This window comes from Pseudomonas sp. HP_08 (genome assembly GCF_055284095.1).
On sequence record NZ_JBTOQC010000022.1, the window covers coordinates 1 to 47,618 of the forward strand.

The window sequence follows — 47,618 nt, forward strand, 5'->3', positions numbered from 1 at the left end:
CCTCGTCCCCCGCCCGTGTGTTCCCCCTTCCGTGGTTCGGCGCGCCCCCCCCCGCGACCGAGTGCGTAGCGCTCGCAAAATCTCGGAAACGCTGAAAATTTACGGCTGTAAATTCTGCGAAACGCTGAAAATTTGCGACTGCTAACGCACTCGGTCGCGGGCAAGCGCGCTCCTACAGGGGGGCCAGTTTCACTGGTGGGCCCGGCAAATGTTACAGAATTATTTCAATGCCTTGCCGCCTGTGCGATGCTGGCGGCACGGCTCAAAGCCGACTAAAGCTTTAGTTGAGCGTCTGTCATTCCCTTCGCTTCGCTCGCTATACCCATCACCTACCACCACAGGGGGCCGTGCCTATGCTGACCCTGCTCGATCTATTGTCTGCCGTCGCCTTGTTGATCTGGGGCACGCACATCGTGCGCACCGGCATCCTGCGTGTTTATGGCACGCCCTTGCGCCGTGTGCTCGGCCAGAACATGTCGCGCCGGCCGCTGGCCTTTGTCGCCGGCATCCTGGTCACCGCCGTGGTGCAGAGCAGCAACGCCACGGCCATGCTGGTCACCTCGTTTGTCGGCCAGGGCCTGATGAGCCTGGCGCCGGCGCTGGCGATCATGCTCGGCGCCGATGTCGGTACCGCCTTGATGTCGCGCGTGCTGACCCTGGACCTGTCCTGGCTGTCGCCGCTGCTGATCTTTCTCGGCGTGGTGTTCTTCCTGTCGCGCAAGCAGACCCGCGCCGGGCAAATGGGCCGGGTCGCCATTGGTCTCGGGCTGATCATTCTGGCGCTGCAACTGATCGTCGCCGCTGCCGCACCGATTACCCAGGCCAGCGGGGTCAAGGTGTTGTTCGCCTCGCTGACCGGCGACTTTTTGCTCGATGCGCTGGTCGGCGCGCTGTTTGCGCTGATTTCCTATTCCAGCCTGGCGGCGGTGCTGTTGACCGCGACCCTGGCAGGCTCCGACATCATCAGCCTGCACGTGGCTATCGGTCTGGTGGTGGGCGCCAATATCGGCAGCGGCCTGCTGGCCTTTCTCAGCACCAGCATGCAGAACGTGCCGGGCCGGCAGGTGGCGCTCGGCAGCCTGCTGTTCAAGCTGGTGGGCCTGGTGTTGATCATCCCGGTGCTCGACCCGCTGGTGAACTGGCTCGACAGCCTGGGCTTCAAATCGCAGGAGCTGGTGATCGGCTTTCACGTGATCTACAACACCGCCCGTTGCCTGCTGATGCTGCCCTTTGTCACGCCGATGGCCAAGCTGTGCGCCAGCCTGCTGCAACAGCCGGCCGAAACCAGCGGCCCCGCACGCGCCCGGCATCTGGACCTGACGGCGCTCGAAACACCGAGCCTGGCGCTGGCCAATGCGGTGCGCGAAACCCTGCGCATGGGCGATTTGCTGGAAAACATGCTGGCCTCGATGCAAGGCGTGCTGCGTGGCACGCAAACCACCGTGAGCCTGGAAATGCGCCGCCTCAACGAGGATGTCGAAGCGCTTTATAGCGCCATCAAGCTGTACCTGGCGCAGATGCCGCGCGAAGAACTCGGCGAGCAGGACAACCGCCGCTGGGCCGAGATCATCGAACTGACCATCAATCTGGAAATGGCCAGCGGCCTGATCGAGCGCATGTTGCGCAAGATCCAGCAGCAGAAGACCGCCCAGCGCCGTTCGTTCTCCGAAGTCGGCCTTGAGGAGTTGTCTGACCTGCACGCCCAGTTGCAGTCCAACCTGCGTCTGGGCCTGTCGGTGTTTCTCAGTGGCGACCCGGAAAGTGCTCGCCAGCTGCTGCGTGAAAAGCGCCGTTTTCGCGCACTGGAACGGCGTCTGGCGCATGCCCATGTCAACCGTTTGCAACGTAAAGTGGTGCAGAGTCTGGAAACCAGTTCGCTGCACCTGGAAATCATGGCCGACATGAAACGCCTCAACTCGTTGTTCTGCAGCAGCGCCTATGCGGTGCTCGAAACGGTCGATACCGGAGCGCTCTCAAGTGAGGCGGCAGGTGACGCGGCGCAACAATCGATCTGAACCGACCGGCGGCAGCGAAGTCTGTTGAATTCAACCGGCCCGCAAGGAAAAGCTGCTTTATGCGTTGCCTGCTGTTCATCTGTCTGCTTCTCGGCGCGCTGCCCGCCCATGCTCTGGACCGCCTTCAAGCCCAGGGCTATCTGTTGCCCAATGGCCTGCAAGTGCTGCTCAAGCCCGGCTACGACAAGGGCCATGTGTCGATTCGGCTGGTGATCGGCGTCGGTTTCGATGATTTTCCGTGCGCGTCCAAAGAGCTGCCGCACCTGCTTGAACACTTGATGTTCAGCGGCATCGACGACAGCGGCGAAGGCGGGCTTGAAGAACGCATGCAAGCGCTGGGCGGCGACTGGAACGCCTTCACCAGCAATACCGACACCACCTTCGTGATCGAAGCCCCGGCGCGCAATCAGCGCAAGGTGCTCGACCTGCTCATGGACGTATTGGTCCGTACCGAGCTGACCCAGCAACGACTCGACACCGTCAGGCGCATCGTAGCCCGCGAGGACGGTGGGCACACCTCGCCCTTGCAACGGCTGCTGGACAAGCCCGATGACAGCCACAGCGCCAGCAATCAGCTGGCCGCCGAGCTGGGCCTGAAATGCGCCGCGCGCTCCGAGGTCGACGACATTCCCCTGGACGCACTGCAAGAGGCGCTGGCGACCTTTTACGCCGCCAACAACATGACCCTGATCGTGGTCGGCGACCTCGACAAACTGCTGCCCGGCTACGTGCAACGGGTCTATGGCCGGCTGGCAGCCACCGAGCCGGTTGAACGCCAAGCGCTGGCCAGTGCCGGGCACAAGGCCGAGCAGCGCCGCACCCTGGCGCGCGGCATGCTGGGCGAGAACGCACGCCTGCACCTGATCTTTCGTGAGCCGGCGCTGGACGATCAGCACGACGAAACCTGGGAGCTGGTCAAAGCCAACCTCGAATGGGCGCTGTACAGCGAACTACGCCTGAAGCTGGGGCTGTCTTACGGGCCGTCGGTGGACCGCGAGGTGTTCGGCGACAGCGGCCTGATGAGCCTGGTCGCCGATGTCGACCGCAAGGACTTGCCGCAAGCCGAGCAGGCGATGCAGGCGCTGCTTGAGCGCCTGAAGCGTGACGGTTTTCAGGCCGAGAGCTTTACCCGCCTGAAACAGGTGGCCATCGACCGCCAGGCCTGGGCGGTGCAGGGCAACAGCGCGCTGGCCGACTATTACTGGGGCGCGCTCAACGACTATGAAGACGGCCGCTTCAGCGACCCGGCCAAACGCATCCGGGCGGTCAGCCTGGAGAGCACCAACCAGGCGCTGCGCCAGTTGCTGGAGCAGCCGGGGTACGTGCGCATTCAGCAGGCACGCTTCAGCTACGACGGCTTGTACTGGCTGGCGGTGGCCGCGCTGTGGGTGGTGGTGCTGCTGATGGCCGGATGGTGGTGGTATCAGCGCCGCAAGCACACGCATGAGGTTCAACCGCCGCGGCGCCGGAATTGATTTATCCTTGCGCGTTTTTCCGCCCCTTGTGAAGTGAAGCCAAATGCCCAACTGGAATGTCCCCATCACCCGCGTACTCGACCTGATGCGCCGTTATCCGGGGATCATCGCGCTGGGCGGTTTCATCTCCGGGATCGCCAGCTTCATTCTGGTCGATCGCCAGGCGGGGCTGGCCAACTGGATCGCGGTGGTCATGCTGCTCAGCTGGCTGTGGCTGATGATCGAAAACAGCGTGGTCGGCCTGTTTCGCACGAAGTTCGGCAAGGAAATTCCCAAAGGGGTGCTGCGCTACGGCACGCAGATGATCCATCAGGAAAGTCTGTTTTTCGTGCTGCCGTTCTTCTTCGTGACCACCACCTGGAACAGTGGCCAGGCCGTGTTCACCGCGCTGCTGGGCGCGGCCGGGCTGATTTCGATCATCGACCCGCTGTACTACCGCTGGCTGGCACCACGGCGCTGGCTGTTCATGGCCCTGCACACCCTGACCCTGTTTGCCGCGTTGCTGACCGCGCTGCCGATCATCCTGCACCTGACCACCACCGAGAGCTACAAACTGGCGCTGGGCATCGCCATGCTGCTGTCGCTGCCCAGCCTGGCTTCCAGCTTTCCGATGCAGACCTGGCGACACGGGCTGGGGCTGGTGGTGTTGACCCTGGCGGTGGGCAGTGCCGGCTGGATGCTGCGCTCGTGGGTGCCGCCGGCCACCTTGTGGCTGACCGAAGTGGCGGTGAGCACCACCTTCGACAACAAGACCCGCACGCCCGGCGACAGCATCCGCCAGATCAGCGCCAGCCAGTTGCGCCGCGAAGGCTTGTACGCCTACACCTCGATCAACGCCCCGCGCGGGCTTGAAGAGCGCATCTACCATGTGTGGCGGCGTGACGGCGAAGAAGTGGACCGCATCGCCCTGGACATTCATGGCGGGCGCAAAGAGGGTTATCGCGCCTGGACCCACAAGCGCAACTTCCCGCCCAAGGTGGCCGGCCGCTGGCAGGTCAGGGTGCTGACCGAAGACGGGCAGATGATCGGCGTGCTTCGCTTTGAGGTCACCGACAGCGACCAGCCGACGGTGACCCAGCCAGACGGGCGCATTCTGGGGCTCAAGCCGGGTGGCGATGCGTCAGGAGGCGATGAGCCGGAACCTGAAGCAGAGCAAGAACCAGAGCCAGAACCAGAACCAGAAGCGGCGTCTGAGCCTGCAACACCGGCGCCGGCAGAACCGGCAGCGCCCGCTCAAACGCCCTGAGGCTTAAGTGGCGGTGGCGCCGAAGAACCAGTAGCAGACGAAGATCGCCGCCACCACACCCGAGAACTCGGCCAGCAGCGCACAACCCACTGCATGCCGGGCGCGCTGGATGCCCACGGCGCCGAAGTACACCGCCAGCACATAGAAGGTGGTTTCGGTACTGCCCTGAATGGTCGCCGCCGCCAAAGCGGCAAAGCTGTCGACGCCCTGGGTCTGCATGGTCTCGATCAACAGCGCCCGTGCAGCGCTGCCGGAAAATGGCTTGACCATTGCGGTGGGCAGCGCATCGACGAAACGGGTGTCCCAGCCCAGCCACTCGACCACATGACGAATGCCTTCCAGGCCAAAATCCAGCGCCCCCGAGGCGCGCAGTACACCGACTGCGCACAGCATCGCCACCAGATACGGCAGCAGGTTCTTGGCGACATCGAAGCCTTCTTTGGCGCCTTCGACAAACGACTCGTAGACTTTTACCTTGCGCAGCGCGCCGACCAGCAGAAACAGCATGATCAGGCCAAACAGCGTGAGATTGCCCAGAATCGACGACAGCCCCGCCAGCGCCGCCGCCGACAAGGTGCCGAGAAATGCCATGAAGGCACCCAGCAGCAGCGCGCCGGGAATCAGATAGGCCAGCACCACCGGGTCCCATAGCCGCAGGCGCTGCATGACCGCCACCGACAGCAGGCCCACCAGCGTCGACACGCTGGTGGCCAGCAGGATGGGCAGGAACACCAGGGTCGGGTCGGCCGCGCCTTGCTGGGCGCGGTACATGAAGATGGTGACGGGCAACAGGGTCAGCGAAGAGGCGTTGAGCACCAGAAACAGGATCTGCGCGTTGCTGGCGATGGTCTTGCTCGGGTTGAGCTCTTGCAGGGCCTTCATGGCCTTGAGGCCTATGGGCGTGGCGGCGTTGTCCAGGCCCAGGCCGTTGGCGGCGAAGTTGAGGGTGATCAACCCCAGCGCCGGATGCCCCGGCGGGACTTCCGGCATCAGGCGCTTGAACAGCGGGCCCAGCACCTTGCCCATCCAGTCGACAATGCCGGCCTGCTCGGCAATGCGCAGAAAGCCCAACCACAGCGTCAGGGTGCCGAACAGCAGCACCATGACCTCGACCGACAGCTTGGCCATGGCAAAGATGCTCTCGACCATCGCGGCAAAAATGCCCGCATTACCGCCGACCAGCCACTGCGCCATTGCAGCGATCATCGCTACAACGAAAAAACCAAGCCACAGGCCATTGAGCATCACACACCCCCGCAAAGTAGGCGGGGATGATAACGGTCAGCGGTTGCAGAAGGAAATTACGCGACCGTCATTAGTCGACCGGGTTGATCTCCAGATGTTTGAGGCCGATTCCCAGCAGACGGCTGTCATCGCCAATGCCCAGCGATTGAGGCGAGGTCGGCGCTGAAATCAGCAATGACAGACTCCGGGCGTTGCCCGAGGTGCTGATGCGCAGGGTCTGCACGGTGCCGTCAGCGATCAATGGGTAGCGTTTGCCTTCCATTTCGATATTGAAGGGCTGATTGTGGGTGGGGCCAAAACCGGTGGCCGACAGGCTTAACTGGAAAACGGCCGGCAACGGCCTGGAAAACCTGATTTCCACGCGATCGCCCACCGACCATGTGCCCCAGGCCTCGGTATGCGAAAGACCGTTGATCTGTGTTATCGGATCGGGCCGCAGGTCTTTGCTGAAATCCACTCGCAGCGGATAGAGGCTGGAGATTTTGCGGGCCAGCGAATAGCCCCTGAAACGCATCACATCAAATTCATCTTCGGCGAAATCGATAGTGCCGATGCCCAGAATCCAGGTGATGTTTTCAGGCGTCTGTGAAGCCAGGTAACGCTGGCCTGGCACATAGGACCGATCGGAGATCGCTTGCAGGTTATCCAGCTGCATCAATGAACGCCAGGTCGCAGGCTCGCTGTCGCCAATCACCGCAAGTTTCGACCGCTCGGCGTCGGACAAGTAACTTCTGGCGAACAGACCGGCGTTGTCGTACGCATCGGCGACGATACGCTCGCGCACGGCGGCATTGTTGTAGATCGTGCTGATGCCCACGGACAACGGCAGGTACAAGAAAATAAAGAACAGGCCGCCCATGCGCGCCGACCTGCACCAGAACACGATTGCCAATGCCGACAGGCCGGCCAGTACCTTGCACCAGGTACTGTTCAACATGTAGCCACGCAGTTCCGGGTTGTCGATATAGCTGGTGGTAAAGGGCTGCATCCGGGTTATCACGGCATAACCCAGAATACCCAGCAACACAGCGGCCACTGCCACACGCCAGTATTTGAGTTGAGCCACATGCTCGCGATTGAGTTGCGCAGCAACTGCGATGAATAACAGCGGCAGCATGAAATCGTAATAGCGCATGTGCAACCGCGAAGCGGTTTCGACCGCACTGGTACCACTGATCGAAGCGGTAAATACACCGACGACTGCAATCAGATTCAACAGCAATGCCAGGGCGCAGACGGCGATACGCTCATCGTCTTGCGGGTGCTTGCCGGTGATAGCCTTGAGCGAGCCGAACACGATAACGGCCAGCGCCGCGCCAAACATCAGCGTATTGGCCAGAACATGGCCTTCGATAATGCTCGGCAAGATCTTGAACATTTCAAGCACGCGTTGCGGTGTACTGCTGCTGGTAGAACTGGTTTGCAGGCTCGAATAGTAGAAATTACCGAAGAATGTTAGACCGGCCTTGCCCGCCAGCAGGAAGCCGACAATAAACTTGGTTGCCAGCATCGCAAAGACGAACAAGGCGGCGTTTTTCAGCCCGTTGGCCAGCCAACGCTGAGTGTCTTTGTACGAGAAGAACAGAATGCACAGGCAGAATCCCGGAATGACCAGCAGCGCATGCGGTTTGACCAGCGCCGAGCCCCCCATCAACACACCGAACAGCAGCCACTGGCTGGCCGGTGCGTTGGCTTTCAAGCGCAGGAAGTACCACACGCAGACCCAGAACGTCAGAAAGAACAACGGTTCGGGCATGTAGAACGCCGTGTAGCTATTGACCGGCCCCAACAGGCTGATAGCCACAATCAGCAATGATACGGCAGGGCCACAGAATCGCCGCGCCACACGATGAATGAACGGCGCCGCCGCAACAAAAAACAGCACATTGAAGAACTTCGAGCACAACAGGCTGGCACTGCCGCACAAGCTGGTTGCCTGATAAATGGCGATGTACAGGTAGCCCGGAATGGAGGCGTCCTGAAATGTCATCAGCCTGGTCATCATGCTATGGGTGTATTCATCGCGCATGACCAAGGGGTACAAGCCCGCAGCGCGTAGCATCAGCAAAATCAGGGCGAGCAACATGATGCCCATGAGCACGATCGGCGCACTGAGGTGGAGTCTGTCAGGGAGGGGTGTATCTGTGCAGGTGGAACCTGGGGGGTTGGACGACATGCTGGTGTTTCCCATGAAGCCTGGGTTTCAGGCTATGAATGGGCGTTTCAACAACACTAGAGATACCCCTTGGCAAGGGGTAAAAAATCGACCACCTGATAACTTCAGTCATTCGACCAGTTCATGCACATCCATACTGTTGCGTCTGCGCGTTTGATGACAACGGGCCTTTCGGCCCGCCGTGCAGGATAGATCATATTAAAGAGACTGCACTCAATCGGACGTTGGCACTGTTGCTGCCGCCGGCTCTTTGCTGCGCCAGTGCGGCAGGGAGTTCCAGTAGCGCTGGCCCTTGGCATCTTCGTACATGCCTTCCCAGCGGGCGATGACCAGCACAGCCAGGGCGTTGCCGATCACGTTCAGTGCGGTACGGGCCATGTCCATGATGCGGTCGACACCGGCGATGAACGCCAGGCCTTCCAGCGGAATACCGACGCTGCCCAGGGTCGCCAGCAGCACCACGAACGACACACCCGGCACGCCGGCGATGCCCTTTGAGGTGACCATCAGGGTCAGGACCAGCATCAGTTGCTGACCGACCGACAGGTCGATGCCGTACAACTGGGCAATGAAGATCGCCGCGATGCTCTGGTACAGGGTCGAGCCGTCGAGGTTGAACGAATAACCGGTCGGCACCACGAAGCTGCAGATGGCCTTGGGCGCGCCGTAGGCTTCCATCTTGCTGATGATGCGTGGCAGTGCGGTTTCGGAGCTGGCGGTGGAGTAGGCCAGGATCAGCTCGTCCTTGAAGATGCGCATGATCTTCAGGATCGAGAAGCCGAACAGGCGGGCGATCAGGCCCAGCACCGCGAAGGCGAAGAAGGCGATGGCGACGTAAACCAGGATCACCAGCTTGGCCAGCGGCAGCAACGAGGCGAAGCCGAAGTTGGCAACGGTCACGGCGATCAGGGCAAACACGCCGATCGGCGCGTAGGCCATGATCATGTGTGTGACCTTGAACATGGTTTCCGAGACGCCCTGGAACATCTTCACCAGCGGGTCGCGGACTTCAGCCTGCAAGCTGGCCAGGCCCATGCCGAACATCACCGAGAAGAAGATGATCGGCAGCATGTCGCCACGCGCGATCGAGGCGAAGATGTTGGACGGGATCAGGTTCAGCAGCGTGGCAATAAACGCATGGTCATGCTGTACCTCGGCGGCAGTCGCCTTGTACTTGGAGATGTCCACGGTGCCCAGCGTGCTCATGTCGATGCCGGCGCCAGGCTGGAAGAAATTGGCCAGCAACAGGCCGACGACAATCGCGACGGTGGTAACGATCTCGAAGTAAAGGATGGTCTTGAGGCCGATGCTGCCCAGCTTCTTCGCATCGCCCACCCCGGCAATACCGACGATCAGCGAGGCAACCACGATAGGCACCACGATCATCTTGATCAGGCGAATGAAAATGTCGCCAGCCGGTTGCAGGACGTTACCGATCCACCAGGCCTTCTCGGCACTGAAGTGGTTAAGCAGGGCCCCCAAAGCGATACCCAGGACCAGACCGATCAGAATCTGCCAGGCCAGACTCAGTTTTGCCTTCTTCATATCGTTACCTTAATGCGAAGTGCCTGAGCAGCCTGGGAACCATGACCTCGCCCTGCCTTGTTCCGCAGCAGGTTCGAGTCGTGGAAATAAAGCCCCGGACAGCCCACAGGAAGTCACCGCAAACGAGCATCCGAGCTCAATGGCAGGCGAAAAAAGGCGCAACTATTCCGCTGGCAGAAAGACACGTCTAATGCCATATCGGCCTAAGCCATGCCGAATCGGCATACAAAAACCGACCAACAGTGCTGCTCAGGGGAGGGGAATGATGCCGTGATATGTCGCAAACGTGGCTAAAACGTCGCTTTTGGGCTGGCAAGGGGTGGCGTGGCGCCACGACACAATTTGAGAGGGTTTAACGCGGGGGACTGTGCGATTTACTGGATGTACGGTCGCCGCTGATGGGCTTTTTGCTGCAGAAAAATAAAAAGCGCCACTCAAGTCGCGGATTTCAAAGAATCTTCGTCGACTGGAATGGCGCTTCACCTGACCCGGCCCTCATCGGAGGTACTCCCTGTACCCCTAGGTCACACCGATCATGCTGCAATCAGTGCATCCCGGCCCCCTGGTCATGCGCGTACCCTCCTCGGGCCGCGCAGCGTTGATAAAGAAACGATTCAACAGGTACCGTTCTTTACCTGTGCGTATCAGTACCAGTTCGGATCCTTGCGCAGCTGCTCCTTGAGCAGTGCCTGCATGCCTTCATCGGGCTTGCCCAGGAAACGATACGTGGCGTGCGCAGTGGGCGACTTGTCGGCCGGCAGACCGGCAGGCACCTCGACCAGCATGGCGTAAACGTCGTCCTTGTCCTGCAGTCCCGCTGCCACGATCAATCGTTTGCTGCGGCACGTGTCGGCTGTTTCGCATAACGGCCCGACCAGATAGTTGTCGCCATCTTCGACGACCGCTGTCATCTGCTCGGACGTACCCGAGAGGTTCATCACCCACTCCGGCAAGCGCTCCTCCTTTTTCACCACCTGAGTCCAGGCCTGGCGATATTCGGGGGAGCTGTTCAGCAATTCATTGACCCGTGTCTGTCCATCATTGGCGGCCAGGGCCGCGGCACTGCCGCCCAGTAGCAGGGCGGCTGCCAATGTGTGGAGGGTGGTGCGCACCTTAGCCTCGCCCACGACGACCGAAGAAGAACGACACAACGAACATCACCAGGAATACAACGAACAGGATCTTCGCAATACCGGTAGCTGTGCCTGCGATACCACCGAAGCCCAGTACAGCCGCAACGATGGCGATGATCAGAAACGTGATAGCCCAACTCAACATGGTGATACTCCTTATTGCTGCGTTAATTCGATCAGGTCAAAACACCCAGCGCTGCTGTAAGGGCTGTGCTGGAACGTCCTGCGATACAAGTCTGTCGACCGGCATCCGTTTGTTTGCGGTGTCGGGTACGGAGACTGGCTGGCGGATCTGACTGGAAGGCATGGAAGAATGGGAAATGAACGACTGACGAATCGCCGCCGCTTCTTGTGCCTGATTCCAGTGTTGCAACTGTTGAGTCGCAAGCAAGGTAACCAGCACGATCAGGCTAACAAGGAGACCTTGTTGAACCCGCAGAGGCGAGAGGTGCAATTGGGCAATACGCAGACTGTTCATTGACACATTCCCTCCAACATTCTTGTCGACCGGAGCCTTCCGACCTTTGTCGATAGAGATATTGCAGACTGCATGCCAGTTTTTTATCGAAAATAAATTCAATAAAATCAAAGACTTATAAATATATTTGGAAAGGCGCTACAAGCAAGCTGCACGATCAGGCGTGTTGCATCGTGCGTTCTGCACGAACTGCGGGAACGCGCTCTGCCCTGAGCCGCGCTCCTGCAGGGACAATTCTGCAAATCAGGTCGTACGTGCCGTCACTTTCAGCGCATCGGCGTTCACACCTTTGACGCCGCGGATATTGCGGGCGATTTCCACGGCCAGTTCCTTCTCGGCGAAGCTGGCGACCATGCCATTGAGGGTCACCACGCCTTCGCGGGTGTCGACCTTGATGTTCAGCCCATCGAGGTTACGGCTATAGATAAGGCTGGACTTGACCTTGCTGGTCACCCAGGCATCGCTCATCTGCTCGGTCGTGCTGAGCGCCTGCGGCTGGGTCTTGGCGGCGATCGAGTCGGCGGCGCTGAGGCTGAGCAGGTTGTTGACGCTGGCCACCCCGTCAGTGTTGCTGGCCAGGTTACCCGCCAGTTCCTTGGCTTCCGGACTCTGGGCGCGGCCTTTAAGAGTGACGACGCCGTCGGCACTGGCGACATCGACTTCCAGCGCCTGAGAGGCGTTACTCCACAGCAGCTTGGACTTGATCGTCGCCACCAGAGTGGCGTCTTCGAAGCGTTGGGCAATGCCTGAACGGCTGCCGGGCTCGTTGCTCATGTCAGGGTCGATCTGCAACTGGTTGTCGACCTTGTCGATGCCCTGCACATCCAGGGCAATGCGTTCGGCCAGGTCACGCTCTACCTCGTTCTCGACCTTACCGCTCAGCCGCGCGGTGCCTTGCTCGACCTTTACCTCTATATCGAAGGGGCTCAGGTGCTTGTTGAGCGCCATGGCGGTCCAGATCGAACCTTCCTGGCGCGCTTCGAGCAATGGACCGGACGCTGTGGCCGCCGCTTGAGCCATCAGGGAATGCGATCCCAGCAGCACAGTAGTGGCGGTGGCCAGAGCGATATTCTTGAGCAAATGCATTGACGTTCTCCTTGGCAGGTCTGCCAGAGCGGGTTTTGCGACAAACGGAGGTGCAAATCCGCCGGTTAGCCATTGCCTGAGCAGATAGCTACCATGCTTGCCGCAGAATCAATCAGAATTGACCATGCAACTTGCCCGATGTTTCCGAGACTAACCTCAGACTATTCACTTAGGAGCGTAGGAAAAATGGAAGCAGCCACTGAGAATCAGGGCCGTATTCTGCTTGTGGATGATGAGTCCGCGATCCTTCGCACCTTCCGGTATTGCCTGGAAGACGAAGGCTACAGTGTGGCCACGGCCAATAGCGCAGCCCAGGCTGACACGCTGATGCAGCGCCAGGTGTTCGACCTGTGTTTTCTGGATTTGCGCCTGGGCGAGGACAACGGGCTCGATGTGCTCGCGCAGATGCGCGTGCAGGCGCCCTGGATGCGCGTGGTGATTGTCACCGCGCACTCGGCCATCGACACCGCCGTCGATGCCATTCAGGCCGGCGCCGCCGACTACCTGGTCAAACCGTGCAGCCCCGATCAGTTGCGCCTGGCCACCGCCAAGCAACTGGAAGTGCGGCATTTGTCGGCGCGTCTCGAAGCGCTGGAAGGTGAGATTCGCAAACCCAAGGACGGCCTGGACTCCCACAGCCCGATGATGATGTCGATTCTGGAAACCGCGCGGCAAGTGGCGGTGACCGATGCCAACATCCTGATTCTGGGCGAATCGGGTACCGGCAAGGGCGAACTGGCCCGGGCGATTCATGGCTGGAGCAAACGCGCCAAGAAGTCCTGCGTGACCATCAACTGCCCGTCACTGACCGCCGAATTGATGGAAAGCGAACTGTTCGGCCACAGCCGCGGAGCGTTTACCGGGGCCAGCGAAAGCACCCTCGGGCGGGTCAACCAGGCCGATGGCGGCACGCTGTTTCTCGACGAGATCGGCGACTTTCCATTGACCTTGCAGCCCAAACTGCTGCGTTTCATTCAGGACAAGGAATACGAGCGGGTCGGTGACCCGGTCACCCGCCGTGCCGATGTGCGGATTCTGGCGGCCACCAACCTCAACCTGGAAGACATGGTGCGCAGCGGCAAATTTCGCGAAGACCTGCTGTACCGTCTGAACGTCATCACCCTGCACCTGCCAGCACTGCGTGAACGCAGCGAAGACATCCTGACCCTGGCCGACCGCTTTCTGGCGCGCTTCGTCAAAGACTATTCGCGCCCCGCACGCGGTTTCAGCGAAGAGGCGCGGTCAGCGCTGCTCAACTATCGTTGGCCGGGCAACATCCGTGAACTGCGCAACGTGATCGAGCGCGCGAGCATCATTTGCCCGCAGGACAGGGTCGAGGTCGCCCACCTGGGCATGGCCGAACAGCCGGTCAGCAATGCCCCGCGCGTCGGTGCTTCGATGAGCCTGGACGAGCTGGAAAAAGCCCACATCGGCGCAGTCCTGGCCACCAGCGACACGCTGGATCAGGCGGCCAAAACGCTGGGTATCGACGCATCGACCCTGTATCGCAAACGCAAGCAGTACAACCTGTAAGCCTGATATCGGTGTTGCATGAAATTGGCAATCAAGCTGCGTACACGTCTGTTCCTGAGCATTTCAGCGCTGATCACAGTGGCGCTGTTGGGACTGCTATTGGGCCTGGTCAGCGTGGTGCAAATGGCCCGCACCCAGGAATCGATGATCCAGAGCAACTTCGTGACTCTGGACCTGGGCCTCAAGCTGCGGCAGAACCTGGGCGACCAACTGGTGCTGATGCTCGAATCCGAGCCCCGGCAGGATGTCCTGGAAAAGGCCCAGAACCAGTTCGAGGCCTTGCTGATTCAGGGTGTGGAACACGACCGGTTCAACCAGACCAACAGCGGCTTTGAAGAAGCACTGGGCAATTACCGCCAGTTCTTGCAGGCCTATCGGGTCAATACCCCCGGTGAGCTGGGCATTCGCACGAACTCTGAACTGAGCAGCTCGTTCAATAACCTGCGCAATGACCTGCTCGAGGCTTACCGCACGGCGCTGAACAACATCAACATTGCCGAAAGCAATGCACGCGAGCGCGCTTACTGGATAGCGGGCCTGCTGGGGCTGGTAGGTCTTGCGGTGCTGTGCATCGGTTTTGTCACCGCCAACGGCATCGCCCGACGTTTTGGCACGCCCATCGAGGCGCTGGCAAAGGCGGCGGACAAGATCGGCCAGGGCGATTTCGAGGTCACGCTGCCGATTTCTGCGGCAGCCGAAATGAACCAGCTGACCCGACGCTTCGGGCTTATGGCCGAAGCCCTGCGCAAGCATCAGGCGACCAATATCGACGAACTGGTCGCCGGCCAGCAGCGCCTGCAAGCGGTACTCGACAGCATCGACGATGGTTTGCTGATGATCGACCGCCAGGGACAACTGGAGCACCTCAACCCGGTTGCCCAGCGTCAGCTCGGCTGGACTGAAAGCCGCCTGGGCCAGCGCCCTGGCGAAGCGCTGGCGCGGCCGGAACTGGACGAAGAAATTCTTCTGAACCTGCGCGGCGGCACGCTGGAGCGTGCCCCGGACGATCTGGCCATCGAGATCGAAGGCGAATCGCGCCTGTTGACCTACAGCCTGACCCCGGTAAGCCATGCCAACGGCGATATTCTCGGCGCAGTGATGATCCTGCACGATGTGACCGAGCAGCGCGCGTTCGAGCGCGTGCGCAGCGAGTTCGTGCTGCGCGCATCGCATGAACTGCGCACACCGGTCACCGGCATGCACATGGCGTTCGGCCTGTTGCAGGAGCGCGTGCATTTTGCCGAAGAGAGCCGCGAGGCCGATCTGTTCAATACCGTCAAAGAAGAAATGCAGCGCTTGATGCAACTGATCAACGACCTGCTGAATTTCTCGCGCTACCAGAGCGGCCTGCAGAAACTCAAGCTGGCACCGTGCTCGATCGAACAGATGATGGAAGAGGTGCGCCAACGCTTTGCCGAACGCGCCGAAGATCAGAACATCATGCTGCAGCTCGATATTCAGGAAAATATGCCGCGCCTGCATGCCGACCAGTCACAACTGGAGCGCGTGCTCGACAACCTGCTGGACAACGCCCTGCGTCATACCCCGGAAAACGGCCTGATCCGTTTGCAGGCCAGGCGTCACGGCGAGCGGGCAATTCTGAGCATCGAGGACAACGGCGAAGGCATTGCCTATGGCAATCAGGCGCGGATCTTCGAGCCATTCGTACAGGTCGGTCGCAAAAAAGGCGGCGCGGGCCTGGGGCTGGCGCTGTGCAAGGAAATCGTCCAGTTGCACGGTGGACGCATGGGCGTTTATTCACGGCCGGGGCAGGGCACCCAGTTTTATATGGCCTTGCCGTTCTGACTGATCACCCGGCGCCCAGGCGCCGGATGGCTCTTACCTGAAAAAAGCCCGGATGTGTTGGTCCAAGGCTTCAAGACCACAATAGGGGTGGTATTAACAAGGTTCAGGCGGCGCCTTTTTCAGGACGTTGCAGGTAGCGTCCGCCGGTGACCATTTCCGCCAGCGCGGCAGCACTCAAAGGCCGGGAGAACAACCAGCCTTGGCCATGAATCACTCCTTCGCCGCTGAGCAACAGCGCCTGCGATTCGAACTCGACCCCTTCGGCGATAACGCGCAACTGCAGGGCATGGGCCATGCGGATGATGTGCGGCGCCACGCCACTGCTGGCCGCGTCATGACCCAAGGCGTCGATAAAGGCCTTGTCGATCTTCAGGCAGTCGACCGGCAAGGTTTGCAGGTACGCCAGGCTGCAGTAGCCGGTGCCAAAATCGTCGATCAGCACCTTGTGTCCCCGATCACGCAGGTTTTGCAGGTGATTGCAGGCTTTCATTGCGTCGACCAGGCTGCGCTCGGTGACCTCGAACGCGATTTGCCGCGCTGGCACTTGATGCTGCGCCAGCAAGCGTGCGGCTACCCGGCCGATACGCGATGTCATGACATCGCAGGCCGCCAGGTTCACCGAGACATACAAATGCGGATGACTGCGCAGCAATGAGCCCAATTGTTCGAGCAGGCGCTGCAGGACGAAATCGGTAATCTGGCGGATCTGCCCGGTGTTCTCGGCCAGCGGAATAAACAGGTCGGGACTGGTCAAGGTGCCGTCGGCCCGGTGCCAGCGCACCAGCGCCTCGGCACCGACACACTGGCGCGTCTCGATATTGAAAATCGGCTGGTATAGCACCCGTAGTTCGCCACGGCGCAGGGCCGCGGCCAGCTCGCTGCGCAACGAGGTACGCTGGCGGGCCCACAACCAGGCCAGTGCCGCGTTGCACAGGGCAATCAGCAGGCTGACCGGCAGCATCAGCCACCAGGCGCTGCCGATGCGTGCCAGCAGGCCGATACGCGGCGTGCTCAGCAACAATTCCCAGCCCCGGTCGCCGATGGCCAGGCGATAGAGCAAATACGTTGCGTCCGAGAGCAGGGCGTCCTCACCGACCAACACCGTGTCCGCGGATAGCACGCCGGTGGCGGCACCCAGCACCGGAATCATCCGGCGACCGTCGCCAGGCAACAGCATCAGGCTGCCACCGGCAGGCAGATTGACGACATCGGTCAGGTGCCCGCGGGAGGTTGCCACCCGAAAACGCTCACGCCCCACGACCAGCACCGCCAGGTCGTCGTCCGGCTGGGCCTGGGTATTGAGCCAGTAATCGTAAGTGGCGCCATGAATGTCGGGAGTTCCGGTAGCGCCGAAGGTCTGCTTGAGCGAAGCACTGGCGCAACTCTGGCGCTCGCCGACATAGGCCGCCTGATGAATGAAGCGATGGCGCAGCGCCAACTCACGCAGGCGGGCGACCATTTGTACGCTGCACTCGCGTAACGGCTGACGTTGCAGCTCATCGAGGCCGCTGCGCATCTGGCTGAACAACTGCTCAATGCGCAGCCGGTAGCGTTCGCCACGGGTCTCGATCTGCTGGCGTTCGTGGTCGCGGGCCTGGTGCAGAACCAGCAACAGGCCGGCACCGCCGGCCAGCAGCGCGCTGAAGACAGCGACCAGCAAAGCCAGTCGCCAAGGGGGATGAATCAGGGAGGCAAGACGCATGGTGGTGATGCGCATGAGGGGGTCACCCTCAGGTATAGCAACGCACTGGCAAATAGCTTGCCCTTACGTGCGCGATCAATACGCCTTGTTGAGCACCTGCAGAATCGCTGCGCTTTGCGCATCTGGCTCACCGTCGTAACGCGCAGGCCGGAAGCGCATCTGGAATGCCGCCAGAACATTGCGGGTTTCGACGTCCAGCACACCGGTTTGCGGCGTGGTGTAGCCCAGGCGTGTCAGTTGCTGCTGAAACCAGAGGATGTCGGGCAGGCCATTGAGCAGCAATGCCTGGTGTTGCGCCACTTGCCGCTCGTCGGGCCAGATGCCCAGGCCGGCATCGGCCAGGCGTTTCCAGGGAAACAACGGGCCCGGATCAAGCTTGCGCATCGGCGCGATGTCGCTGTGGCCGATGATGTTTTTGACCGGCATGCCGTTGCGCTTGACGATGTCCTTGAGCAGCACGATCAGCGACTGTACCTGTGCCTCGCTGTAGGGATACCAGCGCCGGCCGGCCGGGGTGTCGGTGAAGCCGGGGTTAACGATTTCGATGCCGATCGAGCTGGAGTTGAGCCAGGTCCGGCCCTCCCATGCACTGTCACCGGCGTGCCAGGCGCGGGCGCTTTCATCGACCAGCTTGAAGATGGTCGCCGACTTGTCGTCGCCGATCAGGTAATGGCTGCTGACCTGGCCATGGGTGAGCAACTTCAGGGATTGCTCCTGGGAGGCCGAGGTGTAATGCAGGATCACGTACTGGATACGGTTGTCGTGGTTGACCGAAGGATGGCTGGTATCCAGCTTCGGGCCACTGGAACAGGCCGACAGGACGAGCAGTGACAGGGCAGCGAAAAACAGTTTCATGAAAGGCTACTACTGGAAGGTGGCAGAAAGCGCTGGATGATAGCGGAACGTGCGCCAATCACCTCGGACTGAAGGCTGTGACAATGTTTCCGTCAGCCCTGTTCCACCCGATTACGGCCACTTTCCTTGGCCAGGTACAAGGCCTGGTCGGCGCGTTTGAGCGCCACGTCACTGCGTTCACCGCTGCGCAACACGGTCATGCCGACCGACACGGTGATGGTCACCGGCTCGCCTTTGAAGTGGAAAGGGCAGCGTTCTACGGTTGCGCGCAGCTCTTCGAGCAATTGCAGACCGGTTTCGACCGGTGTAGCCGGCATCAGCAAGACAAACTCTTCGCCGCCGAAACGGGCCAGAAAGCCTCGGCCGTGCAGGTGCTTGTGCAGTTCTTTGGCGACGATCTTCAGCACTTTGTCACCGGCCAGATGCCCGTAGCCGTCGTTGATTCGCTTGAAGTGGTCCAGGTCCATGATGCACAGCAGCAGGCTGTTTCTGTTCTGCTGCCAGAGCACGACTTCGCGCTCCAGGCGCTCGCCCCAGGCGGCGCGGTTGGGCAGGCCGGTCAGCGGGTCGATCAAGGCCTTGCGTCGCTGCTCTTCAAGATTGGCACGAAAGCCCAGTGCTTCCTGTTCCATGCTCGCCACGCGGCTGGCCAGACTTTGCAGGCGTTCGCCGACTTCATGCTCGCGCTCGTCGCGCTGACGCTGATGCGCGTCCATCGCGCCGATCAGGCCTTCAAGGCGGTTTTCCAGCACGCGCTTGAGGCTGTTGAGGTCGGAGGCGTCCTGCACATGGCTTTGCAAATCGTCGACGTGCTCGCGCAACTGACTGTCGAAGTCGCGTGCCGAGGAGTGGCTGGCGGCATGGCCGTCGCTGACCACCCGCAGGCTGCTCTGGAAGTAATCCAGCCGCTCATTGAGCTGCTTGAGATAGGCCTCGAACTCGTGCTGGCCGCTGTCGGTGATCGCCAGCATGAAGACGGCAAGATCATCGAGAATCGGCAGCAGTTCGTACCAGTTGAGCCCGTGTTCAAGACGCTGGCGCAGCGCTTCGGCTTGCGGGCGGTGATGTTCGGGCAGGTTCAGGTCACCCAGCAGGCCGAGCAGGGTCTGTTCGATATGGGCCGCCACCGAGCTGTAGCTGGGCTCGGGCGAGGTCGGCAGGTCGTACTCGGCACTGGCCTCGGCTTCGGCTTCGGCTTCGGCTTCGGCTTCGGCTTCGGTACTGTCGGCAGCTTGCGGGGCTTCGGGTTCTGCCTGGCTTTCAATCTCGGCTTCGATCTCGGCTTCGATTTCGGGCTCAGCTTCGGCTTGCGCTTCCACCGGGCCTTCAACTGCAGCTTCAACTGCAGCTTCAACTTCGGCCTCGACGGCCTCGACAGGTGCGGATGCCTGGGTAGCGCCGGGCTCAACCGCTGCGGGCTCCGTGGCCGGAGTTTCGACAGGCTCGGCAGAGGGCTCTTCGCTCAACGCTTCAGGCTGCAACGGTGCAGGATCTGCAACCACCTGCGGCTCGCTGGCGACAACCGCGGGTGCCGCCTGCGGTTCGAGCGGCGCGGGCTCAGCGTCGGCGGCCGGTTCTGCGTTGGCTCGCACCGGCGCCGGTGCTTCTGTCTGGGCTGCCGCCAGAGCACTGGCAAACGCAGGCGGTGCCTGCCCAGGCTGTTCGGCAGGTTCTTCACGGCCGCCGAACAAACGCTGCAACAAGCCCGGGCGATGCGGTTCGTCATGATGCTCCAGCGCGCCAAGGGCCTTGCTTTGCAGCTCTTTGAGTTCGCTGAGCAATAACGGCAACTCACGGGCCTGTGCAGCGCGCTCCTCAAGCCCTTTGGCGAAGCGCTTGAGCGGCTTGCGCACCTCGCGCGGCAGCGGCAGCGCCTGAAGCTGGGCAACCAGCTCGGTCAACGCGCTGCTGATCTGCGCGATCCGCACCTCGCGGCGCTGCTCGGAGTCGAGTACGGCTTTTTCCAGGCGCGGGATCAGGCCGGCCAGCGCGACGTCCATGTCGTCCTTGCGGACGATTTCGCGCATTTCCTTCATGCAGGCGTCTACCGAGCGGTCCGTGCCCTCAGCCGCCAGGCTGCTGCGCACCAGGCCGCGGCGCAGCAGGTCAAGCCGTTCCTGCCAGCGCTTTTCGAGGCGGTCCTGTTGTTCGATGCCTTTGAGGTATTTCTCTTTCCAGCGCTCGGCATCGTCGCTCATGCAAGAGATCCACTGTCAGGCCCGCTGGGAACGGGCAAATTGTCCCCGCGCAGCGACGCTGGCAGACGGATCTCTACTGCCACGGGCAGGTGATCGGAAATGGGCTGGGCCAGCACCTGGACCCGTTCCAGGGTCAACGTCGGGCTGAGCAGAATGTGATCGAGGCAGCGTTGCGGTCGCCAGCTCGGAAAGGTCGCCTCGATCTGCGGGGCCAGCAGGCCCAGGTCGCGCAAGGGCGAATGCTCCAGCAGATCGATGGCGTGGGTGTTCATGTCGCCCATCAGCACCTGGTGGCGATAACCGCCGATCAGCTCACGGATATAGGCCAGTTGCAGGGTGCGCGTTCGCGCGCCCAGCGCCAGGTGCATCATCACCACGACCAGCGCATCCTCACCCTCGCCGAAGCGCATGAGAATCGCACCGCGCCCGGCCGGGCCCGGCAACGGATGGTCTTCGATCGCCCAGGGCTTCAGGCGGCTGAGCACACCATTGCTGTGCTGAGCCAGGCGCCCGAGGTTGCGGTTGAGCTGCTGGTACCAATAGGGAAAACCGCCCAGCTGCGCCAGGTGTTCGACCTGATTGATATAGCCCGAGCGCATGCTGCCGCCATCGGCTTCCTGCAAGGCCACCAGATCGAAGTCACCGATCAGCTGGCCGATCTTCTGCAGGTTGCCGGAGCGCCCGCCATGCGGCAGCACGTGCTGCCAGCTGCGGGTCAGGTAATGGTGATAGCGCTGGGTGTTGATACCCACCTGGATATTGAAGCTGAGCAGGCGCAGGCGGCCGTCGTCCGGCAAGCCGCTGTCGGTCAGGTGATCCTCGTTGACCCGCGCATCACGCGGGCCAGCGACGCGTTCGGTACCTCTGCCCCAGCGGCGCATGGCAGCAGCCTTACTGGGCGGGCTTGGCAGTTGCGCGCTCTTTGGCGATCAACTGGTCGGCGACCTGCAAGGTGGCTTCCGGGCCGCCGGAGGTGCCGAGGTCAAAGCGGTATTTGCCGTTGACGACCATGGTCGGTACGCCGGTGACTTCATACTTCTTGGCCAGTTCTTTGTACTGGACCATTTTGCCTTTGACGGCGAAGGAGTTGAACGTGCTGAGGAACTGGTCCTTGTCCACGCCTTGAGTGGCGAGGAACTCGGCCATGTCTTCAGGCTTGGTCAAAGGCTTGCGTTCTTTCTGGATGGCTTCAAAGACGGCAGCGTGAACCTTGTGCTCGACACCCATGGTTTCAAGGGTGATGAACAGTTGGCCGTGAGCGTCCCACGGGCCGCCGAACAGGGCCGGAATGCGGACGAAATTGACGTCTGCCGGGAGTTTTTCGACCCATGGATTGATGGTCGGCTCAAAGGCGTAGCAGTGTGGGCAGCCGTACCAGAACAGTTCAACGACTTCGATCTTGCCTGGCTGGGCGACCTGCACCGGGCTACTCAGCTCGATGTATTGTTTGCCTGCCTCGATCGGCTGGGCTGCCTGGGCGGTCATACCAAATACGCTGGCGGCAACCAGAGCGGCGCTGAGAATCAGGTTACGCATGCTTTACTCCTGAGCTGGAAAGGGATCGCTTGCAGCGACGGCTTTTCGACCGGCCGGCCAGAGGCGAGTTCGGTAGTGTAACGCTGGCGATCAGAAAAAAGGGTAGCTCAGGCCAGGCTTTTTTGGCGCGCGAACACTTTAATGCAAGCCCTGGATGTACTGCGCCAGCGCTTCGATGTCCTTGTTGCTCAACCTGCCGGCAATGGTGCGCATCACCTGCGTGTCACCATCGTTCACGCGATCGCCTTCGCGAAAGGCGGTCAATTGTCTTTTGATGTAATCGGCGTGCTGACCACCCAGTTGCGGGAAGCCGGCAGGTGCATTGCCGCTGCCGTCGGGCGCATGACAACCGGTGCAGGCCGGCAGGCCTTTTTCGATGTCGCCGCCACGAAACAGCGCCTGGCCACGGGCGACCAGTGCAGGGTCGGCAGCGCCGGTGCTGGTTTTCTGGCTGGCGTACCACGCGGCGATATCGGCCAGGTCCTGCTCGCTCAAGGGATCGAGCTGGCCGGTCATTTCCGCCACCACACGCTTGCCGGCCTTGATTTCATGCAGTTGCTTGAGCAGATAGCGCTCGCCCTGGCCCGCCAGTTTAGGGAAATTGGCCAGTGGGCTATTGCCGTCCGGTCCATGACAGGCACCGCAGACCAGCACCTTGGCTTTACCCGCAGCGGCGTCGCCCACCGGGCCTGCGGCATGTGCCGGGGCATAAACAATCAGGGTCAGTAGCAGACTCAAAAGCTGTGTGTTCATCAGGTCACTCCAATCGGCTATGAGCAACGTTTGAATGCCTGCTGAAACAGCCCTTGAGCGGCTCGCTCAGCAAAAACCTTTCAGGTTGAAAGCGGACTGCGTTCTAATGCGCAGCGGATTTCATGAAAAACCTGCACCCGCATTGTCTTGTGCAGGTCCTTTTACCGCCTTGAATCGACATCGCTTGCCGCATCCCTTGCAGCAGGGCCATTACCGGAAATCACATGCAGCTCAAGAACCCCATCCTCGGCCTCTGCCAGCAAGCCAAGTTCATGCTCAGCGCCGCCAAGGTCGACCAGTGCCCCGATGATGCGGGCTTCGAAGTGGCTTTCGCCGGCCGCTCCAACGCCGGCAAGTCCAGCGCGCTGAACACCCTGACCCACGCCAGCCTGGCGCGCACCTCGAAAACCCCGGGACGCACGCAGTTGCTGAACTTCTTCCGCCTGGACGACGAACGGCGTCTGGTCGACTTGCCCGGCTACGGCTACGCCAAGGTGCCGATCCCGCTCAAGCAACACTGGCAGCGCCACCTGGAAGCCTATCTGGGCAGCCGTGAAAGCCTCAAAGGCGTGATTCTGCTGATGGATGTCCGTCACCCGATGACCGACTTCGACAACATGATGCTCGACTGGTCGGTGGCCAGCGGCATGCCGATGCATATCCTGCTGACCAAGTCCGACAAGCTGACCCACGGCGCGGCGAAGAACACCCTGCTCAAGGTTCAGGCCCAGATCCGCAAGGGCTGGGGCGACACCGTGACCATCCAGCTGTTCTCGGCCCCCAAACGCGCAGGCCTGGAAGAAGCCTACACCAGGCTGGCCGGCTGGCTGGAACTGCCGGACAAGGTGCAGCCTGTGCAAGGCGAGTAAGCCTGCCTGTTTTCAAGGCAGCCTGAACAAGTGCTGCAGATTCGCAGGCAAAAAAAACCCCGGACTTCGTATGGGGAGGGGGAAGTTCGGGGTTCAAGGTCCAGACCCTCAGGGAGGGGTCCGGATATCTGCCAACACTTAACACAACATAGGAGCATGAAAGGCCTTGCGAGCCATTCGTGAACTCTGACCGGGGCCTTTGCCGTTAAGTTCCTGACATGAACAAATGTTCATGTAGGCCGGCAAAGGCGCGCGCTTGCCCTTTTAATGCGCCTCGTCCCAGTTGTCGCCCACGCCCACATCGACGACCAGCGGGACATCCAGTTGCGCAGCACCGCTCATGTGCGGGCGGATTTCTTCGCTGATGCGCTCGACCAGGTCTTCGCGCACTTCCAGTACCAGTTCGTCGTGTACTTGCAGGATGACGCGGGCATCCAGGCCTGACTCGTTGAGCCAGTTGTTCACCGCCACCATGGCTTTCTTGATGATGTCGGCCGCCGTGCCCTGCATCGGCGCGTTGATCGCGGTGCGTTCGGCGCCGGCACGCATCTGCGGCTTGTTGGAGTTGATGTCCGGCAGGTACAGGCGGCGGCCGAACAGGGTTTCGACATAGCCTTTCTCGGCAGCCTGCTCGCGGGTGCGTTCCATGTACTCGCGCACGCCGGGGTAACGGGCGAAATAACGGTCGATGTAGGCCTTGGCCTGCTTGCCGTCGACGCCGATCTGTCGCGCCAGGCCTTGGGCGCCCATGCCGTAGATCAGACCGAAGTTGATCGCCTTGGCGCTGCGCCGCTGATCGTTGCTGACCTGCTCCAGCTCGACGCCGAATACTTCGGCCGCCGTGGCCCGGTGTACGTCCAGGCCGTTCTGGAAAGCGTGCAGCAGGCCTTCGTCCTTGGCCAGGTGGGCCATGATGCGCAGTTCGATCTGCGAATAGTCGGCGGCCAGCAGTTTGTAGCCAGGCGATGCGATAAACGCTTGGCGAATGCGCCGGCCTTCGGCGGTGCGCACCGGAATGTTCTGCAGGTTCGGCTCGCTGGACGAGAAACGCCCGGTGGCGGCGCCGGCCTGGTTGTAGGAGGTGTGCACGCGCCCGGTGCGCGGGTTGATCTGCCCCGGCAAGGTGTCGGTGTAGGTGCTTTTCAGCTTGCTGATCGAGCGGTATTGCAGCAGCAGCGTGGGCAGCTCATGGCCCTGTTCGGCCAGCTTGACCAGTACGTCTTCGGAGGTCGACGGCTTGCCGGTCGGGGTCTTGCCGAGCACCGGCAGTTCCAGCTTCTCGTAGAGGATCTTGCCCAGCTGGGTCGGCGAACCGAGGTTGAATTCTTCACCGGCCAGCTCGAAGGCCTGACGCTCCAGCTCGACCATCTTGTTGCCCAGCTCGACGCTCTGCACGCCCAGCAGGTTGGCATCGACCCGCGCGCCCTGACGCTCGATCTGCGCCAGCACCGGCACCAGCGGCATTTCGATATCGCTCAACACCTTGAGCAGCGCCTGATCGGGACCGGCTTCAGCCTTGAGCTTTTCGCTCAGCGTCTGGTGCAGGCGCAGGGTGATATCGGCGTCTTCGGCGGCATAGGGACCGGCCTGTTCCAGCGCGATCTGGTCGAAGGTCAGCTGCTTTTTGCCCTTGCCGGCGATGTCGGTGAAGCTGATGGTCTTCAGGCCCAAGTACTTGAGCGCCAGGCTGTCCATGTCGTGGTTCGTGGCCACCGAGTTGAGCACATAGGACTCAAGCATGGTGTCGAACGCCACGCCGCGCACGGTGATGCCGTTGGCGTGGTCACCGCCAATCGCGCAGTTGGCGAGGATATTGATGTCGTACTTGGCGTTCTGGCCGACCTTGGCCTTGTTTTCATCTTCGAGCAGCGGCTTGAGCGCCAGCAGCACGGTGTCGCGGTCCAGCTGGTCGGGCACGCCCATGTACGAGTGGGTCAGCGGGATATACGCCGCTTCCCCCGGCTTGACCGCGAACGACAGGCCGACCAGCTGCGCCTTTTGCGCGTCAAGGCCGGTGGTTTCGGTGTCGAAGGCGATCAGTTCGGCCTTGTTCAGCTTGTCGAGCCAGGCATCGAAGCGCGCCTGGTCCACGATGGTTTCGTAGCCGCTGTGGTCGCTGGGCGCCACTTCTACCTGGACGATTTCCTGGCCGGAACGCTTTGCATCGCGCTCGACGTCGCTGATCCAGCTTTTGAATTCCAGCTCGGTGTACAGCTCGATGAGTTTTTCGCGGTCCGGCTCGCCGATCACCAGCTCATCGAGGGTGACATCCAGCGGCACATCGATCTTGATGGTCGCCAGTTCGTACGACAGGAACGCCATGTCGCGGTGCTCGGCCAGCTTGGCGCCCAGGGTCTTGGCGCCACGAATCGGCAAGGCCGCCACGGCATCGAGGTTGGCGTACAGCTCGGCCAGCCCGCCGCCGATACCGACCAGCAGGCCGGTGGCGGTCTTCTCACCCACGCCCGGCACGCCGGGAATGTTGTCGACCTTGTCGCCCATCAGCGCCAGGAAATCGATGATGTGCTCGGGACCGACGCCGAATTTCTCTTTCACGCCAGCCACATCCAGCACGCTACCGGTCATGGTATTGACCAGCGTAATGTGGCCGTCGACCAGTTGCGCCATGTCCTTGTCGCCGGTCGAGATGACCACCGGGCGCTGCGCCGCCGCGCTGCTGCGTGCCAGGGTGCCGATCACGTCATCGGCCTCGACGCCTTCGACGCACAGCAACGGGTAGCTCAAGGCCTTTACGCAGGCGTGCAGCAGGTCGACCTGCACACGCAGGTCGTCGGGCATGCTCGGCCGGTTGGCCTTGTAGTCGGCAAACAGATCGTCGCGAAACGTCCCGCCCTTGGCGTCGAACACCACTGCGAACGGGCTGTCCGGATACTGCTTGCGCAGGCTCTTGAGCATGTTCAGCACACCCTTGACCGCGCCGGTGGGCAGGCCTTTGGAGGTGGTCAGCGGGGGCAGGGCGTGAAAGGCGCGGTACAGGTAAGAAGAACCGTCCACCAGGACGAGGGGTGCTTGGCTCATGAGCAGAATCAACCTTTTCGGCGGGGTCGGCGCTAGAATGCGTGGACCGTAGACAACAAAAGGACAAGGTTATCATGCGCACGCTAAATCGCTTGTTAGTGACCTGCATGCTGTTGACCGGGCCACTGATGGCCGTTGCGGCAGAGGATTCACCGTCGGCGGACCCTGAGGTCACGATCCGAACCGATGGCGACAAGACCATTCAGGAGTACCGCCAGAATGGCTTTTTGTATGCCGTGAAGATCACGCCAAAGCACGGCAAACCGTATTTTCTGGTCCGCGCCGATGGTACGAGCCCCAATTTCATTCGTTCGGACCAACCGGACATGCTGATCCCGCAGTGGGAAATATTCAGCTGGTAAACCTAACTTTCATCATTCTTTGAGCTGGCAGTCGCTGATATGTCCGTCTTTACCCCCCTGACCCGGCCCGAGCTGGAAACCTTTCTTTCGGCTTACGGGCTTGGTCGCCTGCTCGACTTTCAGGGCATCGCCGCCGGCAGTGAAAACACCAATTACTTCATCAGCCTGGAGCAGGGCGAATTTGTCCTGACCCTGGTCGAGCGCGGTCCGGTGCAAGAGATGCCGTTCTTCATCGAACTGCTCGATGTGCTGCACGACGCCGACCTGCCGGTGCCTTATGCCTTGCGCACCACCGAGGGCGAGGCACTGCGCGAGCTCAAGGGCAAACCTGCGCTGCTGCAACCGCGGCTGCCGGGCAAGCACATCAAGCAACCCAACACCCAGCACTGCATCGCCATCGGGCAATTGCAGGCCGGGCTGCACCTGGCGACCCGTGACAAGGTGCTGGAGCGCAAGACCGACCGGGGCCTGGACTGGATGCTCAGCGAAGGACGCAATTTTCTTTCGCACCTGACAGCGCCACAGGCCGCCTTGCTCGACAAGACCCTGCAGGAAATCGAAACGCATGTTGCGGCCATCATGGCGTTGCCACGCGCCAACCTGCATGCCGACCTGTTCCGCGACAACGCGCTGTTCGAAGGCACGCACCTGACCGGCTTGATCGACTTCTACAACGCCTGCTCGGGGCCGATGCTGTACGACCTGGCGATTGCCCTGAACGACTGGTGCTCGCACGACGACGGCCAGCTCGACCCGGTGCGCGCCAGAGCGTTTCTCGGTGCCTATGCGGCACGCCGCCCGTTCACCGCTGCCGAGGCGCAGTTGTGGCCGGTGATGTTGCGCATTGCCTGCGTACGCTTCTGGCTGTCACGCCTGATCGCCGCCGAAAGTTTTGCCGGGCAGGACGTGCTTATTCACGACCCGGCCGAATTCGAACAGCGCCTGCAACAGCGCCAGGTCATCAACCTGCCGCTGCCGTTTGCGTTGTAAGACCCATGCACAACCCGTAGGACCGACTTTAGTCGGGAACGGTGGCGCGCCATTCCCGACTAAAGTCGGTCCTACGAGAATGAAGTCGCTGCGGCTACAGGCTTTCCAGACACCCGGCCAGGTCGTTGCCGATTTTTTCCAGCAACTGTTCATAGCCATTGGCCGTGGCCTGGGTGTAGCCGCCCAGCGCATCCAGCTCGGCCAGCTTCACTGGCAACCCGGCGGTCAGGGTGTCGGCCAGTTTCGGGCGCAGTGGCGGTTCGCTGAACACGCAGGTCTTGCCCGACTCTTTGAGCCGGTCACGCATCGCCGCCACGTGTTTGGCGCCCGGCTGCACTTCGCTGGCGACGCTGAACACGCCGGTGTGCTTGAGGCCATAGGCCTGCTCGAAATAGTCATAGGCTTCGTGAAACACAAACCACGGCTTGTCGCCCACGCCGCTGACCCGCGCCTTGATTCGTGCATCCAGCGCATCGAGGCGCTGGTCGAAGGCTTTGGCGTTGCTGGCATAGCGCGCGGCGTTGGCAGGGTCGGCGGCGCTCAGGTCAGTGGCCATTTTTGCCGCGATCACCCGCGCGTTGACGGTCGACAGCCACAAGTGCGAGTCGAGGCTGCCGGGACGGTGATCGTGGTCGTGCTCTTCATAGCCCGGCTCGTCATGGCCCTGACCTTCATGCTCATGACCTTCATGCTCATGATCGTCATGGGAGGTCTGATCCGCCGCAAAATGCCTGAGCTTCATGCCCGGCAAATCCTGCACCGCCACGCTGGGCAGGCTGCGATTGCCCAGCACGCGCGGCAGAAAACCTTCCATGTCCGGGCCGATCCAGTACAGCAGATCGACATCGCCGACCCGCCGTACGTCGGATGGACGCAGCGCATAGTGGTGCGGCGAAGCACCGGGCGGCAACAGCACATCGGGGCTGCCGACGCCGTCCTGAACCGCCGCTGCAATCAGCTGCAACGGCTTGATGCTGGTCAGGACCTTGACGTCGGCCTGGGCGGTGGCGGCGGCCGACAAACCGGCAGCCAGTACTAAAAGCGTAAAAAGTCGGCGCACGAGGAACACTCATATCGGGCAGGAACGGGTAACATAATAACGTCTCCAGCCAATATCGTCGCCGCCCATGCCTATTACTCCCCTGGCCAGTCGCCCTCACGATCACTCCCACTGCGTGCACAGCGCCCTCAGCGAGGCCGATACGCTGTGCGCCGGCAAAGGCCTGCGCCTGACCGCGCTGCGCCGTCGCGTACTGGAGCTGGTCTGGCAAAGCCACAAGCCGTTGGGCGCCTATGACATTCTCGGCGTACTCAGCGAAGAAGACGGCCGCCGCGCCGCACCTCCGACCGTGTACCGCGCTCTGGATTTCCTGCTTGAGCATGGCCTGGTGCACCGCATCGCCTCGCTCAACGCCTTCACCGGCTGCAACCATCCGGCTCACGCCCACCAGGGTCAATTCCTGATCTGCCGCGAATGCCATGCCGCCATCGAGCTGCAACATCCGGCCATCAGCGACGCGGTGGTCAACGCCGCCACCGAAGTGGGCTTTGCCGTCGAAGGCCAGACCATCGAGATCGTCGGCGTGTGCGCCGGGTGCAAGGCCGCCTGATGAGCTCACCCCTGATCCGCCTGGAACAGGTGGCGGTCACCCTTTCCGGGCAAAGCGTGCTGGACAACATCGCGCTCAGCGTCAGCCCCGGCGAGATCGTCACCCTCATCGGCCCCAACGGCGCCGGCAAGACCACACTGGTGCGCGCCGTGCTCGGCCTGTTGACGCCTACCTCGGGCAGCGTCTGGCGCAAGCCGAAACTGCGCATCGGCTACATGCCGCAAAAGCTGCATATCGACCAGACCCTGCCGCTGTCGGTGCTGCGCTTCTTGCGTCTGGTGCCCGGTGTCGACCGCGCCAAGGCCATGGCCGCGCTGGAGGAGGTCGGCGCCGGCAAGGTCATCGACAGCCCGTTGCAGGGCATTTCCGGCGGCGAGATGCAGCGCGTGCTGCTCGCCCGTGCGCTGCTGCGCGAGCCCGAGCTGCTGGTGCTCGACGAGCCGGTGCAAGGCGTCGATGTCGCAGGCCAGGCAGAGCTGTACAGCCTGATCACCCGCCTGCGTGATCGTCACGGCTGCGGCGTGTTGATGGTCTCCCACGATCTGCACCTGGTGATGAGCACCACCGACCAGGTGGTCTGCCTGAACCGTCACGTGTGCTGCTCCGGGCACCCGGAACAGGTCAGCCACGACCCGGCCTTCGTCGAGCTGTTCGGCCAGAACGCGCCGAGCCTGGCGATTTATCACCACCATCACGACCACGCCCACGACCTGCATGGCGAGGTGGTCAACGAAGCCGCTGACGCCCACGACGCCCCGCGTTTCAAACCTCACGTTCCCCACGTTCACGGAGACGGCTGCAAGCATGGCTGATTTTCTTCTTTACGCCTTGCTCGCCGGCATCGCTCTGGCCCTGGTCGCAGGCCCTTTAGGCTCTTTCGTGGTCTGGCGGCGCATGGCCTATTTCGGCGACACCTTGTCGCACGCCGCCCTGCTCGGCGTGGCGCTGGGCTTTTTGCTCGACATCAGTCCGACCCTGGCGGTCACCGTCGGCTGCCTGCTGCTGGCCATCCTGCTGGTGACCCTGCAACAACGCCAGCCGCTGGCCAGCGACACCCTGCTGGGCATTCTGGCGCCCAGCACCCTGTCGCTGGGCCTGGTGGTGCTGAGTTTCATGCACGAGGTGCGCATCGACCTGATGGCCTATCTGTTCGGCGATCTGCTGGCGATCAGCCCGACCGACCTGGCCTGGATTCTGGGCGGCAGCGCGCTGGTGCTGGTGCTGATCGTGGCGCTGTGGCGGCCGTTGCTGGCGGTGACCGTGCACGAAGAACTGGCACGCGTCGAAGGCCTGCCGGTGATGACCCTGCGCATGACCATGATGCTGCTGATCGCGGTGGTGATTGCGGTGGCGATGAAGATCGTCGGCGTGCTGCTGATCACCTCGCTGCTGATCATTCCGGCCGCCGCCGCGCAACGGCATGCCCGCTCGCCGGAGCAAATGGCGCTGGGCGCCAGCGTGCTGGGCGTGGTGGCGGTGTGCGGCGGGCTGGCGCTATCATGGCTCAAGGACACTCCGGCGGGACCGTCGATTGTGGTGTGCGCCGCGACGCTGTTCTTGCTCAGTTTTGTTCTCCCCCGGCGGGCGGTGTAGACTTGCTCGTTTTTTGCGCAACTTAGAGAATGCAGGAATGAAGCTGCCCATCTCCCGTTATCTGCTGCCAGTCGCCTTGTCCCTGCTGTTGGGTGCTTGCCAAAGCACGCCACCGGCAGACGTTGCCGCGCCCGGGCAGGCGCCACAGCCGGACGGGTTCGCGCAACTGGAGCAGAGCATTGCCGGCAACGAACTGGCGACCGCCGAAGACCAGTTGGCCGCGTTGCAAGCCGCCACGCCGGACGATCCGCGCCTTGAGCAGTCGCAACGGCAACTGGCCGAGGCTTATTTGAGCCGCAGCCAGATCGGTTTGCAGAAAGGTGATGTGAATGCCGCGACCACCGCGCTAAGCCGCGCCCGCGCCTTGATGCCCAAGGCGCCAGCGCTGACCAGCGGTGTCAACGGTGCAATTGCGCAAGCGCGCAAGGCCGAGCTGGAGCAGGCCGAAGCCGAGCTGCGCGCCGCTGAGGCACGACGCATTGCCAAGCTGGTCAATCCGGATGTGCCTAGCACGATCATTGAGCTGAACACCGGCGATATCGCGCAAATGCGCAAGCAACTTGACGCGATTGCCAGCGATGTCGTCAATTTCAACTGCGATGTGCTGATCGAAGTGCCGCGCACGGCAGATTACCCATGGCTGGCCAATCTGCTGGTCAAGCGGGTCAACAAGCTCAATCCGGATTTCGAGCTGGATCTGCGCCGGCAGATTGATCGTCATCAACCGGCGCAGATTGTCCTTACCCCCGCGAAACCCTGAGCTTAGGCCGGTACGGCCTTGGCTTTCGGCTCACGCGCCCAGACGCGGTGCTGGCCGATGGCATCGAGAAATGCCTCGGTCGACGCCTTGTCGGACACCACCAGCAGGCCGGCGTCCTTCTCCAGCCGCAGCAGTTTCAGCAGCTCTTCGGCTTCACCGGCGACCGCAATGGCCTTGAGGTGTTTGTAAGCCTCGAGCAGGTAATGCAGGGCCACGCCGTCGCCGCTCAATGCCTTGACCGACTCTGCGCCACCCGGCACGAACACCGCATCGAAGGCTACCGACGGCAAGCCTTCGGCTGAGGCATCGACCGGCAAGGTTTTACCGTCGGCGGTGGTCACCGGCGCCGAGGTCGGGCCGAGCACCTTGGCCTGCGCGCCCTTGGCTGCCAGCGCTGCCTTGATGGCGTCTACCGCCTTGCCATCCACGCCATTGGCCACCAATACCGCGACCTTGCGCGAAACGATATCGCCGGGCAGCAGGTTGGCCTGGCTCAGGGCAGGGGACTGCTTGAGGCTGGTCTTGACCGGCGCCACGGTGCCGGCTTTCGGCGCTGGCAAGCCCAGGTTGGCGGCCACGCGCGCCGCGAGAGTCAGGTCGATATTGGCCAGAATCTCGTTCACCTGACGTGCGCGGATGTGCTCGCGCTCGACCTTGCCCAGCTCGAAGCTGTAGGCCGCGATGATGTGCTCTTTCTCGTGCTCGCTCATGCTGTTGAAGAACAGCGTGGCCTGCGAGAAGTGATCGCCGAACGACTCGCTGCGCTCACGTACCTTGTGCGCCTCGATGCGTTCCTGATAGCTCTCGAAGCCGCCATCCTGAGGACCGGCCGGGGTTTCTTTCGGCCAGCCGCCGTCGATGGAGTTCGGCTCGTAGGCGGCACGGCCCTTGTGAATCGTGCTGCGGTGCTGCGCATCGCGCTGGTTGTTGTGGTTCGGCGACACCGGACGGTTGATCGGAATCTCGTGGAAGTTCGGCCCGCCGAGACGGCTGATCTGCGTGTCGGTGTAGGAAAACAGCCGGCCTTGCAGCAGCGGGTCATTGGAGAAATCGATACCCGGCACGATATGACCGGGGCAGAACGCGACCTGCTCGGTCTCGGCAAAGTAGTTGTCCGGGTTACGGTCCAGCACCATCTTGCCCAGCGGCGTTACCGGCACCAGTTCTTCAGGGATGATCTTGGTCGGGTCGAGCAGGTCGAAGTCGAACTTGTGCTCGTCTTCCTCGGCCACGATTTGCACGCCCAGTTCCCATTCCGGGTAGTCGCCGGTTTCAATCGACTCCCACAGGTCGCGGCGGTGGTAATCGGTGTCCTTGCCTGCCAGCTTCTGCGCTTCGTCCCAGACCAGCGAACACACGCCGAACTTGGGCTTCCAGTGGAATTTGACGAAGCTGGCCTTGCCCTCGGTGTTGATCAGGCGAAAGGTGTGCACGCCAAAGCCCTGCATGCTGCGCAGGTTTTTCGGGATCGCGCGGTCAGACATGGTCCACAGCACCATGTGCGCCGACTCCGGCACCAGCGACACGAAGTCCCAGAAGGTGTCGTGGGCCGAGCCGCCGGTCGGGATCTCGTTATGCGGCTCGGGTTTCACCGCATGCACGAAGTCCGGAAACTTGATCGCGTCCTGAATGAAGAACACCGGCATGTTGTTGCCCACCAGGTCGAAGTTGCCTTCGTCGGTGTAGAACTTCACCGCAAAGCCGCGCACGTCACGCACGGTGTCGCCCGAGCCGCGCGGGCCTTGTACGGTGGAGAAACGCACGAACACCGGGGTTTTCTGCCCCGGATCACGCAGGAAGCCGGCCTTGCTCAGCGCGCTGTGGTTTTCATAGGTCTGAAAGTAGCCGTGCGCGCCGGTGCCGCGGGCATGGACGATGCGCTCAGGAATGCGCTCATGGTCAAAATGCGTGATTTTCTCGCGCATGATGAAGTCTTCAAGCAGCGACGGCCCACGGCTGCCGGCCTTGAGGGTGTTCTGGTTATCGGCAATCTTCACACCCTGATTGGTGCGCAGTGCCTGGCCGGTGGCGTCTGAACGCACGGTTTCCAGGCTGTCGAGCTTGGCGTTGGTGTTGCCCCGGTCGAGGGTATCGGTGCCGGCCAGTTCGCTGGCGGACGCCTGGGTGACTGGGGTTTCGGTTTTCTTGCCCATCGAATGCAACTCCTCAAAGTGGCAGGCCCGTCACATAGCGAACCTGTTGACTGTGAATCACGGTGTTCAAGGAGTGACCGAGGCAATCGAGCGCCGTTCAGTGAATTTGAAATCGGGTATTCCCATCGGTCGCGTTATAGCCATTGAGCAGCTTTTGCTCGAAATAAATGCTAAGACGAGCGGCGCGGAAAGGCTAAAATGCGCGCCCGGCTTATCCAGCCCGGCTTGTATTCGCGAGCTATCGCTCGCTCCACGCGCTCCCACAAGGTTCGCCCTAAAAGGTTTGGTTAGTGATCGAGTTTCTTGACGTCCAGAAAACCTATCGGGTCGCCGGTAAGGACATCCCGGCCCTTCATCCCACCCGCCTGCGCATCGAGGCCGGCCAGGTTTATGGCCTGATCGGTCATTCCGGTGCCGGTAAAAGCACGCTGCTGCGGCTGATCAACCGCCTGGAAAACCCCACCGGCGGGCGCATCACCGTCGACGGCGAAGATGTCACCGCGCTGGACACCAACGGCCTGCGCCGTTTTCGCCAGCAGGTCGGCATGATCTTCCAGCACTTCAACCTGCTGTCATCCAAGACCGTGGCCGATAATGTCGCCATGCCGCTGACGCTGGCCGGCGACCTGCCGCGCGAGCAGATCGACCGCCGTGTCGCCGAGTTGCTTGCGCGGGTCGGCCTGAGCGACCACGCGAAAAAGTACCCGGCGCAGTTGTCCGGCGGGCAGAAGCAGCGGGTCGGTATCGCCCGCGCCCTGGCCACCCGGCCAAAGATTCTGCTGTGCGACGAAGCCACCAGCGCGCTGGACCCGCAAACCACCGCCCAGGTGCTGCAACTGCTGGCCGAGATCAATCGCGAGCTGAAACTGACCATCGTCCTGATCACCCATGAAATGGACGTGATCCGCCGGGTCTGCGACCACGTCGCGGTGATGGACGCCGGCGTCATCGTCGAGCAGGGCAGGGTAGCCGATGTGTTCCTGCACCCGCAGCACCCGACCACCAAGCGTTTTGTCCAGGAAGACGAGCAGCTCGACGAGAACGATCAGCGCGAAGACTTCGCCCATGTGCAGGGCCGCATCGTGCGCCTGACCTTCCAGGGCGAGGCCACCTACGCGCCGCTGCTGGGCACGGTCGCGCGGGAAACCGGCGTCGACTACAGCATCCTGGCCGGACGGATCGACCGCATCAAGGATGTGCCTTACGGCCAGCTGACCCTGGCCATTACCGGCGGCGATGTTGACGCCGCCTTCGCCCGCTTCAGCGCCGCTGATGTCCATATGGAGGTCCTGCGCTGATGGACGCTTTCGTGAATCTGTTTTCCAACGTCGACTGGTATGAAATCTGGCTCGCCACCGGCGACACCCTGATCATGCTGGGTGTTTCGCTGGGCTTTACCGTGCTGCTGGGCCTGCCGCTGGGCGTGCTGATGTTCCTCACCTCGCCGCGCCAGTTGCTGGAAAACAAGGCGCTGTACAGCACCGTGGGGCTGATCGTGAACATGCTGCGGGCGCTGCCGTTCATCATCCTGCTGATTGTGATGATGCCGCTGACGCAGATCATCACCGGCACCTCGCTGGGCATTCTCGGCACCTTGCCGCCACTGATCGCCGGCGCCACGCCGTTCTTCGCCCGCCTGGTCGAAACCGCGCTGCGCGAGGTCGACAAAGGCATCATCGAAGCGACCCAGGCGATGGGCGCCACCACCCGGCAGATCGTCGTCAAGGCCCTGCTGCCCGAGGCGCGGCCCGGCATTCTGGCGGCCATCACCGTGACCGCCATTGCGCTGGTGTCGTTCACCGCCATGGCCGGTGCCGTGGGCGCCGGCGGCCTGGGCGATCTTGCGATCCGCTACGGTTACCAGCGTTTCCAGAACGATGTCATGTTCGTCACGGTCGTACTGCTGCTGGTGCTGGTGCAGATTCTGCAAACCGTCGGCGACCGGCTGGTGGCGTACTTCTCACACCGTTAATCCATTGCGTTGGTTGTGGCTCGCCGGATGCGAGCCTTCATTTAAGGAGCTGTTTGCATGAAAAAACTAGTGGCTGTACTGGCTGCCGTGACTGCCCTGTCGGCGCAAGCCAACGAAACCCTGAGCGTGGCCGCCAGCGCCGTACCGCATGCCGAAATCCTGGAGTTCGTCAAACCGACCCTGGCCAAGGAAGGCGTGGACCTGAAGATCAAGGTTTTCACCGACTACGTGCAGCCTAACGTGCAAGTGGCCGAGAAACGCCTGGACGCCAACTTCTTCCAGCACCAGCCGTATCTGGATGAGTTCAACAAGGGCAAGGGCACCAACCTGGTGACCGTGGCCAAGGTTCACGTCGAACCGTTCGGCGCCTACTCCGAGAAATTCAAGAAGCTGGAAGACCTGCCAGACGGCGCCACCGTGGCCCTGCCTAACGATGCCACCAACGAAGGTCGCGCTTTCCTGCTGCTGGCCAAGGCCGGCCTGATCACCCTGAAGGACCCGACCAGCATCCTGGCCACCCCGAAGGACGTCGCCACCAACCCTAAAGGCCTGAAATTCCGTGAGCTGGAAGCTGCGACCCTGCCGCGCGTGCTGACCCAGGTCGACCTGGCGCTGATCAACACCAACTACGCGCTGGGCGCCAAACTGGACCCGACCAAGGACGCCCTGGCCATCGAAGGCGCCGAGTCGCCATACGCCAACATCCTGGTCGCTCGCCCGGACAACAAGGACTCTGACGCGATCAAGAAACTGGTCGGCGCGCTGAACAGCCCTGAAGTGAAAGCGTTCATCACCGAGAAATACAAAGGCGCCGTGGTTCCGGCGTTCTGATTGACTGAATGCCCCCACAGGAGCCGGCGGACGGCTTCTGTGGGGAAAAACCCCCACATCATTTGGTCCGCTCTGAAGCCTTTCGATACGCGCCTTCGTTTTCACGTTTGTCGACCGCCACCACGAACACCACAATCTCCTTGTCCATGACCTGGTAGATCAAGCGATAGCCCGCGCTGCGCAGTTTTACCTTGTAGCAATCTGGCAGCTCGCGTAACCGGTTCGCCTCGACACGAGGATTTTTCAGAACTTCAGACAGCTTTTTTCTTGAATTGCTGTCGGACGGTGTCTCCCGGCTTGTGCCATTCCTTCAACGCTCGCTGATCAAACTCAAGGCTATAGGTCATCCAGCGAAACCTTGATGCGCTGAGGTGAAGCCAATCGCTCGCGTACGGTTTTCATGAGCGCTTCATCCTCTTCTGTCATGAGTACAGGCCGGAACGGAAGCTGACCGCGCTCCGCCACGTATTGCAAGGTTTGGCGCATGAGTTCGGACGGCGTGACACCCAAGCGCTCCAGCTCACGGTAAGCCCGGGTTTTCAGGTCATCGTCTACACGAATATTGATTGAGGCCATGGGACATGACTCCTGTAATGACATTCGTCATTACGCTGGAACTGAAAGTGCAATTTTTCAAGGCTGCCCATTGAAACGCCGCCAGGTCCTACAACCGCAACAACCCCGGCAGCCGCTCGCTGAGCTTTCTGACGTTCAGCGGTGCGCGCACAAAGCCGTGCTGTTTGCCGTCCGGTCCCAGTAGCGCCAGGTTGCCGCTGTGGTCGACGGTATAGCCCGGTTTGCGGGTGTCGGCGGGGATGAACGGAATGCTCAATGCGTTGGAGAGCGTTTTCAGTTCGTTCACTGGCGCGGTCAGGCCGACAAAATCCTTGTCGAAATACTCCAGGTACTTTTTCAACTGCTCGGGCGTGTCGCGGTCAGGATCGACGCTGACCAGCACCACGCGCAGCCGGCCGGCGAGGTCCTTGGGCAGCTCGCCCTTGATCTGGCGTAACTGCGCCAGTGTTGCGGGGCAGATATCCGGGCAGTAGGTGTAGCCCAGAAAGACCAGCGTCCATTTGTCCTTGAGTTGATCGATCGAGACGGGCTCGCCGTTCTGGTCGGTCATTTTCAGGTCCGGCAGCGCGCGGCTCTGCGGCAGCAGGATGATGCCGGCATCGACCAGTGCGGCCTGGTCGGCACCGCCCCGACCGGACATCACGCGCTGTACGGTCAGGCCAAGAATCACGGCCACGATGGCCACAAGAATGAAGACGGTTTTCTGCGTTCGGGTCATCGTCGAAGGTCCATACGGTGAAGGGCAAGCCTAACAGCTAGCGCCACAGACGGTCATGCACCAGGGTCATGCTCAACAGCAATAACGCCGCCCCCGCACTGTGTGCCAGGGCCAGCAAGGGCGGTATCTGCGCCAGGACATTGCCCATGCCCAGCCCCACTTGCAGCAGCAATGCCGCCCCCAGCAGCACCGCCAGCGCGTGAAAACCTGCGCGCTTGAGTTGCCAGATCAGCGCCAGCATCACCAGGCTGACCAGCAATGCACCCAGCCGATGGGCCAGGTGAATGGCGGTGCGCGCCTCGCTGTCGTGCAGGCCGCCCAGGTAATTGGGGCCGATCGGTGGGCTCAGGTGAAAGCCGCGGGCAAAGTCGGTCGCCGGCCACCACTGGCCCTGACAGGTCGGCAAGTCGGCGCAGGCCATGGCGGCGTAATGCGCGCTGACCCAGCCGCCGAGCATGATCTGCCCGATCACGGCGGCCAGCGCCAGCGTTGCCAGGCCGCGCAATAGCTTTGTCGGGTTAACGACCGGCGTTGGCGCGCCACTCAGGCGCAAGGTCAACAGCAGCAACAGGCTTAGCGTCGCCAGCCCGCCCAGCAAATGCACGGTGACCACCGGCGGCCACAGCCTGAGGGTCACGGTCCACATGCCGAACAGCGCCTGGGCGATGACCAGCGCCACCAACAGCAGCGGCAATTTCAGCGGTTGCCCGGCCTGATGCCGGCAGTGCCAAGCCTGCAACGCCAGCCCGCCGACGCTCAGGCCCAGCAGGGCGGCGCCATAGCGATGGATCATCTCGTTCCAGCCCTTGCCGGCGTGCAACGGCGCCTGTGGAAATTGCAGTGCAGCCTGGGCTTCTTGCGCCGCCCCCGATGGCACCGCGATCAAGCCATAACAGCCCGGCCAGTCCGGGCAGCCGAGGCCGGCATGGGTCAGCCGGGTCCAGGCACCGAGCAGCACCACCAGCAGGGCCAGCACAGTGGCGAACAGGGCCAGACGATAGCCGCTGCGGCGCATGGCAGCCTCCTTTCAACCGATATTCGAGAGCTTGAGCAGATGCTTGAGGTCGCGCAGCACATCGGCGCCGCGAACGCCTGCGCCGTAGCGCAATACCAGATTGCCGCGCGGGTCGACGATCCACAGCCAGGTCTGCGCCGCAGGTGGTGCCACTTGCCGGTAACGTTGCAGGTCGAGCGCATAACGCTGCAAATGCGGGTACTCGCCCAGCCAGGCGCTATCGGCGGCTTGCAGCGCGCTGGCCAGGGCGTGGCTGGTGCGCGCCGCCTCGCGGCCCAGGCCGACATTGATCTGCCGGGCCAGATACACCAGTTGCCGGCACTCGGCGGCGCACGCCCCGGTGTCGGTGACCAACAGCTGCCAGCGCGATTCTGTCGCGGCCACGCCCAGTTCGTTGCGGCCCTGGCCATTGCCGATCAGTTCGCCGTGCCAGGTGCGGCTGTCCGGCACCCAGAACTGCCAGCGGTACATGCTGGTGGCCAGGATCATCGGCGCGATGCACCCGGCCACCAGCAGCAACAGTTGCAGGCGGCCCGGCCGGCGCGAGCGCGGTGGCAGGACGGCATTCATGCCTGTCGCCCGGTGCTGGCGTTGAAGCCCAGGTACAGATAAAGCCCCAGCAGCGCGGCCGCCAGGCTGAACCATTGCACGGCATAGCCGCTGTGGGTGTCGGGCGCCATGTTCACCACCGGCCAGTCGACCCGATACGCGGCCGGCCCCGGCAGCAGGCGCAGTTGATGGGCGTAGCCGACGCGGCCCAGCTCGCGCCAGAGCCGGGCCGGCTCCACCACCGTGATCAGGTGTGGCCAGCGCTCGGGCACCGCATCAGCCTGCAAACGAAAGCCCGGACCGGGCGGCACATAGACCCAGGCCTGAATGTCCAGCAACGTGTCGGGGGTGCTGAACAGCGGTGCCACGCGGCGATCCGGCCACGGCAGCCAGCCGCGATTGAGCAGCACCCATACGCCGCTGAGCTGATCCTGCAACGGCTGCAGCAACTCGACACCGACCTGGCCATGGCGGCTGCTGTTGTCCAGCAGCAGGCTGTGCCCGGCATCCACAAAACCCTGCACGTGTACCCGCCGCCAGGCCGGGTCGGCGACCTGCAACAGCTCGTCCAGCGTGCCGGGCGCCATGATCTGGTGTTCGGCCTGCCGGGCGATCAGGTCACGCTTTTCCTGCGCCCGGTGCAATTGCCACACGCCCAGCAGGATCAGCGCGGGCAGCATGATGATCAGCAGCAGGGTCGGCAGCCGGTGCCACGTGAAGCGCTTCATGCCGGTCACACCACATACACAAAGACAAACAGCCCGATCCACACCACATCGACGAAATGCCAGTACCAGCTCGCCGCTTCAAAGCCGAACTGATGCTCGGCATCGAAATGCCCGCGCAGGATGCGCACCAGCATCACCAGCAGAATCAGCGCGCCAATGCTCACGTGCAGGCCATGAAAGCCGGTAAGCATGAAGAACGTCGCGCCGTAGATGCCCGAGCCCAGCGTCAGCCCCAGTTCGCGATAGGCATGCAGGTATTCGGTAACCTGCAAGGTCAGAAACCCCAGGCCCAGCAGCACGGTGGTGGCCAGCCACAGTTTCAGCGCCAGCCGCTGGCCGTGCCTGAGGGCGCGGTGCGCCAGGCTCAGGGTGATGCTGGAGCTGACCAGCAGCACGGTGTTGATCAGCGGCAGTGTCCACGGATCGATGATGCCGGCGGGCGCCGGGTAGCGTTTCGGGTCCGGGGTGTCGAGCATCGGCCACTGGTAATGAAACGCCGGCCAGAGCATGTTGGAAATGCCGTTGCTGCCTTCGCCGCCCAGCCATGGGCCGGCCCAGTAGCGCAGGTAGAACAACATGCCGAAAAACGCCGCAAAGAACATCACTTCGGAAAAGATGAACCAGCCCATGCCCCAGCGAAACGAGCGGTCCAGCTGCGCGCTGTACAACCCGGCGCGGCTTTCGCGAATCACCGCGCCGAACCAGCCGATCATCATCCACGCCACCAGCAACGCACCGACCAGCACCAGCCAGCGGCCGTAAGAGGCGGCATGCCCGGCCTTGATGTCGTTGAACCAGGTGGCCAGGCCGAACATCGCGATCAACAGCGCCAGGGTGCCGACGATGGGCCATTTGCTCTGCTGCGGCACATAGTAGTGATCGGTGCTCATGGCGCCTCCGACGGGCCGTTGCCGGCAGCGATGGTGCGGGCCCGCGCCACGGGCGGCTGGCGCGCGGTGATATCGAACAGGGTGTAGGCCAGGGTCAATTGCCTGACGTCGGCCGGCAAATCGCGGTCGACGATAAAGCGCACGGCCATTTCAATACGCTCGCCCGGTTGCAGCACCTGCTGGGTGAAGCAAAAGCACTCGGTCTTGTGGAACCAGGCCGCCGCCGTCCCCGGTGCAACGCTGGGCACGGCCTGGGCGGTCATCGCGTGGGCGCTGGGGTTTTGCGCGACAAACAGCATCTCGTTGACCGCCCCTGGGTGCACGCGCAATTCGCTGCTTTTGGGATAGAACGCCCAGCTCATGCCGGCCGCATTGCTGGCGACGAACTGCACGCGCACCTGCCGCGCACTGTCGATGACCTGCTCGCCCCGGTAGGCGCCGCCGGTCTTGCCGTTGATGCCGAACGCCTGGCACATCACCTCGTATAAAGGCACCAGGGCAAACCCAAAGCCGAACATCGCCACCACGACCACCACCAGCCGGATGACCACGCGCTTGACCGCCTCGGGCTGGCGCATCACGTGATCTCCGGCGGCGTGGCAAAGGTGTGATAGGGCGCCGGCGACGGCAGGGTCCACTCCAGGCCTTCGGCGCCGTCCCAGGGTTTGGCCGGCGCCGGCGCGCCGCCGCGAATGGTCTTGATGACAATGAACAGAAACAGCAATTGCGTGACCCCGAAGGTGAAGGCGCCGATCGAGGAGATCATGTTGAAGTTGGCAAATTGCAGGTTGTAGTCCGGCACCCGGCGCGGCATGCCGGCCAGACCGATGAAGTGCATGGGGAAGAACGCCAGGTTCATGCCGACAAAAGACATCCAGAAATGCAGCTTGCCCAGGGTTTCGTCGTACATGTGCCCGGTCCACTTGGGCAGCCAGTAATAGGCCGAGGCAAAAATGCCGAAGATCGCCCCCGGCACCAGCACATAGTGAAAATGCGCGACCACAAAATAGGTGTCCTGATACTGAAAATCCGCCGGGGCAATGGCCAGCATCAGGCCCGAAAAGCCGCCGATGCTGAACAGGATGACAAAGGCCACGGCAAACAGCATCGGCGTCTCGAAGGTCAGCGAGCCCTGCCACATGGTGCTCACCCAGTTGAACACCTTCACCCCGGTCGGCACCGCGATGAGCATGGTCGCGTACATGAAGAACAGCTCGCCCATCAGCGGAATGCCGACCACGAACATGTGGTGCGCCCACACCAGAAACGACAGCAGCGCAATTGCTGCCGTGGCGTAGACCATCGAGGCATAGCCGAACAGCGGCTTGCGCGAGAACGCCGGGATGATCGCACTGACCGCGCCAAAGGCCGGCAGGATCATGATGTACACCTCCGGGTGGCCGAAAAACCAGAACACGTGCTGGAACAGCAGCGGATCGCCGCCGCCACCGGCATCGAAGAAGCTGGTGCCGAAGTGGATGTCCATCAGCATCATGGTCACGCAGCCGGCCAGCACCGGCATCACCGCGATCAGCAGGAAGGCGGTGATCAGCCAGGTCCAGACGAACAGCGGCATTTTCATCAGGGTCATGCCCGGCGCGCGCAGGTTGAGAATGGTCGCGATAACGTTGATGGCGCCCATGATCGAACTGATGCCGAGCATGTGGATGGCGAAGATAAAGAAGGTCACGCTGGGCGGCGCATAGGTGGTCGACAGCGGGGCATAGAAGGTCCAGCCGAAATTCGGCCCGCCGCCGGGCATGAACAGCGTCGAGACCAAAAGCAGAAAAGCCGCCGGCAGGATCCAGAAGCTGAAGTTGTTCATGCGCGGCAGGGCCATGTCGGGCGCGCCGATCATCAGCGGGATCATCCAGTTGGCCAGCCCGACAAAGGCCGGCATCACCGCGCCGAAGACCATGATCAGGCCGTGCAGCGTGGTCATCTGGTTGAAAAACGCCGGCTGCACGATCTGCAGGCCGGGCTGGAACAGCTCGGCGCGGATCACCATCGCAAAGGTGCCGCCGAGCAGGAACATGCAGAAGCTGAACCACAGGTACAGCGTGCCGATGTCCTTGTGATTGGTGGTCAGCACCCAGCGCATCAGGCCCTTGGCAGGGCCGTGGGCATGGCCGAGGTCCTCGATCACAGCGCTCATGATCGACGCCCATCATGTTTGCAGGCATGGCTCGGGATTCTCATTTCTGCCCCTGTTTGTAGGTCAGTACATCCTTGGGCAGCAGCATGTCGCCCATGTCATTGCCCCAGGCATTGCGCTCAAAGGTCACCACGGCGGCGATATCGACTTCCGATAATTGCTTGCCGAACGCCGCCATGGCGGTGCCCGGTTTGCCGTTGAAGACGATATTGAGGTGCGCATCCAGCGGGCCCCTGGCGATTTTCGAGCCCTTGAGCGCCGGGAACACCGGCGGCATGCCCTGGCCTTCAGCCTGGTGGCAGGCGGTGCAAATGGTGTGATAGACCTTGTCGCCCTGGGCGATCAGTTCTTCGCGGGTCCACGCCTTGTCGGTCAGTTCCTTGAGCCGTGCGCTTTCAGCCTTGCGCTCGGTCAGCCACGCCTGGAATTCGACCTGCGGCCGGGCATCGACCACCACCGGCATGAAACCATGGTCCTTGCCGCACAGTTCCGTGCACTGGCCACGGTAGATGCCGGGCTTTTCAATGCGCGTCCAGGCTTCGTTGACGAACCCCGGAATGGCGTCGCGCTTGACCGCAAAGGCCGGCACCCACCAAGAGTGAATCACGTCGGCGCCGGTCACCAGAAAGCGGATCTTCTGCCCGACCGGCAACACCAGCGGCTGGTCGACCTCCAGCAGGTAATGCTCGCCCTTGTCGTCGCGGTTATTGATTTGCGTAGCGGGGGTCGTCAGGTTGCTGAAGAACTCGACGTCCTGGCCCAGATAGCGGTAATGCCATTTCCACTGGTAGCCGGTGATCTGCACATCGACCTGCGATTCGCTGTTGTCGTACATATGAACGAGCGTGCGGGTCGCCGGAATCGCCATGACCACCAGAATCAGCAAAGGCGCTACGGTCCAGAGGATTTCGATACGGGTGTTTTCATAAAAACCGGCCGCCTGCGGCCTGCGCGAGCGGCGATGGGCAAACATGCTCCAGCCCATCGCACCGAAGACCAGCAGGCCGATCACCACACAGATCCAGAAGATGGTCATGTGCAGGCCATACACCGCCTGACTGACCTCGGTGACACCGGGCGCCATATTCACGGTCCAGGCCGCCTGCACCTGACCACCGCTCGTCCACAGCACCGCCACGACCCCAAGCCTGGGCTGACGCATCATTCGGGGTACCCCCAAGACTCGTGGGTCTGCACAGGATTCGATGACCTGTGCTCATGGGAGCGGCTTGCGGACTGCTGACTCGGGCCAATGAAAGGCCATCAGCCTGCTTCCTGATCAGCAGTATAGACAGGCAAGAAACCTCGCCCGGCAGCATCGGCCCAGCGGCAGGCTGACAGCAGCGTGACCCATCAGGCTGTTTTTGACCGGTCGGCCATATAAAAACGAAATTGTTATGACAAATCGGTCTGAGCAAATGTGTCAAGCCAGCTAAGGTATGTCATCCCATACACGTAGGAAAAATTGTCAAACTTCGATCGACCCAGTATTTGCAGGCCAGGAGCTGCAATGATGGTTTTAAGAGGGCAGACCATTTCTTGCACTTGAACATTAGAAATAGCAGGCCAAAGCCTCAGGAGTCGCCATGAACATCGCTGCCTTGCGTGAGCAGATCCAGCGTGCCCAGCAACATGAAGCCCAGACCGGTCAACTGCTTCACAAGCTGGAAAGTCAGTTGCAGCATCTGCACCCCGCCATTCAGTTGCCTGAAGGTGATGCCCACAATGCGTTGAACCGGTTTGTCTCGATCTACATCGAACACGTGCCCGACTTGCTCGAAGCCGCTCACAGTGCATCGATCGAAGCCGGTATCGAAGCGCAGATCAAACCGGTGCTGCGCATCGCGTCACAGTTTTTCACCAGCCCGCCAGCGATCATGGACGGTCACGAAGGTCTGGACAGCCTGCTGGATGAGGCCTACCTGGCGCACAGGCTGGTCGAAGAGGTCAACGACCTGTACATCCGTCACCTGGGCCAGCCGCTGATTCCGTCGGACTCGACGGTGGCCAACGTCATTGCCCACCAGTTGATCGGTGAACACTTCGCCAACCAGCTCGATGAGGCCGTGCACCACGCGGTGCACGAAATGCTCGACGAAGAAATCTTTGCCCTGGAGTCGGTCGAGGCCTACCGCGAAAAACTCGCCAGCCCCGGCACCGGAGCGGCCTGGAAACGCTGGCCATGCCTGTCGATGCAGCAAGGCGTCGGGCTCGGACTGGCCGGCCTGACGCCCGAAAACGCTTGAGGTAAAAAGCGCTAGGCAGCGCCCGCGCCGATCCCGGTGGTGGTGCGCACCCGTCCTTCAAGGCGGCGCTTCAGGCCGCGCGGCTCGATGATCAAGCGCGTGCCCTGAGTGGCATTGGCCCGGCCCCATTCCTCAAGCAACTCAAGGCAGGAATGGTCGATGTAGCTCAGGTTACCCAGCGGCACATGCACGGTGCTGCCCGCTGGAATGCTGGCCAGAACCTGGGTCAACGCCGGCACCTTGAGAAAGGTCGCGGCACCGACCAGACGCAGCTCCAGCTCTTCGCTGTCCGGCATCTGCACCAGGCTGATTTTCAGACGTGCTGCCTTGAACGCCAGCTTGACCAGGGTCAGGGCAAAACCGATCAGCACGCCGGTCAGCAGGTCGGTGAAGATGATCGCCGCCGCCGTTGCGGCATAGGTGAACATCGGCATGCGCCCGTAGCGGCCCAGGCCACGGAAAGCCTTGAGGTCGACCAGTTTGAGGCCGGTATACACCAGCACGCCGGCCAGACTGGCCACCGGAATGCTTTGCAGCACGCTCGACAGCAGCAGCACAAACGCCAGCAGCCACAGGCCGTGGAAAATCGTCGACATCCGCGTCGTGGCCCCGGCTTGCACGTTGGCCGAGCTGCGCACGATCACGCCGGTCATCGGCAAGGCACCCACCAGGCCACAGAGCATGTTACCCACGCCTTGCGCACTCAATTCCTTGTCGAAGTCGGAGCGCACGCCGTTGTGCATACGGTCCACAGCCGCCGCCGACAGCAGGGTTTCGGCGCTGGCGATGAATGCCACTGCAAAGGCGGCGATCAGCACCGCCGGATCGGCCAGGTTGACCAGATCGCCCGGGCGCAGCCAGTCGATGGCCTCGCTCAGGTCGGCCGGCACCTCGACGCGCTTGACCTGCAAGGCCATGAACAGGCTGACCGCCGTGGCGATGCCCACACCCAGCAACGCACCGGGCACAAAGCGCAGCGATTGCGGGCGCAGTTTTTCCCAGGTCCACATGATAGCGATGGTGCCCAGCCCCAACAGGCCGGCCTGCATGCCGCTGCCCGGACCGATGGCCTGCAGCAGAGTCGCCGGGAAGCCGATCAGGTTATCCAGCCCTGAAGGCTTGGGTCCGCTGTCGAACATCACATGCAACTGCGACAGCACAATCAGCACGCCGATACCCGCCAGCATGCCGTACACCACTGCCGGCGCCGTGACGCGGAACCAGCAACCGAGCTTGAAACGCCCGGCCAGCACCTGCAACAGACCCGCCAGCAGCAGGATCGGCCCCAGCATGGCCATGCCGTGCTCGCGCACCAGTTCGAAGACCAATACCGCAAGGCCCGCAGCCGGACCACTGACCTGCAAGGGCGAGCCGGCAATAAAGCCGACCACCAGACCGCCGATGATGCCGGTGATCAGTCCCTTGGCCGGCGGCATGCCCGAAGCGATGGCGATGCCCATGCACAAGGGCAGGGCGACCAGAAACACGACCACGGAAGCCAATAGCTCCCGTGGCAATACAGATTTGATCGAGGTGTTGCCCTTGATGGCGGATGCGTCCATGACTGCTCTCTCCGGAATTCTTCAGACGTGACAAAGCCTGACGGCGCGCCTGAGGCGCAGCGGCCATTGCTGTAATGACATTGGATGTGCGTCGGCGCTACCGACATACCTGTAGGAGCGGGGGGGGGGGGCGGCGGGGCGGGGGGGGGGCGCGGGAGGACAGGGAAGCGCAGCAAGAAAGAGAAGAAAGAGGAGAAAGCCCCAGGGGGCCACGCCCC

Annotated in this window: 41 protein-coding genes and 2 pseudogenes; 16 read left to right on the forward strand and 27 right to left on the reverse strand. The window is 62.1% G+C overall.

Annotated elements, in window-relative coordinates:
• Window positions 1-353 precede the first annotated feature (353 nt).
• The 3 genes from ACYAS9_RS18585 to ACYAS9_RS18595 are packed head-to-tail and all read left to right on the forward strand — an operon-like array spanning window position 354 to window position 4,736.
• Window positions 354-2,015 carry a Na/Pi cotransporter family protein gene (locus ACYAS9_RS18585; RefSeq protein WP_463569728.1) on the forward strand — a complete coding sequence of 554 codons (1,662 nt, stop codon included), beginning with the start codon at window positions 354-356 and terminating at the stop codon, window positions 2,013-2,015.
• A gap of 59 nt (window positions 2,016-2,074) precedes the next feature.
• Entirely contained in the window at window positions 2,075-3,490 is a 1,416-nt protein-coding gene (locus tag ACYAS9_RS18590) for a M16 family metallopeptidase (RefSeq protein ID WP_463569729.1), read from the forward strand.
• Between the two features lie 43 nt (window positions 3,491-3,533).
• A complete protein-coding gene (locus ACYAS9_RS18595; protein ID WP_463569730.1) occupies window positions 3,534-4,736 on the forward strand; it encodes a DUF5924 family protein in 1,203 nt (400 codons plus the stop codon).
• 3 nt (window positions 4,737-4,739) lie between these two features.
• On the opposite strand, the gene ACYAS9_RS18600 is transcribed toward ACYAS9_RS18595, so the two are convergent.
• The 7 genes from ACYAS9_RS18600 to ACYAS9_RS18630 all read right to left on the reverse strand — a co-directional run bounded on the left by ACYAS9_RS18600 (window position 4,740) and on the right by ACYAS9_RS18630 (window position 12,399).
• Window positions 4,740-5,981 (reverse strand): nucleoside recognition domain-containing protein, encoded by a 1,242-nt coding sequence (locus ACYAS9_RS18600; RefSeq protein ID WP_463569731.1) that lies wholly within the window; start codon window positions 5,979-5,981, stop codon window positions 4,740-4,742.
• A 70-nt stretch (window positions 5,982-6,051) separates the two neighbouring features.
• Window positions 6,052-7,971 (reverse strand): ArnT family glycosyltransferase, encoded by a 1,920-nt coding sequence (locus ACYAS9_RS18605; protein WP_463569732.1) that lies wholly within the window; start codon window positions 7,969-7,971, stop codon window positions 6,052-6,054.
• 399 nt (window positions 7,972-8,370) lie between these two features.
• On the reverse strand, window positions 8,371-9,702 hold the full coding sequence (gltP, locus tag ACYAS9_RS18610) for a glutamate/aspartate:proton symporter GltP (protein WP_463569733.1): 1,332 nt from the start codon (window positions 9,700-9,702) through the stop codon (window positions 8,371-8,373).
• 644 nt (window positions 9,703-10,346) lie between these two features.
• The gene (locus tag ACYAS9_RS18615; RefSeq protein ID WP_463569734.1) at window positions 10,347-10,814 is read right to left on the reverse strand and encodes an inhibitor of vertebrate lysozyme family protein; all 468 of its coding nucleotides are present in this window, start codon (window positions 10,812-10,814) and stop codon (window positions 10,347-10,349) included.
• 1 nt (window position 10,815) lies between these two features.
• On the reverse strand, window positions 10,816-10,980 hold the full coding sequence (locus tag ACYAS9_RS18620; RefSeq protein ID WP_002555679.1) for a DUF1328 domain-containing protein: 165 nt from the start codon (window positions 10,978-10,980) through the stop codon (window positions 10,816-10,818).
• A 36-nt stretch (window positions 10,981-11,016) separates the two neighbouring features.
• Window positions 11,017-11,313, reverse strand: coding sequence for a hypothetical protein (locus ACYAS9_RS18625; protein ID WP_463569735.1), 297 nt, complete (start codon window positions 11,311-11,313; stop codon window positions 11,017-11,019).
• A gap of 243 nt (window positions 11,314-11,556) precedes the next feature.
• Window positions 11,557-12,399 (reverse strand): BON domain-containing protein, encoded by an 843-nt coding sequence (locus tag ACYAS9_RS18630; protein ID WP_463569736.1) that lies wholly within the window; start codon window positions 12,397-12,399, stop codon window positions 11,557-11,559.
• Between the two features lie 186 nt (window positions 12,400-12,585).
• On the opposite strand from ACYAS9_RS18630, the gene algB reads away from it, so the two are divergent.
• Together algB and ACYAS9_RS18640 are read left to right on the forward strand one after the other, a co-directional pair.
• Window positions 12,586-13,932: a sigma-54-dependent response regulator transcription factor AlgB gene (algB, locus tag ACYAS9_RS18635; protein ID WP_463569737.1), complete on the forward strand. Its 1,347-nt coding sequence runs from the start codon at window positions 12,586-12,588 to the stop codon at window positions 13,930-13,932.
• An 18-nt stretch (window positions 13,933-13,950) separates the two neighbouring features.
• Complete coding sequence (locus tag ACYAS9_RS18640) at window positions 13,951-15,738, forward strand: KinB sensor domain-containing domain (protein WP_463569738.1); 1,788 nt, start codon at window positions 13,951-13,953, stop codon at window positions 15,736-15,738.
• Between the two features lie 103 nt (window positions 15,739-15,841).
• On the opposite strand, the gene ACYAS9_RS18645 is transcribed toward ACYAS9_RS18640, so the two are convergent.
• From ACYAS9_RS18645 to ACYAS9_RS18670, 6 genes are all read right to left on the reverse strand, one after another.
• Complete coding sequence (locus ACYAS9_RS18645; RefSeq protein ID WP_463569739.1) at window positions 15,842-17,455, reverse strand: EAL domain-containing protein; 1,614 nt, start codon at window positions 17,453-17,455, stop codon at window positions 15,842-15,844.
• A gap of 60 nt (window positions 17,456-17,515) precedes the next feature.
• Complete coding sequence (locus tag ACYAS9_RS18650) at window positions 17,516-18,295, reverse strand: N-acetylmuramoyl-L-alanine amidase (protein ID WP_463569740.1); 780 nt, start codon at window positions 18,293-18,295, stop codon at window positions 17,516-17,518.
• 92 nt (window positions 18,296-18,387) lie between these two features.
• The gene (locus ACYAS9_RS18655) at window positions 18,388-20,493 is read right to left on the reverse strand and encodes a GGDEF domain-containing protein (RefSeq protein WP_463569741.1); all 2,106 of its coding nucleotides are present in this window, start codon (window positions 20,491-20,493) and stop codon (window positions 18,388-18,390) included.
• Entirely contained in the window at window positions 20,490-21,374 is an 885-nt protein-coding gene (locus ACYAS9_RS18660) for an endonuclease/exonuclease/phosphatase family protein (protein WP_463569742.1), read from the reverse strand. The genes ACYAS9_RS18655 and ACYAS9_RS18660 overlap by 4 nt, the downstream gene beginning before the upstream one ends.
• 10 nt (window positions 21,375-21,384) lie before the next feature.
• Window positions 21,385-22,029 carry a thiol:disulfide interchange protein DsbA/DsbL gene (locus tag ACYAS9_RS18665; protein WP_463569743.1) on the reverse strand — a complete coding sequence of 215 codons (645 nt, stop codon included), beginning with the start codon at window positions 22,027-22,029 and terminating at the stop codon, window positions 21,385-21,387.
• A 138-nt stretch (window positions 22,030-22,167) separates the two neighbouring features.
• On the reverse strand, window positions 22,168-22,782 hold the full coding sequence (locus ACYAS9_RS18670) for a c-type cytochrome (protein WP_463569744.1): 615 nt from the start codon (window positions 22,780-22,782) through the stop codon (window positions 22,168-22,170).
• A 224-nt stretch (window positions 22,783-23,006) separates the two neighbouring features.
• On the opposite strand from ACYAS9_RS18670, the gene yihA reads away from it, so the two are divergent.
• Window positions 23,007-23,651 carry a ribosome biogenesis GTP-binding protein YihA/YsxC gene (gene yihA / locus ACYAS9_RS18675; RefSeq protein WP_463569745.1) on the forward strand — a complete coding sequence of 215 codons (645 nt, stop codon included), beginning with the start codon at window positions 23,007-23,009 and terminating at the stop codon, window positions 23,649-23,651.
• Between the two features lie 264 nt (window positions 23,652-23,915).
• On the opposite strand, the gene polA is transcribed toward yihA, so the two are convergent.
• Entirely contained in the window at window positions 23,916-26,690 is a 2,775-nt protein-coding gene (polA, locus tag ACYAS9_RS18680) for a DNA polymerase I (RefSeq protein ID WP_463569746.1), read from the reverse strand.
• A gap of 74 nt (window positions 26,691-26,764) precedes the next feature.
• Here polA and ACYAS9_RS18685 point away from each other — a divergent pair, with 74 nt between their 5' ends.
• Together ACYAS9_RS18685 and ACYAS9_RS18690 are read left to right on the forward strand one after the other, a co-directional pair.
• Window positions 26,765-27,052 (forward strand): DUF2782 domain-containing protein, encoded by a 288-nt coding sequence (locus tag ACYAS9_RS18685; protein WP_463569747.1) that lies wholly within the window; start codon window positions 26,765-26,767, stop codon window positions 27,050-27,052.
• Window positions 27,053-27,091: 39 nt separating this feature from the next.
• Complete coding sequence (locus ACYAS9_RS18690; protein ID WP_463569748.1) at window positions 27,092-28,042, forward strand: homoserine kinase; 951 nt, start codon at window positions 27,092-27,094, stop codon at window positions 28,040-28,042.
• Window positions 28,043-28,136: 94 nt separating this feature from the next.
• On the opposite strand, the gene znuA is transcribed toward ACYAS9_RS18690, so the two are convergent.
• Window positions 28,137-29,102, reverse strand: a complete 966-nt coding sequence (gene znuA / locus ACYAS9_RS18695; RefSeq protein ID WP_463569749.1) for a zinc ABC transporter substrate-binding protein ZnuA — start codon at window positions 29,100-29,102, stop codon at window positions 28,137-28,139.
• Between the two features lie 67 nt (window positions 29,103-29,169).
• Between znuA and ACYAS9_RS18700 the strand changes: the two genes are divergently transcribed.
• The 4 genes from ACYAS9_RS18700 to ACYAS9_RS18715 are packed head-to-tail and all read left to right on the forward strand — an operon-like array spanning window position 29,170 to window position 32,005.
• Window positions 29,170-29,652, forward strand: a complete 483-nt coding sequence (locus ACYAS9_RS18700) for a Fur family transcriptional regulator (protein WP_459746082.1) — start codon at window positions 29,170-29,172, stop codon at window positions 29,650-29,652.
• Window positions 29,652-30,464, forward strand: coding sequence for a zinc ABC transporter ATP-binding protein ZnuC (gene znuC, locus ACYAS9_RS18705; protein WP_463569750.1), 813 nt, complete (start codon window positions 29,652-29,654; stop codon window positions 30,462-30,464). Before ACYAS9_RS18700 ends, znuC begins: the two co-directional genes overlap by 1 nt.
• Window positions 30,457-31,245 (forward strand): zinc ABC transporter permease subunit ZnuB, encoded by a 789-nt coding sequence (gene znuB, locus ACYAS9_RS18710; RefSeq protein ID WP_459746079.1) that lies wholly within the window; start codon window positions 30,457-30,459, stop codon window positions 31,243-31,245. The genes znuC and znuB overlap by 8 nt, the downstream gene beginning before the upstream one ends.
• Before the next feature lie 37 nt (window positions 31,246-31,282).
• The gene (locus tag ACYAS9_RS18715) at window positions 31,283-32,005 is read left to right on the forward strand and encodes a PA5502 family lipoprotein (RefSeq protein ID WP_463569751.1); all 723 of its coding nucleotides are present in this window, start codon (window positions 31,283-31,285) and stop codon (window positions 32,003-32,005) included.
• A gap of 2 nt (window positions 32,006-32,007) precedes the next feature.
• Here ACYAS9_RS18715 and katE read toward each other — a convergent pair whose 3' ends face one another.
• Window positions 32,008-34,158: a catalase HPII gene (katE, locus tag ACYAS9_RS18720; RefSeq protein WP_463569752.1), complete on the reverse strand. Its 2,151-nt coding sequence runs from the start codon at window positions 34,156-34,158 to the stop codon at window positions 32,008-32,010.
• A gap of 290 nt (window positions 34,159-34,448) precedes the next feature.
• Here katE and ACYAS9_RS18725 point away from each other — a divergent pair, with 290 nt between their 5' ends.
• The 3 genes from ACYAS9_RS18725 to ACYAS9_RS18735 are packed head-to-tail and all read left to right on the forward strand — an operon-like array spanning window position 34,449 to window position 36,961.
• Complete coding sequence (locus ACYAS9_RS18725) at window positions 34,449-35,456, forward strand: methionine ABC transporter ATP-binding protein (RefSeq protein ID WP_463569753.1); 1,008 nt, start codon at window positions 34,449-34,451, stop codon at window positions 35,454-35,456.
• A complete protein-coding gene (locus ACYAS9_RS18730) occupies window positions 35,456-36,130 on the forward strand; it encodes a methionine ABC transporter permease (RefSeq protein WP_463569754.1) in 675 nt (224 codons plus the stop codon). The genes ACYAS9_RS18725 and ACYAS9_RS18730 overlap by 1 nt, the downstream gene beginning before the upstream one ends.
• Before the next feature lie 57 nt (window positions 36,131-36,187).
• Window positions 36,188-36,961 carry a MetQ/NlpA family ABC transporter substrate-binding protein gene (locus ACYAS9_RS18735; protein WP_463569755.1) on the forward strand — a complete coding sequence of 258 codons (774 nt, stop codon included), beginning with the start codon at window positions 36,188-36,190 and terminating at the stop codon, window positions 36,959-36,961.
• 58 nt (window positions 36,962-37,019) lie between these two features.
• Here ACYAS9_RS18735 and ACYAS9_RS18740 read toward each other — a convergent pair.
• The 10 genes and pseudogenes from ACYAS9_RS18740 to coxB all read right to left on the reverse strand — a co-directional run bounded on the left by ACYAS9_RS18740 (window position 37,020) and on the right by coxB (window position 44,757).
• A pseudogene (locus tag ACYAS9_RS18740) lies at window positions 37,020-37,308 on the reverse strand (type II toxin-antitoxin system RelE family toxin).
• Entirely contained in the window at window positions 37,298-37,537 is a 240-nt protein-coding gene (locus ACYAS9_RS18745; protein ID WP_463569756.1) for a type II toxin-antitoxin system RelB/DinJ family antitoxin, read from the reverse strand. Before ACYAS9_RS18745 ends, ACYAS9_RS18740 begins: the two are co-directional and overlap by 11 nt.
• Before the next feature lie 88 nt (window positions 37,538-37,625).
• Window positions 37,626-38,255 (reverse strand): SCO family protein, encoded by a 630-nt coding sequence (locus ACYAS9_RS18750; RefSeq protein ID WP_463569757.1) that lies wholly within the window; start codon window positions 38,253-38,255, stop codon window positions 37,626-37,628.
• Window positions 38,256-38,301: 46 nt separating this feature from the next.
• A pseudogene (locus ACYAS9_RS18755) lies at window positions 38,302-39,270 on the reverse strand (COX15/CtaA family protein); the annotation flags it as partial.
• A gap of 12 nt (window positions 39,271-39,282) precedes the next feature.
• Window positions 39,283-39,840, reverse strand: coding sequence for a hypothetical protein (locus ACYAS9_RS18760; RefSeq protein ID WP_463569758.1), 558 nt, complete (start codon window positions 39,838-39,840; stop codon window positions 39,283-39,285).
• A complete protein-coding gene (locus ACYAS9_RS18765; protein WP_463569759.1) occupies window positions 39,837-40,547 on the reverse strand; it encodes an SURF1 family protein in 711 nt (236 codons plus the stop codon). The genes ACYAS9_RS18760 and ACYAS9_RS18765 overlap by 4 nt, the downstream gene beginning before the upstream one ends.
• Before the next feature lie 5 nt (window positions 40,548-40,552).
• Window positions 40,553-41,437, reverse strand: coding sequence for a cytochrome c oxidase subunit 3 (locus ACYAS9_RS18770; protein WP_463569760.1), 885 nt, complete (start codon window positions 41,435-41,437; stop codon window positions 40,553-40,555).
• On the reverse strand, window positions 41,434-42,015 hold the full coding sequence (locus ACYAS9_RS18775; protein ID WP_463569761.1) for a cytochrome c oxidase assembly protein: 582 nt from the start codon (window positions 42,013-42,015) through the stop codon (window positions 41,434-41,436). Before ACYAS9_RS18775 ends, ACYAS9_RS18770 begins: the two co-directional genes overlap by 4 nt.
• Entirely contained in the window at window positions 42,015-43,592 is a 1,578-nt protein-coding gene (gene ctaD / locus ACYAS9_RS18780) for a cytochrome c oxidase subunit I (RefSeq protein WP_463569762.1), read from the reverse strand. Before ctaD ends, ACYAS9_RS18775 begins: the two co-directional genes overlap by 1 nt.
• Window positions 43,593-43,632: 40 nt before the next feature.
• Window positions 43,633-44,757, reverse strand: a complete 1,125-nt coding sequence (gene coxB / locus ACYAS9_RS18785; RefSeq protein WP_463569763.1) for a cytochrome c oxidase subunit II — start codon at window positions 44,755-44,757, stop codon at window positions 43,633-43,635.
• A gap of 421 nt (window positions 44,758-45,178) precedes the next feature.
• Here coxB and ACYAS9_RS18790 point away from each other — a divergent pair, with 421 nt between their 5' ends.
• Window positions 45,179-45,838, forward strand: a complete 660-nt coding sequence (locus tag ACYAS9_RS18790) for a hypothetical protein (RefSeq protein ID WP_463569764.1) — start codon at window positions 45,179-45,181, stop codon at window positions 45,836-45,838.
• 11 nt (window positions 45,839-45,849) lie between these two features.
• Here ACYAS9_RS18790 and ACYAS9_RS18795 read toward each other — a convergent pair whose 3' ends face one another.
• Window positions 45,850-47,400 (reverse strand): SulP family inorganic anion transporter, encoded by a 1,551-nt coding sequence (locus ACYAS9_RS18795; RefSeq protein WP_463569765.1) that lies wholly within the window; start codon window positions 47,398-47,400, stop codon window positions 45,850-45,852.
• Between the last annotated feature and the right edge of the window lie 218 nt (window positions 47,401-47,618).

Excerpts from the sequence above, each read along its gene's own strand:
- ACYAS9_RS18665 (WP_463569743.1), bottom strand. The coding sequence starts at position 22,029 with ATGCGTAACCTGATTCTCAGCGCCGCTCTGGTTGCCGCCAGCGTATTT.
- ACYAS9_RS18735 (WP_463569755.1), top strand. The coding sequence starts at position 36,188 with ATGAAAAAACTAGTGGCTGTACTGGCTGCCGTGACTGCCCTGTCGGCG.
- ACYAS9_RS18750 (WP_463569757.1), bottom strand. The coding sequence starts at position 38,255 with ATGACCCGAACGCAGAAAACCGTCTTCATTCTTGTGGCCATCGTGGCC.
- ACYAS9_RS18790 (WP_463569764.1), top strand. The coding sequence starts at position 45,179 with ATGAACATCGCTGCCTTGCGTGAGCAGATCCAGCGTGCCCAGCAACAT.
- ACYAS9_RS18625 (WP_463569735.1), bottom strand. The coding sequence starts at position 11,313 with ATGAACAGTCTGCGTATTGCCCAATTGCACCTCTCGCCTCTGCGGGTT.
- polA (WP_463569746.1), bottom strand. The coding sequence starts at position 26,690 with ATGAGCCAAGCACCCCTCGTCCTGGTGGACGGTTCTTCTTACCTGTAC.
- ACYAS9_RS18795 (WP_463569765.1), bottom strand. The coding sequence starts at position 47,400 with ATGGACGCATCCGCCATCAAGGGCAACACCTCGATCAAATCTGTATTG.
- ACYAS9_RS18670 (WP_463569744.1), bottom strand. The coding sequence starts at position 22,782 with ATGAACACACAGCTTTTGAGTCTGCTACTGACCCTGATTGTTTATGCC.
- ACYAS9_RS18655 (WP_463569741.1), bottom strand. The coding sequence starts at position 20,493 with ATGAGCGACGATGCCGAGCGCTGGAAAGAGAAATACCTCAAAGGCATC.
- ACYAS9_RS18590 (WP_463569729.1), top strand. The coding sequence starts at position 2,075 with ATGCGTTGCCTGCTGTTCATCTGTCTGCTTCTCGGCGCGCTGCCCGCC.
- ACYAS9_RS18765 (WP_463569759.1), bottom strand. The coding sequence starts at position 40,547 with ATGAAGCGCTTCACGTGGCACCGGCTGCCGACCCTGCTGCTGATCATC.
- ACYAS9_RS18700 (WP_459746082.1), top strand. The coding sequence starts at position 29,170 with ATGCCTATTACTCCCCTGGCCAGTCGCCCTCACGATCACTCCCACTGC.
- gltP (WP_463569733.1), bottom strand. The coding sequence starts at position 9,702 with ATGAAGAAGGCAAAACTGAGTCTGGCCTGGCAGATTCTGATCGGTCTG.
- ACYAS9_RS18650 (WP_463569740.1), bottom strand. The coding sequence starts at position 18,295 with ATGAAACTGTTTTTCGCTGCCCTGTCACTGCTCGTCCTGTCGGCCTGT.
- ACYAS9_RS18730 (WP_463569754.1), top strand. The coding sequence starts at position 35,456 with ATGGACGCTTTCGTGAATCTGTTTTCCAACGTCGACTGGTATGAAATC.
- ACYAS9_RS18745 (WP_463569756.1), bottom strand. The coding sequence starts at position 37,537 with ATGGCCTCAATCAATATTCGTGTAGACGATGACCTGAAAACCCGGGCT.
- ACYAS9_RS18645 (WP_463569739.1), bottom strand. The coding sequence starts at position 17,455 with ATGCGCATCACCACCATGCGTCTTGCCTCCCTGATTCATCCCCCTTGG.
- yihA (WP_463569745.1), top strand. The coding sequence starts at position 23,007 with ATGCAGCTCAAGAACCCCATCCTCGGCCTCTGCCAGCAAGCCAAGTTC.
- ACYAS9_RS18600 (WP_463569731.1), bottom strand. The coding sequence starts at position 5,981 with ATGCTCAATGGCCTGTGGCTTGGTTTTTTCGTTGTAGCGATGATCGCT.
- ctaD (WP_463569762.1), bottom strand. The coding sequence starts at position 43,592 with ATGAGCGCTGTGATCGAGGACCTCGGCCATGCCCACGGCCCTGCCAAG.
- ACYAS9_RS18770 (WP_463569760.1), bottom strand. The coding sequence starts at position 41,437 with ATGAGCACCGATCACTACTATGTGCCGCAGCAGAGCAAATGGCCCATC.
- znuB (WP_459746079.1), top strand. The coding sequence starts at position 30,457 with ATGGCTGATTTTCTTCTTTACGCCTTGCTCGCCGGCATCGCTCTGGCC.
- ACYAS9_RS18775 (WP_463569761.1), bottom strand. The coding sequence starts at position 42,015 with ATGCGCCAGCCCGAGGCGGTCAAGCGCGTGGTCATCCGGCTGGTGGTG.
- ACYAS9_RS18640 (WP_463569738.1), top strand. The coding sequence starts at position 13,951 with ATGAAATTGGCAATCAAGCTGCGTACACGTCTGTTCCTGAGCATTTCA.
- ACYAS9_RS18605 (WP_463569732.1), bottom strand. The coding sequence starts at position 7,971 with ATGACATTTCAGGACGCCTCCATTCCGGGCTACCTGTACATCGCCATT.
- znuC (WP_463569750.1), top strand. The coding sequence starts at position 29,652 with ATGAGCTCACCCCTGATCCGCCTGGAACAGGTGGCGGTCACCCTTTCC.
- ACYAS9_RS18595 (WP_463569730.1), top strand. The coding sequence starts at position 3,534 with ATGCCCAACTGGAATGTCCCCATCACCCGCGTACTCGACCTGATGCGC.
- ACYAS9_RS18690 (WP_463569748.1), top strand. The coding sequence starts at position 27,092 with ATGTCCGTCTTTACCCCCCTGACCCGGCCCGAGCTGGAAACCTTTCTT.
- ACYAS9_RS18660 (WP_463569742.1), bottom strand. The coding sequence starts at position 21,374 with ATGCGCCGCTGGGGCAGAGGTACCGAACGCGTCGCTGGCCCGCGTGAT.
- ACYAS9_RS18685 (WP_463569747.1), top strand. The coding sequence starts at position 26,765 with ATGCGCACGCTAAATCGCTTGTTAGTGACCTGCATGCTGTTGACCGGG.
- ACYAS9_RS18630 (WP_463569736.1), bottom strand. The coding sequence starts at position 12,399 with ATGCATTTGCTCAAGAATATCGCTCTGGCCACCGCCACTACTGTGCTG.
- coxB (WP_463569763.1), bottom strand. The coding sequence starts at position 44,757 with ATGATGCGTCAGCCCAGGCTTGGGGTCGTGGCGGTGCTGTGGACGAGC.
- ACYAS9_RS18715 (WP_463569751.1), top strand. The coding sequence starts at position 31,283 with ATGAAGCTGCCCATCTCCCGTTATCTGCTGCCAGTCGCCTTGTCCCTG.
- katE (WP_463569752.1), bottom strand. The coding sequence starts at position 34,158 with ATGGGCAAGAAAACCGAAACCCCAGTCACCCAGGCGTCCGCCAGCGAA.
- ACYAS9_RS18585 (WP_463569728.1), top strand. The coding sequence starts at position 354 with ATGCTGACCCTGCTCGATCTATTGTCTGCCGTCGCCTTGTTGATCTGG.
- ACYAS9_RS18620 (WP_002555679.1), bottom strand. The coding sequence starts at position 10,980 with ATGTTGAGTTGGGCTATCACGTTTCTGATCATCGCCATCGTTGCGGCT.
- algB (WP_463569737.1), top strand. The coding sequence starts at position 12,586 with ATGGAAGCAGCCACTGAGAATCAGGGCCGTATTCTGCTTGTGGATGAT.
- ACYAS9_RS18760 (WP_463569758.1), bottom strand. The coding sequence starts at position 39,840 with ATGAATGCCGTCCTGCCACCGCGCTCGCGCCGGCCGGGCCGCCTGCAA.